The sequence below is a fragment of the Streptomyces thioluteus genome (assembly GCF_039535865.1).
Genome location: NZ_BAAAXZ010000040.1, coordinates 1 through 46,186, shown reverse-complemented (window position 1 = coordinate 46,186; position 46,186 = coordinate 1). Strand labels below are relative to the sequence as shown.

The 46,186-nt window shown below is 71.7% G+C and carries 30 protein-coding genes and 2 pseudogenes; 23 read left to right on the top strand and 9 right to left on the bottom strand.

What is annotated here, in order from left to right; translation table 11 throughout:
• The 14 genes from ABD794_RS05525 to ABD794_RS05460 form a co-directional block, all read left to right on the top strand.
• Positions 1-2,213 (top strand): helicase-related protein (locus ABD794_RS05525; RefSeq protein ID WP_344961165.1); only part of this gene is annotated, 2,213 nt, incomplete at its 5' end.
• Positions 2,137-5,163 (top strand): Zn-binding domain-containing protein, encoded by a 3,027-nt coding sequence (locus ABD794_RS05520; RefSeq protein ID WP_344961168.1) that lies wholly within the window; start codon positions 2,137-2,139, stop codon positions 5,161-5,163. The genes ABD794_RS05525 and ABD794_RS05520, both read left to right, overlap by 77 nt.
• Entirely contained in the window at positions 5,160-7,412 is a 2,253-nt protein-coding gene (locus tag ABD794_RS05515) for a UvrD-helicase domain-containing protein (protein WP_344961164.1), read from the top strand. Before ABD794_RS05520 ends, ABD794_RS05515 begins: the two co-directional genes overlap by 4 nt.
• Positions 7,413-7,520: 108 nt before the next feature.
• The gene (locus ABD794_RS05510) at positions 7,521-9,077 is read left to right on the top strand and encodes a TIGR02677 family protein (protein WP_344961163.1); all 1,557 of its coding nucleotides are present in this window, start codon (positions 7,521-7,523) and stop codon (positions 9,075-9,077) included.
• Complete coding sequence (locus tag ABD794_RS05505) at positions 9,074-10,318, top strand: TIGR02678 family protein (RefSeq protein ID WP_344961162.1); 1,245 nt, start codon at positions 9,074-9,076, stop codon at positions 10,316-10,318. The genes ABD794_RS05510 and ABD794_RS05505 overlap by 4 nt, the downstream gene beginning before the upstream one ends.
• 48 nt (positions 10,319-10,366) lie before the next feature.
• Entirely contained in the window at positions 10,367-14,383 is a 4,017-nt protein-coding gene (locus ABD794_RS05500; protein ID WP_344961167.1) for a TIGR02680 family protein, read from the top strand.
• Entirely contained in the window at positions 14,374-15,618 is a 1,245-nt protein-coding gene (locus tag ABD794_RS05495; protein WP_344961160.1) for a TIGR02679 family protein, read from the top strand. The genes ABD794_RS05500 and ABD794_RS05495 overlap by 10 nt, the downstream gene beginning before the upstream one ends.
• Before the next feature lie 709 nt (positions 15,619-16,327).
• Entirely contained in the window at positions 16,328-17,233 is a 906-nt protein-coding gene (locus ABD794_RS05490; protein ID WP_344961159.1) for an aromatic prenyltransferase, read from the top strand.
• Between the two features lie 156 nt (positions 17,234-17,389).
• Positions 17,390-18,397 (top strand): mevalonate kinase, encoded by a 1,008-nt coding sequence (mvk, locus tag ABD794_RS05485; protein ID WP_344961158.1) that lies wholly within the window; start codon positions 17,390-17,392, stop codon positions 18,395-18,397.
• Positions 18,387-19,406 (top strand): diphosphomevalonate decarboxylase, encoded by a 1,020-nt coding sequence (mvaD, locus tag ABD794_RS05480; RefSeq protein ID WP_344961157.1) that lies wholly within the window; start codon positions 18,387-18,389, stop codon positions 19,404-19,406. The genes mvk and mvaD overlap by 11 nt, the downstream gene beginning before the upstream one ends.
• Complete coding sequence (locus ABD794_RS05475; protein ID WP_344961156.1) at positions 19,403-20,521, top strand: phosphomevalonate kinase; 1,119 nt, start codon at positions 19,403-19,405, stop codon at positions 20,519-20,521. Before mvaD ends, ABD794_RS05475 begins: the two co-directional genes overlap by 4 nt.
• Positions 20,522-20,529: 8 nt before the next feature.
• On the top strand, positions 20,530-21,621 hold the full coding sequence (fni, locus tag ABD794_RS05470) for a type 2 isopentenyl-diphosphate Delta-isomerase (RefSeq protein ID WP_344961166.1): 1,092 nt from the start codon (positions 20,530-20,532) through the stop codon (positions 21,619-21,621).
• Positions 21,618-22,679 (top strand): hydroxymethylglutaryl-CoA reductase, encoded by a 1,062-nt coding sequence (locus tag ABD794_RS05465; RefSeq protein ID WP_344961155.1) that lies wholly within the window; start codon positions 21,618-21,620, stop codon positions 22,677-22,679. The genes fni and ABD794_RS05465 overlap by 4 nt, the downstream gene beginning before the upstream one ends.
• 2 nt (positions 22,680-22,681) lie before the next feature.
• A complete protein-coding gene (locus ABD794_RS05460; RefSeq protein WP_344961154.1) occupies positions 22,682-23,860 on the top strand; it encodes a hydroxymethylglutaryl-CoA synthase in 1,179 nt (392 codons plus the stop codon).
• Between the two features lie 77 nt (positions 23,861-23,937).
• Here the strand turns inward: ABD794_RS05460 and ABD794_RS05455 are convergent, their stop codons facing one another.
• From ABD794_RS05455 to ABD794_RS05425, 7 genes and pseudogenes are all read right to left on the bottom strand, one after another.
• The gene (locus ABD794_RS05455) at positions 23,938-24,120 is read right to left on the bottom strand and encodes a MerR family transcriptional regulator (RefSeq protein WP_344961153.1); all 183 of its coding nucleotides are present in this window, start codon (positions 24,118-24,120) and stop codon (positions 23,938-23,940) included.
• Positions 24,117-24,755 (bottom strand): hypothetical protein, encoded by a 639-nt coding sequence (locus ABD794_RS05450; protein WP_344961152.1) that lies wholly within the window; start codon positions 24,753-24,755, stop codon positions 24,117-24,119. Before ABD794_RS05450 ends, ABD794_RS05455 begins: the two co-directional genes overlap by 4 nt.
• Positions 24,752-25,606, bottom strand: coding sequence for a phage tail sheath subtilisin-like domain-containing protein (locus tag ABD794_RS05445; protein ID WP_344961151.1), 855 nt, complete (start codon positions 25,604-25,606; stop codon positions 24,752-24,754). Before ABD794_RS05445 ends, ABD794_RS05450 begins: the two co-directional genes overlap by 4 nt.
• A gap of 36 nt (positions 25,607-25,642) precedes the next feature.
• Positions 25,643-26,149 (bottom strand): PhzA/PhzB family protein, encoded by a 507-nt coding sequence (locus tag ABD794_RS05440; RefSeq protein WP_344961150.1) that lies wholly within the window; start codon positions 26,147-26,149, stop codon positions 25,643-25,645.
• A 194-nt stretch (positions 26,150-26,343) separates the two neighbouring features.
• Positions 26,344-26,472: a hypothetical protein gene (locus ABD794_RS05435; protein ID WP_344961149.1), complete on the bottom strand. Its 129-nt coding sequence runs from the start codon at positions 26,470-26,472 to the stop codon at positions 26,344-26,346.
• A 65-nt stretch (positions 26,473-26,537) separates the two neighbouring features.
• Positions 26,538-27,724: pseudogene (locus ABD794_RS05430) on the bottom strand (3-deoxy-7-phosphoheptulonate synthase).
• 34 nt (positions 27,725-27,758) lie between these two features.
• On the bottom strand, positions 27,759-27,962 hold the full coding sequence (locus ABD794_RS05425) for a hypothetical protein (RefSeq protein WP_344961148.1): 204 nt from the start codon (positions 27,960-27,962) through the stop codon (positions 27,759-27,761).
• Positions 27,963-28,322: 360 nt separating this feature from the next.
• Here ABD794_RS05425 and ABD794_RS05420 point away from each other — a divergent pair, with 360 nt between their 5' ends.
• From ABD794_RS05420 to ABD794_RS05395, 6 genes and pseudogenes are all read left to right on the top strand, one after another.
• Complete coding sequence (locus ABD794_RS05420) at positions 28,323-28,955, top strand: DUF4956 domain-containing protein (protein ID WP_344961147.1); 633 nt, start codon at positions 28,323-28,325, stop codon at positions 28,953-28,955.
• On the top strand, positions 28,952-29,560 hold the full coding sequence (locus ABD794_RS05415; protein WP_344961146.1) for a VTC domain-containing protein: 609 nt from the start codon (positions 28,952-28,954) through the stop codon (positions 29,558-29,560). The genes ABD794_RS05420 and ABD794_RS05415 overlap by 4 nt, the downstream gene beginning before the upstream one ends.
• Positions 29,550-29,810 (top strand): hypothetical protein, encoded by a 261-nt coding sequence (locus tag ABD794_RS05410; RefSeq protein WP_344961145.1) that lies wholly within the window; start codon positions 29,550-29,552, stop codon positions 29,808-29,810. The genes ABD794_RS05415 and ABD794_RS05410 overlap by 11 nt, the downstream gene beginning before the upstream one ends.
• Before the next feature lie 292 nt (positions 29,811-30,102).
• A pseudogene (locus tag ABD794_RS05405) lies at positions 30,103-30,870 on the top strand (cytochrome ubiquinol oxidase subunit I); the annotation flags it as partial.
• 76 nt (positions 30,871-30,946) lie between these two features.
• Positions 30,947-31,444, top strand: a complete 498-nt coding sequence (locus ABD794_RS05400) for a cytochrome ubiquinol oxidase subunit I (RefSeq protein WP_344961144.1) — start codon at positions 30,947-30,949, stop codon at positions 31,442-31,444.
• Positions 31,445-31,502: 58 nt separating this feature from the next.
• Positions 31,503-32,486, top strand: a complete 984-nt coding sequence (locus tag ABD794_RS05395; RefSeq protein ID WP_344961143.1) for a cytochrome d ubiquinol oxidase subunit II — start codon at positions 31,503-31,505, stop codon at positions 32,484-32,486.
• 30 nt (positions 32,487-32,516) lie between these two features.
• On the opposite strand, the gene ABD794_RS05390 is transcribed toward ABD794_RS05395, so the two are convergent.
• Positions 32,517-33,005 (bottom strand): hypothetical protein, encoded by a 489-nt coding sequence (locus ABD794_RS05390; protein WP_344961142.1) that lies wholly within the window; start codon positions 33,003-33,005, stop codon positions 32,517-32,519.
• A 276-nt stretch (positions 33,006-33,281) separates the two neighbouring features.
• Here ABD794_RS05390 and ABD794_RS05385 point away from each other — a divergent pair, with 276 nt between their 5' ends.
• The gene (locus ABD794_RS05385) at positions 33,282-35,369 is read left to right on the top strand and encodes a hypothetical protein (protein WP_344961141.1); all 2,088 of its coding nucleotides are present in this window, start codon (positions 33,282-33,284) and stop codon (positions 35,367-35,369) included.
• A 170-nt stretch (positions 35,370-35,539) separates the two neighbouring features.
• Positions 35,540-35,797: a response regulator transcription factor gene (locus ABD794_RS05380; protein ID WP_344961140.1), complete on the top strand. Its 258-nt coding sequence runs from the start codon at positions 35,540-35,542 to the stop codon at positions 35,795-35,797.
• An 80-nt stretch (positions 35,798-35,877) separates the two neighbouring features.
• Here ABD794_RS05380 and ABD794_RS05375 read toward each other — a convergent pair whose 3' ends face one another.
• Entirely contained in the window at positions 35,878-36,759 is an 882-nt protein-coding gene (locus tag ABD794_RS05375) for a response regulator transcription factor (RefSeq protein WP_344961139.1), read from the bottom strand.
• A 5,691-nt stretch (positions 36,760-42,450) separates the two neighbouring features.
• On the opposite strand from ABD794_RS05375, the gene ABD794_RS05370 reads away from it, so the two are divergent.
• On the top strand, positions 42,451-42,687 hold the full coding sequence (locus ABD794_RS05370; RefSeq protein ID WP_344961138.1) for a hypothetical protein: 237 nt from the start codon (positions 42,451-42,453) through the stop codon (positions 42,685-42,687).
• Positions 42,688-46,186 lie beyond the last annotated feature (3,499 nt).

Below are 46,186 nucleotides of genomic sequence, written 5' to 3'. Positions count from 1 at the left end.
CCGAGCTCGACCTCAACGCGTCGAAGATCCGCCGCGCTTCCATGGGCCGCGACAAGCGCCGCGTACGGAACATGATCGCGGCCACCGGACAACAGGCGTACGAGGCGGCCTTCGCCACGGAGCAGCCCCGTGGCGGCCCGGCCGTCATGGTCCTGGAGGGACTGACCGGACGGCTGCGCCCGCTCCGCCCGGAGTCCGACTTCACCGACCCGGCCGACGGGACGGGACCACGGACGGCGAAGCCGTTGCACGACGCGGCGTTCGTCGTCGTCGACCTGGCGAGCGACCAGGCCGCCCAGCGCGACCAGTGCCCGGCCTGCCGCACCGGCAACGCCATCCGCTACCTGGGGACGGGCCTCGCCGCGCTCGCCGCGGCCGCCATCACCCAGCTCTTCACCGGCGGCGAGCTCGACAAGAGCCTCAAGGAGAACAAGACCCTCCTCTTCAACGACTCGGTCCAGGACGCCGCCCACCGCGCCGGATACGTCGCCAGCCGCGCGTACACCTTCTCCTTCCGCTCCCTCCTCGCCAGCCGCATCGACGAGGAACAGCCGGTCGCCCTCAGCGACCTGGTGGCCGACATCATCGAGGACGTCGTCGACAGCAAGGCGGTACGGGCCGCCGTGATCCCGCCCGATCTGCATGTCCTCCGGGGTGTCGAAACGCTCCTCACCGGCCGCGGCCGGGGCTCCAGGGCCACCTGGGAACTCATCGCCCAGCGCCTGGCGTTCGCCGCGGTCATGGAGTTCGGGCTGAGATCCCGGCGGGGCCGCACCCTGGAGCTGACCCGTACGGTCGCCGCCGATGTCCCGCTGAAGGACCCGGACGCGGTCGCCGGCCTCGTCCGCGAGCTGCTGCACACCACCCCCGGTGACATCGCCCTGCCCGACGGCTCCGCGCCCGGCCCCGACCGGTTCATCGGCTACGTGCGCGGTCTTCTGGAGCGGCTGCGCACCCAGGGTGCGATCCGGCACGTCTGGCTCGACAGCTGGATCGACCAGGCCGGCGTGGGCCGTACGGCGATCTGGCGCGACCGCGCACCCGGCATGCCGGCCTTCCCCCGCGGACTCTCCGCCCCCGCGTTCCTCCTCGGCGGCCCCAAACGCGGCAGCGAGGACTTCGACGTGGCGACCGGGCGGCTCGGCAGATACCAGGACTGGACACGGCGCGCGCTCGGTCTGCGGTCCGCCGAGGCCGCCAACGCCTTCCTGACACGGCTGCTGCCGGCCCTCGCCGGGGCGGGGGTGCTGTCCGTCCGCACCGCCAGGGACGGATCCACCCGGGTGTACGGACTGCAACCCGGCCACATCGAGCTGCGCAAGCTCGCCGACGACACCGTGGCCGACGCGTCGGCATACTGCCCCGTCTGCTCCTGGGAACGGACCGTCCACCCCGACCTGGCCGACCAGTGGCACGGCCGCACCTGCCCCCGGTATCGCTGCGGCGGCGAACTCCGCACCGGCCGCGCCGTCGAACGCGGGCTGCGGCAGCGCGACTTCACCGACGACTTCTACCGGCGGATGTACCGCGAGGCGGGCGTCTACACCATCAACACCGCCGAACACACCGGCACACTCGACCGCGGACGACGGGAGGTGGTGGAGAAGGCGTTCCGGGACGGGACCGACGTCCACTACGCCAATCCGCAGGTCCTCTCCTGCACCCCCACGCTCGAACTCGGCATCGACATCGGCGACCTGTCCGCCGTCGTGCTCGGCTCGCTGCCCAAGGGGCCCGCCAACTACGCCCAACGGGTGGGCCGCGCGGGCCGCCGTACCGGCAACGCCTATCTGCTCACCATGGTCGACCGCGGCCCCCGCGACCGCTACTACCTCGACGACCCCCGGCTGATGATCGCCGGGGACGTCCGGCCGCCGGGCTGCTTCCTGTCGGCGGTGGAGATCCTGCGCCGCCAGTACCTCGCCCATCTCCTCGATCAGGCCGGGGCCGGGCGGCTGTTCCCGCCGGACGACCCGCACACGCCGGTCCCGCCACTGCCCCGCCTCGCCACCCGCCTTGTTCGTGTCGACGCCCTGGCTCGCCGACTTCACCGAGGCCGCGACCACCGGCGGCGCGCTCCTGGTGGAGCGGTTCCTCGGTCTCTTCCCGCCGTACGACGAGCGGCGCGGCACCGGCGTGAGCCCGCAGGCCGCCGACGAACTGCGCGCGTACGCCACCGACGGCCTCCAGGAGAAGCTGGACACGGCCCGTAGGAACTGGGAGGACAACCGGGACGAGCTGCGGCGGCGGGTCGAGGCCATCGACGAGGCGGACCGCGGGCTGCCGGCCGGCGAACCCGAGCAGGAGCGTCGGCGGCGTGAACTGCGCGCCGAACGGCGGGCCGTGAACCACCGCTCCGCCGAGCTCAGCAGGCAGACCGCCCACACCGCGCTCGTGGAACTCGGACTGCTGCCCAACTACAGCCTGATCGACTCCCTGACCTGGCTCGATGCCACGCTGACCTGGAAGGAGGAGACCGAGGACGGCATCGAGTACAAGAACAGGACGCTGACGTACGGTCGTTCCGCCCTCCTGGCGCTGACGGACCTCGCTCCCGGGAACCACTTCTACGTCCAGGGCTACAAGCACCGGATCACCGGTCTCGACATCGGCAGCCCCCGGCGCCCGTCCTGGCTGTGGTGGCGCGTCTGCCCCGACTGCGGCCACGTCCGCACCCACCGGGCCGAGAACGACCCCTCGGCCTGCCCGCGCTGCCGCTCCACCGCGATCGGCGATGCCGGCTGCCTGCATCGCGTGCTGGTGCCGCAGCGCGTCCACTCCCGGGACCGGCGGGACGACATCCGCGTGCGGGACGACACCGACGACCGGGAGCGCCGGCACTACACCGTCATACCGGCCGTGGACATCGCCCAGGGCGCCATCGAGAAGGGGGATGCCTGGCGGCACCGGAAGGCCACCTTCGGCTGGGAGTTCACCCGGCGGGCCGTCGTCCGGCACCTCAACGCGGGCGCCGCGCGGGTCGAGTCGGCCACCGACGACGCCTTCGCGGGACGCCGGGTGCGGCTCAATCCGTTCTGGGTGTGCCGGAGCTGCGGATTCGCCGACCCGGACGGCGGGCCGGCCGGAGACCACCACGGCGACGAGACGGTCAACCCGGCCAAGTACCACCGGCCCTGGTGCCCCGCACTGCGGGAGACGGACGCCGGAGACCGCCCCGCGGACGCCGGCGTGCGGCTGCTGCTCGCCCACGAACTGCGCACCGAGGCGCTGCGCATTCTCATCCCCGCCGTCACCGCCCACACCCAGGAGCGTCTGGTTTCCTTCAAGGCGCTGCTGCTCGCGGGCATCGCCCACAGCTACGGAGGCGACCCCGACCACCTCTCGGTGGTCACCGCGTCGATGCCCGATCCCGGCAACGGGGACCGCGACGTCCGCCGCAACTTCCTCGTGCTGTACGACACCCTGCCGGGCGGCACCGGGTATCTGCACCGCCTCGCGGGCCCCGAAGGTCTGCGCGAGGTCCTGGCCCGGGCTCGGCAGGTCATCGAGAGCTGCGCGTGCCTCGCCGAAGGACGGCCGGCCTGCCACCGCTGTCTGCTGCGGCATGTCGCCGACAGCGAGTACCCGCACGTCTCGCGGCAGCACGCCCTCGACATGCTCGGTGAGCTCTTCGGCCGGGACGGAAGCGGCTGGCACACCGAACCCGTGGACACCACCGAGGACATCACCCTCGTCCCCCAGGTGGAGAGCGAGCTGGAGGCCCTCTTCCGGCGGGGTCTGCTGGCCTGGGCCGAGCGGACCGACGAGGTCAGCGTACGGACGGCCCTCACACCGGACGGCGAGCACGACGTCACCCTGCGGTTCAGGGCCCCGGACGGCACCGTCACCGGCTGGCGGATGGAGACCCAGACCGATCTCGGCTTCACCCGGCCCGATGTGGTGTTCCGCAGTACCGAGGACGACCGGCGCGTCGCGGTCTACCTTGACGGCTATCGCTACCACGCGCACCGCGACTGCAACCGGATCGCGGGCGACGCCGACAAGCGGACCCGGCTCCGCTCCGGACACGGCTGGATGGTCTTCCAGCTGACCTGGGACGACGTCCAGACCTGGGCGGGAGAGCGGAGTTCCCCCGACGACCCGGTGTGGGTGCCGTACCGGAACGCCGCCCAGCGGGTGGCCCAGGACGTGCACCGCCGGCGTCACGGCGGTGACCCCCGCGACCTCCCCCGCTGGGTGTGGACCAATCCGGTCGAGACCCTCATCGGCTATCTCACCCACCCCGATCCCGAGCTGTGGCGCCTGCGCGCCCAGAGCGCGCTGGCGGGATTCGCCGCGGTGCAGGGGACCGGCAGGGCACTGGCCGACGGCCCGGAGATCGGACGGCGGATCGGCGAAGCGCTCCGGGGCGGGCATCTCTCCGGCGGCCAGGGTGCGGTGCAGGTCATGGCGGCCAAGGACGCCGCAGGCTGTCCCCTCACCCTCGTCCTCGATCTGCGCGGGGGACAGAGCGGAGCCGTCTGGTCCGCGCTCACCGTGCTCGATGATTCACCGGAGGCCCTCGCCGGCCCGGAGGAAGCGCACCGCAGACGGTGGCGGGCCTGGCTGTACTGGACCAACCTGCTCCAGTTCCTCAACGAGGGCGAAGGCGACGGCGTGCAACTGGCGGCGAGCCGGCTGCCCGGCTTCGACCCGCTGGAACTGAACGTGTCCGGCGGCGCCGGCTGGCTCACCTCGCGGCGGCAGCGGTACGTACCGGACGCCGGGGAAGAGACGGGGCCGGACGCCGGCACCGCCACGGCGGTGCGGGACCCGGGCTGGGACACCGACGTCCTCCCGTACCTGGTGGACGAGCCGGGCCTGCGTGAACTCGCCGGGAAACTGGCCTCGATGGGGGTGCCCGCTCCGGAAGCGGGCTACGAGCTGGGCGACGCCGCGTGGCCCGCCGAACTGGCCTGGCCCACGCACCGCACCGGCGTGGTCCTCGCCCACCGGCCAGGTGCCGACGGCACCCCGGACAGCGACGCGCAGGACCGCGACGCGGCGTTCGCCAAGGCCGGCTGGCGGGTCCGTACCGCAGCCGAGTGGGACGCCCGGGACCTCGCCGAAGGACTCGCCGGTCCGCCCCGCGACCGGCCGTCCGCCCCCGGTCCCGCCCGGCACGAACCTCAGGAGAACGACGACGAGGAGCACGACCGATGACCGCAACCGGGACGCCCACCGCGGGCGCGACGCTGCGTCTGCTGGACAAGGCCGACAAGGAGATCGTCAAGCTGGACCGGGCCGTTGTGGGGGCGGTCTACAAATTCCAGCACGACTTCCGGAGGAACCCCGAGTCGGGCGGCTTCCACCTCAAACAGCTCGAAGGCCATGACCGGTTGTGGTCCGCGCGGGTCAACCGGGAGTACCGGGCGCTGCTGCTCCGACTCGGCGGCGACGACTGGCTGCTCGTCGGCGTGAAGCACCGCAAGCACGTCTACGAGCACCTGGACCGGCTCGCCTATGGCATCAACCAGGTCACGGGCGCCATCGACTATGTGGACCTCCAGGTGGTCGAGGAGGACGTCCTCCGCCGAGGCGCCCCGGCGCCGGCCGCCCCGCAACCCCCTGCGGAGCAGCCGCTGTTCGGAGAGTACAGCGCGGAACAGCTCGCCGGCCTGGGCGTGGCCGAGCCGCTCATCCCGGTCGCCCTGAAGCTGACCACGGACGACGAGCTCCTCGGACTCGCCGAATACGCCCCCCGGCACACCGCGGAAGTGCTGCTGAGGCTGCGCGACGGTGTTCCCTACGAGCAGGTCCGGGAGGAGGTCACCGAGCCGGTCGCGGTGGGGCCGGAGGAGAGGATCGACGCCGACGACTGGCAGACGGCCGTCGACCGCTCGCAGGCCGTGGTCATCACCGACGACGAGTCACTGCAAAGCATCCTGGAAGAGCGTGACTTCGGCCGCTGGAAGGTCTTTCTCCACCCCACTCAGGAGAAACTGGTGCGTCGCGCCTACTCCGGACCCGCCCGGGTCGGCGGCGGCCCCGGCACCGGAAAGACGATCGTCGCGCTGCACCGCGTCCGGCACTTGGTGGACCAGCTGCCCCCGGGCCACACCAAGCCGGTCCTGTTCACCACGTTCAACAAGAACCTCGCCGCCGACCTGCGGGCCCGGCTGCTGTCGCTCGGTGGGCCCGAGACAGTGGCCCGGGTGGACATCGTGCACGTCGACCAGTTGGCGACGCGCGTGGTCACGGAGGCGGATCCGGGCAACACCAAGCGCCGGATCGACGACACACAAGCCTTGCGCGAGTGGCGGCAGATGCTGGTGGAGACGGGGGAGAGCCGCTGGGACGCGGAGTTTCTCGGCGACGAGTGGAACCAGGTGATCCTCGGCCAGGCCGTGGCGTCGCGCGCCGACTACTTCCGGGCCCGCAGGGCCGGCCGCGGGCGCAGCGTGTCCAGGGCCGAACGGGCCGAGATCTGGCAGCTCGCCGAGCGGTTCACCCAGCGTCTCGACGTGAAGGGGCTGGAGACCCACCGCCAGATCGCGGAACGGGCGGCCCAACTGGAGACGGCCCGGAAGGCCAAGATCGACGCGCGGGCCCGGCAGCGGGACGAGCGCGGCGGTCTGGCCAACATCCACGTCGAGTCCGGCTCCGGGGCGTGGCTGCGCTACCGCTACCGGCACATCGTCGTCGACGAGGCCCAGGACCTCAGCGCCGCCCACTGGAAGATGCTGCGGGCCATGGTCCCGGCGCGGCCGGACGACCTCTTCCTGGTCGGCGACACCCACCAGCGGATCTACGACAACCAGGTCACCCTCGGCAGCCTGGGGGTCAACATCCGGGGCCGCTCCGCCAAGCTGACCCTCAGCTACCGCACGACCCGGGAGATCCTGGGATCCGCGATCGGTCTGCTGGAAGGGACCGAGTACGACGACCTCGACGGCGGCACCGAGGGTCTCGCCGGATACCGTTCCGTGCTGCACGGCCTGCGTCCGTCCCTGCGGGGCGCCGCGAACTGGGATGAAGAGCTGGATTTCGTGGTCGAGCAGCTCCAGGCCTGGCACGACATTCCCCGGGAGGCCATGGCGGTCTGCGTCCCGACCAATGACATGGTGGCGCAGGTGGCCCAGCGGCTCGCCCGGCGCGGCATCCCGCACACGCAGATCACACCGGACGGCCCGCGGCACAACGAAGGGGTGCACATCGGGACGATGTACCGCTTCAAGGGCCTCGAATACCGCCGCCTGATCATCGCGGGCGTCGCCGAGGGCCTGGTCCCCCGGTCCTCCGTCGACGCCTGGGAGAAGACCGACCGCTCCCGCCACAAGCGCGAACTCCAGCGGGCCCGCTCGCTCCTGTTCGTCGCCGCGACCCGGGCCCGCGACGCCCTGGTGATCACCTGGAACGGGGAACCGAGCCGCTTCCTGCGTCCTCTGGGGACCGGCCGAGCCGCCGGGTGAACCGCTCGATGAGAGTTGCGGGATCCTGGCTTGTCCTGTCAAGGCCGGTCATGCCCTTTCCACCAGGGCCGGTCAAGGCAGGTGTGCGTCGGACAGAATGGCAGAGAGATGAACGCGACGCCTGAGACTCCGGCCCTCACCGGATACGCCCCCTTTGCGCACCTTACTGCGCCCAACACCGCCCTGTACCGGCGAACGATGCGGACGTTCCTGGCCGCCAAGGAACGCTTCGCGGTGCACCTGCGGCCCGAGGACGTGCAGGCCGCCCTGCCGGCCGGTGAGCGTCCGGCCGACCTCGGGACCGTGGCCAAGGCGCTCGACAGCCTTGTCGAGTGGGGAAATCTGCGCGCCGATCCGGACACCGCACGGGTCACCGCCGTCGAGGACTTCTACCGCAAGCGGTTCGTCTATCAGCTCACCCAGGCGGGGGAGGCGGCGGAGCAGGCGCTGTCGGCGTACGACGAGGCGCTCGGCCGGCGCGGGGCACTGCAGGCGGTCGCCCTGCACGACATCGTCACCCAGCTGCGTGCCCTGCTCGTCCTGGGCGCGGAGGAGGACCTTGACCCGGCCAAGACCCATCTCGCGCTCTCCGCGTTGACCAGCCGGTTCGCCGCCCTGGCGGAGAACGCCCGGGCCTTCATGGGCTCCCTGCAGCGCACCATCGATCTGCACGACGTCGAAGAGGCGGTCTTCCTCGCCTACAAGGACCGGCTCATCCAGTATCTGGAGCGGTTCATCCAGGACTTGATCACTCTCGGCGGACGCATCGCCCAGCTGATCCTGGAACTGGAGGACGGCGGCATGATCGTGCCGCTGCTGCGGACCGCCGCCGTCCGCGAGGCCACCGACGCCGCTCCGGAGGACGCGGAGCACGCCGTGCAGGAGGCGTCCGCGCGGTGGACGGAGCGCTGGGAAGGGCTGGCCGCCTGGTTCATCACCAGGGACGGATGCGAGTCGCAGGCGCGGCTGCTGCGCGGGCGGGCACTCGGGGCCATTCCCCAGCTCCTCGCCGTCGTACGTTCGTTGAACGAACGGAGAGCCGGACGCTCCGACCGCTCGGCCGACTTCCGTGCGCTCGCCCGGTGGTTCGCCGAGGCACCCGACGACGACGCCCGGCACCGCCTCTGGCGCACTGCCTTCGGCCTCTCCCCGGCCCGCCATCTCACCGTCGACGCCGAAACCCTCGCCGCCCGCGCGGCCCGGCCGGTGCCGGCCGCGACCCCGTGGGCCGAGGCCGAATCGCTGCGCATCAGCCCGCAGTTGCGGCGCACCGGCAGCTATGAGCGACGCGGCAAGCCCCGCAAGGTCGAGGACCGTTCCGCCGCGCGCCGCCATCTCGCCGAGATCGCGGCCAAGCAGGCGGCCGAGACCGCCGCCGCACGGACGCGGCTCGCCACCGGCGGCACCACCCGCCTCGCCGCGCTCGGCGAACTCGACCCGCTGGCGTTCGGCCTCTTCCTCCAGCTTCTCGGTGACGCCCTCGCCACCTGGCGGCCCGGACTGACCCATACCTCCGCCACCAGCAACGACGGCTCCATGGAAATCCGCCTCACGGCGCTCGGCGACGGTGCGACGGCCGAGATCACCACGCCCGGCGGCAGATTCCGCGGACCCGACCACGCTATCGAGATCGTCGACCTGACGGAGGGGGACGACACACGATGAGCACCCCACTCGCCGAGGTGCTGGACGGCCAGCGCTCCGCCGACCTGCGCAAGGCCGCGCGTGCCCTGCTCAAACAGCCCCTGCTGCTCGCCCATGGGCCGCACATTGATGACTACCGGCTCGTCCGCCGCCACGCCTCGGAGTTGCGGGAGTGGTTCGACCGCAACACCGGATGGTCCCTGCGGGTGGACGCCGAGGCGGCCCGGCTGCGAAAGATCCCCGGCAGCCTCAACGGTCCGGCGCATCCCGCTCGTGAGGCCGGCCGGGCAGGAGTTCCCTTCACCCGGCGTCGCTATGTCCTGCTCTGTCTCGCCCTCGCCGCCCTCGAACGGGGCGAGTCGCAGATCGCGCTCGGCCGCCTCGCCGATCAGGTCGTCCTGGACGCGGCCGATCCGCAACTCGTCGCGGCCGGCATCCACTTCACCTTGGACCGCCGCGACGAACGCCTCGACCTCGCCGCCGTCGTACGGCTGCTGCTGAAGCTCGGTGTGCTGCGGCGGGTCGCGGGGGACGAGGACGCATACGTCAGTGGGGCGGGCGATGTCCTCTACGACGTCGAGCGACGTGTACTGGCCGGGCTGCTCGCCACCCGCCGGGGCCCCTCGACGGTCCACTCCGGCACCTTCGAGGAGCGCCTGTCCGAACTGGTCGCCGAAACCGCCCTGGAAAGTGATGACTTGCGATTCCGCGCGATGCGCCGGTCGCTGACCCGCCGGCTGATCGACGATCCGGTGCTGTACTACGACGAGCTGACCGACGCGGAGCTCGCCTACCTCACCCGGCAGCGCGGCTTCCTCACCGCCCGCATCACCGAACTGACCGGACTTGTCGCCGAAGTGCGGGCCGAGGGCATCGCCATGGTGGATCCCGACGACGACCTCACCGACGTCCGCATGCCCGAACAGGGCACGCACGGCCACATCACCCTGCTGCTCGCCGAACACCTCGCGGCCGCCTCCGGACCCGTCACCATGGACGCCCTTCAGCGGAAGGTCCGCGACCTCGCCGCCGAACACGGCGGATTCTGGGCCAAGTCCGCCAGGGAACCGGGCGCGGAGGGCGAACTGGTCGAGCAGGCGCTCGCCAAGCTCGCGGCCCTCGGGCTCATCGTCCGTCAGGGCGATACGGCCGCACCACGCCCGGCCCTCGCCCGCTACGCCGTCGGTGAGACGGTCGTACGTGAACCCGGTACCCTGCGCACCACGCGCATGCCGAAGCAGCGAAAGGCACAGCAGAGTTGACCGCCTTCCCCGGCCTCCCCGCCCCCCACCCGCTCCCGCTGGCAGCCGCTGCGCATCGGACTCGTCGATCTCTTCCACTACGACGTGGAGGAGTTCCACTTCCATGACGGGCGCCTCCTGCTGCGCGGCAACAACGGCACGGGAAAGTCCAAGGTCCTGGCCCTGACCCTGCCCTTCCTGCTGGACGGAGACCTCACACCGCGCCGTGTCGAGCCGGACGGCGACCCGGGCAAGCGCATGGAGTGGAATCTGCTCCTCGGCGGCGAACACCCGCACCCGGAACGCCTCGGCTACACCTGGATCGAATTCGGCCGACGGGACGGCACGAGCGGCGAGGAACACTTCCGTACCCTCGCCTGCGGTCTCAAGGCCGTCACCGGACGCGGTATCGCCCGTCACTGGTACGCCGTCACCGACCAGCGCGTCGGCCGGGACCTCAGCCTGCTCGACCCGACCGGCACCGCCCTGTCCCGCGACCGGCTCGCCGAGGCGATCAGCGGGCACGGCATGGTGTACGACCAGGCGAGAACCTACCGACGGGCCGTCGACGAAGCGCTGTTCGGACTCGGCGAGCAGCGGTACGCCGCCCTCGTCGACCTGCTCATCCAACTGCGCCAGCCCCAGTTGTCGAAGCGCCCCAACGAGGCGGCCCTGTCCCGGGCCCTGACCGAGGCGCTGCCGCCCATGGACCAAGCGGTCATCGCCGCCGCGGCGGAGGCGTTCCGTTCCCTGGACGAGGAGAAGGAGGAGGTGCGGGCCGCAGCCGAGGCCGAGCACGCCGCCTCGGCGTTCCTCGACCACTACCGGCGCTACGCCCGGATCGCCACCCGCCGCCGGGCACGGCTGCCGCGGACCGAGCACTCCCGCTACGAGCGCCTCCAGCGGGACCACGCAGAGGAGCAGGCGCACCAGGCCCGCGCGGAGGAGGACAGGGCGGCGGCCGGGGAACGGATCGCCGCCCTGGAGGAGACCGAGACCCGCCTGCGGGCCCAGGACGCCGCCCTGCGCGAAGGCCCGGAGATGCGCAGCGCCCACGAGTTGGAGCAGGCGGCCGGGGAGGCGGCCCGCGGCGTACGGATACAGGAACGCGCGGAAGCCGACCACGAGCAGACCGTGCGGCTCCACACGCGGGCCCTGGAGCGGCTCGGCGCGGCGGAGCAGCGGCTCGCCGCCGCGGAGCACCGGGCCGGTACCGTCCTCGAACGTGTCCGGGAGACCGCCGGGGACGCGCGGGTCCCCCTCTCCGGGGAACCCGCGCGGGAAGAGGCCGAGGCCGCGACGGACCGCAGGCGGCGCACCCTCGTCCATGTGGAACGCCTGGCGAACGAGGCCGACTGGGCGGAGGACGGGCGCCGCGCGGCCGCCGGACGGCTGGACGAGGCGGAGTCCGACTTGGCGCTCGCGACCGAGGCCCGTGACCGGGCAGAGGAAACCACGGCGTCCGTCGGGCGGACGCTTGTCGATGCTGTACGTGAACACATCCACATCTGCCGGGAGTTGGTGTACCCCGACCCGGTCGGTGTCCTTGAGGAGGTCCAGGAGTGGGCGCCTCACCTCGACGGGCCCTGCCCGGTACGCACTCACGCCGCCCGTGCCCACAGTTCCGCCTCGGCGGAGCTGGCCGACCGGGCGGCAGACCTGGCACACCACGCGAAGGAGCTCAAGGCCCGTCGCCGGGACCGGGAACGGGAACTGGGCGCGCTCGAGGCCGGCGGCCGGCGCGGCCCCGAGGCCCCGTACACACGCACCCAGGAGCTGCGCGAGCGCACGCCCGGCGCCCCCCTGTGGCGGCTGGCCGACTTCCGTGACGGGCTCGAAGCGGTCGAACGCGCCGGCCTGGAGGCCGCGTTGGAGGCGGCCGGACTGCTGGACGCCTGGGTGTGCCCGGACGGCACCGTCCTCGGCGCCGGGCATGATGTCCTGCTCGCGCCGCAGGCCGGCCCCGTGCCCGGGCCGTCGCTGGCCGACGTCCTGCTCCCGGCCGTGGACCACGGTGACGACCGTGCCGCGGCGGTGGGAGAGGAGACGGTGGCACGGTTGCTCGCGGCGATCGGACTGGGCGAGGGCGGGGACACCTGGGCGGCCCTCGACGGGACGTTCCGGATCGGCGCGCTCACCGGCCGGTGGGCCAAGCCCGCGGCCGAATACCTCGGCGAGGGCGCCCGGGAAGAAGCCCGACGGTCCCGTATCGCCGCCCTGCGCGGAGAGCTCACCGCGCTCCAGGAGGAGCTGGCCACCGCCACCGCCCGGGCGGAGGACATCGCGGCCCGCCGCCGTGGACTCGACGCCGAACTGGCCGCCGCGCCCGACGACGCCCCGCTCCGGCAGTCATACGCCCACGCGGCCGCGGCCGCGGATGCCATGCGCAGGGACCGCGACCGGCGGGACGAACGAGCCGCGGACCTCGCCGAGGCCGTCCGGGCCGCCGAGCGGGCCGCCGCCGAACTGGACGCCACCGCCGCCGACGTGGGCCTGCCCGTCGACCGCGGCGCGCTCGCCGCTGTACGCCAGGCTCTTACCGACCTCACCCTGGTCCTCGCCGACCTGTGGCCCGCTCTGCGCGAGCGGACGGAGGCGGCCCGCCAGGTGGGGGAGGAGCGCGGCGAGGCCGAACAGGCCGGGCAGCGAGCCGCGGAGCACGCGCTGCGTGCCGAGGAAGCGGCCCGCGAGGCCGCCGTCGCGGACGAACGCCATCGCACCCTGCGCTCCACGGTCGGCGCGGCAGTCGCCGAACTGGAACGCCGGCTGGCCGAGACCGCCGGCGCCCTCCGCGAGTGCGGCGCCGGGCAGCGCCGTGCCCGCGAGGAACACCTGGACGCCGACCGGCGGGTCAGCCGGGCCGAGGGCCGTATCGAGCAGCTGGAACGCGGGCTGGCCGAGGCAACCGCCACCCGGTCGGAGGCCATCGCAGCGCTTCAGCGGTTCGCGGCCACCGGCCTGATGGCCGTCGCTCTGCCCCAACTCGCCGTTCCGCCACTGCGGGACGGGCCATGGGCAGCCACCCCCGCCATCACCCTGGCTCGCTCCATCGAGACCGAACTGTCCAGGACGGACGACTCCGACGGCGCCTGGGAACGCGTACAGCGCCGTCTCAGCGAGGAGTTCAAGACCTTGCAGGACGCCCTGTCCCGGCACGGGCACACGGCGTCCGCCCGCATGGTCGAGGACGGCATGGTCGTCGACATCGTCTACCAGGGCCGCGAACGCGCCGTACCCGAACTCGCCGAGGCGTTGGCCGCGGAGGTCGGCGAGCTCACCCGTATCCTCTCCGCCCACGAGCGGGAGATCCTCGAAACCCACCTCATCACCGAGGTGGCGGGCACGCTGCAGGAGCTGATCGGTGCCGCCGAACGACAGGTCCGGGCCATGAACGCCGAGTTGGAGGAACGCCCCACCTCGACCGGGATGAAGCTGCGCCTGGTGTGGCGGGCCTCACGCAAGGCCCCGGCGGGCCTCGACCGGGCCCGGGACCGTCTGCGCCAGTCCGCGGAGGCCTGGACACCCGAGGACCGGACGGCGGTCGGCCAGTTCCTGCAGGCACAGATCGCCCGGCAGCAGACGGATGACGCCGCCGGCAGCTGGCTCGAACACCTCACTGTCGCTCTCGACTACCGCATGTGGCACGAGTTCGGCGTCGAACGCCACCAGCAGGGCCGCTGGGTGCCTGCCACCGGGCCGGCGTCGGGTGGCGAGCGGGTCCTCGCCGTGTCCGTGCCTCTGTTCGCCGCCGCGTCCTCGCACTACGCGAGCGCGGGCAACCCGTACGCGCCGCGTCTGGTCACTCTCGACGAGGCGTTCGCGGGAGTCGACGACGACTCGCGCGCGAAGTGCCTGGGCCTGCTGCACGCCTTCGACCTGGACGTGGTGATGACCAGTGAGCGGGAGTGGGCGTGCTACCCGCAGGTGCCGGGCATCGCCATCGCGCAGCTCTCCCGGGTCGACGAGGTGGCGGCTGTCCTGGTCACCCGCTGGGAGTGGGACGGCACCGCACGCCGTCGCTGTGAGGACCCGTCGTCCGAGCAGAGCCCGGCCGGGGCGGACGACCAGGAGGTGCTGTGGACGTGAACACCGGGCCGCCGGGCGCAGTCGATGCCGAACGTCTGCGCCGGCTGCTCGGCACCCCCGACCTCGCCTGGCTGATCGAGCGCATACGCCGGCGGCTGGCCCGCGAACAGCCCCTCACCGGGTCCGTCTCGCTGGCACACCCCACAGACGCCCAACGCGCCGCGGCCGAACGCCTGCTGGGTCGGGCCCCGCGCGCCGGCCGCTCACTGTCCGTCCGGCTGGACATCGTCGATGCCGTGGTGCGGCGTTCCGGCATCAGCCCCGACGGCCTCGCCACGGCGGTCACCGCCCTCACCGGGCCTGTCACCGTGCTCAGTGAGGCCCGTCATGAGGAAGCCCACGCCTGGGAAGCCGCCTACGAGCCGCTCCACCTGCTCGACGGCGACGTGCCCCGGCTCGCCGGCTGGACGTCCCGGCTCCGTGCCGAGGGCCTGGTACGGCGTCTCGCCCGGACTCCCCGCGCCGCCCGCCCGCTCCTCGCCGACACCGTGAAGGCGCTGCGGGCACTCCCGGCCGATCCCGCCGTGTCCCTGCCCGCCTTCGCCGCCCGAGTGCTCGGCAGTGCCCATGCCCTGGACGACGGAACGCCCCTGGCCACCCTCACCCTGTCGGGCATCCGCGCCCTCACCGGCTTCCCCGACGGCAGCGGCGCCGCATGGCGGCGCGACGCATGGGCGTCGGCGGGGCTGCTGCGCGACGACCTGTCGTCAACTGTCCTCACCCTCAACCTGCGTGGTGATCCGGCCCTCGACTGGCTGGCGGACGTGGGGGAGCCATGCGTCCTGACCCTGCGACAGCTCGTTCACCGGGCGCCCGCGACGGCACCTCCGACGGTACGGATCTGTGAGAATCCCGCCGTCCTCGCAGCCGCCGCCGACACCCACGGTGCCGACTGCACGCCCCTGGTCTGCCTCCAGGGCCAGCCGTCCGCCGCCGCCCTCGCCCTGTTGCGCCGGCTCCATGGAAGCGGCACGAGGCTGCTCTACCACGGCGACTTCGACTGGGGCGGGTTGCGGATCGCGGGCGTGCTGCTGCGCAGCGTGCCATGGCGCCCCTGGCGGTACACGGCCACCGACTACCGTGCGCTGGCCACCGCCCGCCCGTCGCTGCCGCCCCTGACGGGCACCCCGGTCGAGGCCCCCTGGGACTCGGCCCTGGCCCCGGCCCTGGCCGAACTCGGCGTACGCGCCGAGGAGGAGGTCACGTTGGACCTGCTCCTCGCGGACCTCGCCTGATCGAAGGCGCGCGTGGGCCGCAGCATATGTCCCGATGTGCCGGCGTGTTCCGGCCTCCGAGGTGAACTGATGTACCGGCTGCAGGCGTCGGCGACATGGCTCCAGGGCAGGAACACGCTTCGGCATCAGTGAAGTTCAGGCCGCACCCCGGCTCTCCCGGATTCAGGCCCGTGGCGTTGTGGCCGGGGAGAGTCCCTGAGAAGCGGGGCCCGGGCATGCTCGGTGCCGGCATCCGGCGCCCCCGATTCCGCCCGGAGTGTCCCACGTCACTGCGGACGGACCTTGGTCTGTGAGCACTGCACGTGTCACTCTTTCTGCACGCCGATCCTGCCCGAAACCGGCGGCCAGGCGGTCGCTTGAGTGGCGCGTCCGCCGGGCCGGGCCAGTGTCCGATGTGGCATCGGTTTTCCTGAGGTCCGCGTGGGCTCCTGCGACGGTGAGTGTCCGGGCGAGGGCGGCCCTGGCGAGCGGTGTGGTCCGGTAGGGGCGAGCCGTATTGCGCTCCGACGCCGCGTCCCCGAATCGGCCGCAACTACCCTGACATGGGCGGTGGTTCCGGCATCTGCCCGGCCGTCCGGCCGGAGCGTCGATCCGCCGCCCGCTCGTTCGGGCTTCTGGCACGGGCCGTTCTCCCCGCCCCGGGAGGACGGCCCGTGGCATGTCCTCGTGTCCTCGTCCAACTGACGTCAACTTGATAAGTGGAGGAAGAATGTCGGAAACCACCGGCATCGCGGAGTTCTACTCGGTCACCGAGAAGACCGCTCAGCTGATGGGCGTTCCCTGTGAGCGCGACACGGTCTGGCCCGTGCTGGAGGCGTACCAGGACGTGATGGCGCTGCCGACCGTCATCTCCTTCCGGACGCAGACCGGTCCGCGCGGGGCGGGGGACGTCGACTGCCGCTGGACGATGCTGCCCAAGGAGGTCGACCCGTACGCCATCGCGCTGGAGAAGGGGCTGGCGGAGGAGACGGACCATCCGGTGGGCAAGCTGCTGGAGGAGATCCATCAGGCGTTCCCCATCGGGGGGTACGGCTTCGACTACGGCGTTGTCGGCGGGTTCAAGAAGACCTGGACGTTCTTCCCCGCGCCCGCGCCGCAGCCGGCGGCCAAGCTCGTCGAGCTGCCGTCGATGCCGCGCAGCGTCGCCGACAACATGGCGTTCTTCGAGAAGTACGGGCTCGAGGAGATCGTCAACACGATCGGCATCGACTACGCGAAGCGTACGGTGAACCTCTACTTCAACCCGTCGGAGCGGGAGTTCTTCGAGGCGGAGGGGATCCGGTCGGTCCTGCGCGACGCCGGGATGCCGGAGCCGAGCGAGGGGCTGCTGAAGTTCTGTGAGCAGGCGTTCGGGATCTACCTCACGCTGAGCTGGGACTCGTCGAAGATCGAGCGGGTGACGTTCGCCGTCAAGACGACCGATCCGCTGGGGCTTCCCGTGCAGGTCGACCCGGTGATCGAGAAGATCGTGAAGGACGCCCCGTACACCGCGGGCGAGCAGTACGTCTACGGCATCGCGGCGACGCCCAAGGGCGAGAACCACAAGATCCAGTCGTACTACCAGTGGCACACCCGGGTGGAGAGCCTGCTCACGCCCGTCGTCGACGCCGGATGACCGGCCGGGCAAGTCACCCGGAGGACGGGGGACTTGCCCCGCCCGTCGAGCCGGACACCCGGTCAGGAATCCTGGACCCGATGTTCTGCTTCATTCCTGCCAAGAACTCTGGACGATGCGATCTCCATGCACAAAGAACAAGGGGAGTTGAGTGAGTTGACTCTGCAGACCTCAGCAGAGGGGGTGTCGGAGGGGCGGCGGGCCCGCACGGTCGGTGTCGGCCGTGCCCACGCCAAGGCCATCGTGCTGGGGGAGCACGCGGTCGTCTACGGGGCTCCGGCGCTCGCTCTCCCGGTCCCGCAACTGTCGGTCACGGCAAGCGTCGGGTGGTCCTCCCACTCCCCGGACGACACCGGCGACGTGTCCCTCACGATGACCGGTTCCGCGTCGAGGCCGGAGGCGACGCAGGCCTCCGACGGACTGCGCAGCCTGACCGCCGAGTTCAGGGCGCTCATGGGGCTGACGGACAGTCTTCATCTCGACGTGGTCCTCGACTGCGTGATCCCGGCCGGCCGGGGGCTCGGTTCCAGCGCCGCGTGTGCGCGCGCGGTCGTCTTCGCCCTCGCTGACCTCTTCGACCGCGAAGTGACGCCGGAAATGGCGTTCCACCTGGTGCAGACGGCCGAGAACGTGGTGCACGGCCGGGCCAGCGGAGTCGACGCCCTGACCGTCGGCGCGTCCGCGCCGCTGCTGTTCCGGGCGGGCGAGGCCCAGGAACTGCCGATCGGCTGCGACGGTTCGTTCATCATCGCGGACAGCGGTGACGTGGGCCGGACCAAGGACGCGGTCGAGCTGCTGCGTGAGGGCTTCCGGCGGCAGCCGGGAGCGCAGGAGGAGTTCGTGCGGCGGGCGACGGAGCTCACCGAGGACGCCCGGCAGGCCCTGGCCGACGGCAGGCCGGAGGAGCTCGGCGGGCGGCTCACCGAGTACCACGAGCTGCTCCGCGCGGCCGGTCTCAGCACCGAACGGATCGACGCGATGGTCGGGGCCGCGCTCGCGGCGGGCGGCCTCGGAGCCAAGATCACCGGTGGTGGCATGGGCGGTTGCATGATCGCGCTGGCCCGGTCGGAGCAGGCGGACGCCGTCACCCGGAGCCTGCACGAGGCCGGCGCCGTACAGACGTGGGTCGTGCCGCTGAAGGGGCTGGTCGGCGATGGGCGTTGAGCACCGGACCGGCGGCAGCGCCACCGCCGTCGCGCACCCGAACATCGCGCTGATCAAGTACTGGGGCAAGCGCGACGAGCAGCTGCTCCTTCCCCGGACCGACAGCCTGTCGATGACCCTGGACATCTTCCCGACGACCACCCGCGTCCGGCTCGTCCCCGAGGCGGAGCACGACGAGGTGTCGCTCGGCGGCGCGCCTCTGGAGGGGGAGGCGCGGCGACGTGTCGTCGCGTTCCTGGATCTGGTGCGGGAGCGGGCCGGGAGCGACCGTCGGGCCGTCGTGGAGACCGAGAACACCGTGCCCACCGGGGCGGGGCTGGCGTCCTCCGCGAGCGGTTTCGCCGCCCTCGCCATGGCCGCCGCGGCCGCGTACGGGCTCGATCAGGACGCCACCGCGCTGTCGCGCCTCGCCCGGCGCGGGTCCGGGTCGGCGTCGCGGTCGATCTTCGGTGACTTCGCGATCTGGCACGCGGGCACGGACGAGGACGGAGACCTCGGCTCGTACGCCGAGCCGGTGCCGGTGGACGTGGGGGAGCTCGACCCCGCGCTGGTCATCGCCGTGGTCAACGCGGGCCCCAAGGCCGTGTCCAGCCGTGAGGCCATGCGGCGGACCGTCGACACCTCGCCGCTGTACGAGCCCTGGGCCGTCTCCAGCAAGGACGACCTCGCCGACATGCGGGAGGCCCTCCGCCGGGCCGACCTGGAGGCGGTGGGGGAGATCGCGGAACGGAACGCCCTCGGCATGCACGCGACGATGCTGGCCGCGCGCCCCGCGGTCCGCTACCTGTCCGCGCCGACGCTGACCGTGCTCGACAGCGTGCTCCAACTGCGGCGGGACGGAGTTCCGGCCTACGCGACCATGGACGCCGGGCCGAACGTCAAGGTGCTCTGCCGTCGCGCGGACGCGGAGCGGGTGGCCGGGGTCGTGCGCGGCGCGGTCCCGGGGGGCGCGGTGCACATCGCCGGGCCGGGGCCGGGCGCCCGCCTGCTGGACGAGGGCGGACGATGACCCGTCGGCCGGCGGTCGTACGGCGCGCGCCGGGCAAGCTCTTCATCGCGGGCGAGTACGCGGTCGTGGAGCCCGGCAACCAGGCGGTCCTGGTGGCGGTCGACCGGTACATCACCGTCACCGTGTCCGAGACCGGTGAGGACGGCGTCGCCGTCACCTCCGATCTCGTCCCGCAACCGGCGCGCTGGCACTGGCGCGACGACGGTCGGCTGTCTGCGGACGGCGGAGGCGACGAGCAGCACGCCCGCGAGGGCCTCGCGCACGTGCTGTCGGCGACCGAGGCCGTGGGGCGGCTGCTGGCCGAACGCGGCCTGCCCACGCCCGCGATGGGCATCTCGGTCAGCAGCGGACTGCACGACGACGGCACGAAGTTCGGGCTGGGTTCGAGCGGCGCGGTGACCGTGGCGACCGTCGCGGCCGTGGCGGCCTTCTGCGGACTGGAGCTGTCGCCCGACGCCCGGTTCCGCCTGGCCATGCTCGCGACGGCGGAGATCGACCCCAAGGGCTCCGGCGGTGATCTCGCCGCCAGCACCTGGGGCGGCTGGATCGCGTACCGCGCGCCCGACCGGGCCGCCGTGCTCGAACTGGCCCGCCGACACGGCGTCGAGGAGGCGCTGCGCGCGCCCTGGCCGGGCTTCGAGGTGCGCCGGCTGCCACCGCCCGCCGGGCTCTCCCTGGAGGTCGGCTGGACCGGAACGCCGGCCTCCACCACGGCCCTCGTCGCCGGTCTGAACCGGCGGACCTGGCGGGGCACCGCGTCCCACCGGAGGTTCATGGAGACCAGCGCGGACTTCGTGCGCGCCACGGTCTCCGCCCTCGAACGGGGGGACGGCGCCGACCTGCTGCACCAGATCCGGCGTGCGCGGCGGGAGTTGGCCCGGCTGGACGACGAGGTCGGCCTGGGCGTCTTCACGGCCGGGCTGACGGCGCTCTGCGAGGCCGCCGAAGCCGTCGGCGGCGCGGCCAAGCCCTCGGGGGCGGGGGGCGGCGACTGCGGCATCGCCCTGCTGGACGCCGAAGCACTGCTGGACATCACACACGTACGGGAACGGTGGGCCATGGCGGGGGTGCGGCCCCTGCCGATCCGTCCCGCCCCGGAAGGGAACCAAGAATGACCGATGAACTGATCGCTCAACGCAAGGACGACCACGTCAGGCTCGCGGTCGAGCAGCAGCACGACCACAGCGGACGCAACCAGTTCGACGAGGTGACGTTCGTCCACCACGCCCTGGCCGGCATCGACCGCCCGGACGTGTCGCTGGCCACGACGTTCGCCGGGATCTCCTGGCAGGTGCCGCTGTACATCAACGCGATGACCGGCGGCAGCGTCAACACCGGTGTCATCAACCGGAACCTGGCCATCGCCGCCCGCGAGACCGGTGTGCCCATCGCGTCGGGCTCCATGAGCGCGTACTTCAAGGACCCCTCCTGCGCCGGCACGTTCAGCGTGCTGCGCGAGGAGAACCCGGACGGGTTCGTCCTGGCGAACATCAACGCGACGGCCTCGGTCGAGAAGGCGCTGCGGGCCGTCGACCTGCTCCAGGCCAACGCCCTGCAGATCCACATCAACACGGTGCAGGAAACCGTGATGCCGGAGGGTGACCGGTCCTTCGCGTCCTGGGTCCCGCAGATCGAGAAGATCGCGGCGGCCGTCGACGTCCCCGTGATCGTCAAGGAGGTCGGTTTCGGGCTGAGCCGTGAGACCGTCCTGCTGCTGAAGGACCTCGGCGTGCGGGTGGCGGACCTCGGCGGCCGGGGCGGCACCGACTTCGCCCGCATCGAGAACGGCCGGCGCAGGCTCGGCGACTACGCGTACCTGGAGGGCTGGGGGCTGTCCACCGCCGCCTGCCTGCTGGACGCGCAGGACGTCGGCCTCCCCGTGCTCGCCTCCGGCGGCGTCCGCAACCCGCTCGACGTCGCCCGGGCCCTGGCGCTCGGCGCGTCCGGCGTCGGCGCGTCCGGGAGCTTCCTCCGCACGGTGCAGGACGAGGGCGTGGAGGCGCTGGTCGCCCAGCTCACCACGTGGCTCGACCAGCTCGCGGCGATGATGACGATGCTCGGTGCGCGCACCCCCGCCGACCTGACGCGCTGCGACCTGCTGATCAGCGGCGGCCTCCGCTCCTTCTGCGCCGACCGGGGCATCGAGACGCGGCACTTCGCCCAGCGCTCCGCCCGCGCCGCCGCCACCGACGAACTGACGGGAACCACACGATGACCGAGGAACACGCGATAGCAGGCGTCCCGATGAAGTGGGTGGGCCCGCTTCGTATTTCCGGGAACGTCGCCACCACCGAGACCCATGTCCCCCTCGCCACCTACGAGTCGCCGCTGTGGCCCTCCGTGGGCCGCGGGGCGAAGGTCTCCATGCTGGCCGAGAAGGGCATCGTCGCCACGCTCGTCGACGAGCGGATGACCCGTTCGGTGCTCGTCGAGGCGGTGGACGCGCAGACCGCGTACACGGCCGCGCGGACGATCGAGGCGCGGATCGACGAGCTCCGGGACGTGGTGCGCACCTGCAGCAGGTTCGCCGAACTGATCGGCATCCGGCACGAGATCAACGCCAACCTGCTCTTCATCCGGTTCGAGTTCCGCACCGGCGACGCCTCCGGGCACAACATGGCGACGCTCGCGTCCGACGTGCTCCTGAAGCACCTGCTGGAGACCGTTCCGGGGATCTCCTACGGATCGATCTCCGGGAACTACTGCACGGACAAGAAGGCCACCGCGATCAACGGCATCCTCGGCCGTGGCAAGAACGTGGTCACCGAGCTGCTCGTGCCGCGCGAGATCGTCGAGCGCGTCCTGCACACGACGGCTGCCAAGATCGTCCAGCTGAACATCCGCAAGAACATGCTCGGCACGCTGCTCGCCGGCGGCATCCGCTCGGCGAACGCCCACTTCGCGAACATGCTGCTCGGCTTCTACCTGGCGACGGGCCAGGACGCGGCCAACATCGTCGAGGGCTCGCAGGGCGTCGTCATGGCCGAGGACCGGGACGGCGACCTCTACTTCGCCTGCACGCTGCCGAACCTGATCGTGGGCACGGTGGGGAACGGCAAGGGGCTCGGGTTCGTGGAGACCAACCTGGCCCGGCTCGGCTGCCGGGAGGACCGTCCCGCCGGGGAGAACGCGCGCCGGCTCGCCGTCATCGCGGCGGCGACGGTGCTGTGCGGCGAGCTCTCGCTGCTCGCGGCCCAGACGAACCCGGGTGAACTCATGCGGGCCCACGTCCAGTTGGAGCGGGCCGCCAAGACGGAAAAGGTCGGTGTATAGGCATGGCCAGCGATACCGCCATCGGCATTCATGATCTGTCGTTCGCGACCACCGAGTTCGTCCTGCCGCACACGGCACTCGCGGACCACAACGGCACCGAGATCGGCAAGTACCACATAGGCATCGGCCAGCAGTCGATGAGCGTGCCCGCCGCCGACGAGGACATCGTCACCATGGGTGCGGCCGCCGCCGCGCCCATCATCGCCCGGCACGGCGCCGAGGGGATCCGGACGGTCGTCTTCGCGACGGAGTCCTCGATCGACCAGGCCAAGGCGGCGGGCGTGTACGTCCATTCGCTGCTCGGGCTGCCGTCGGCCACCCGGGTCGTCGAGCTGAAGCAGGCCTGCTACGGGGCGACGGCGGCCCTGCAGTTCGCCATCGGCCTCGTGCACCGGAACCCCGAGCACCGCGTCCTCGTGATCGCGAGCGACGTCTCCAAGTACGAGCTGGACAGCCCGGGCGAGGCGACGCAGGGCGCGGCGGCGGTGGCCATGCTCGTCGGCGCGGACCCCGCGCTGGTGCGCATCGAGGAGCCGTCGGGCCTGTTCACCGCCGACGTCATGGACTTCTGGCGGCCGAACTACCGGGACGCCGCGCTGGTCGACGGTCAGGAGTCCATCACCGCGTACCTGCAGGCGGCGCAGGGCACCTGGAAGGACTACGCGGAGCAGGGCGGGCGCGCGCTCGACGAGTTCAGCGCCTTCTGCTACCACCAGCCGTTCACGAAGATGGCGTACAAGGCGCACCGCCACCTGCTGAACTACTGCGGGCACGAGGTCGACGAGGCGAGGGTCGCGCGTGACCTCGGGCGGACCACCGCCTACAACGCCGTCGTCGGCAACAGCTACACCGCGTCGGTGTACCTCGCCCTCGCCGCGCTGCTCGACCAGGCGGACGACATGACCGGGCAGGCCATCGGCTTCCTCAGCTACGGCTCCGGCAGCGTCGCCGAGTTCTTCGCGGGGACCGTGGTGCCGGGGTACCGGGAGCACCTGCGGACCGAGGCGAACCGCGAGGCGATCGACCGGCGGAAGCCGGTCGACTACGCCGGGTACCGCGAGCTGCACCAGCGGTCCTTCCCGGCCGACGGCGGCGAGTACGCCACCCCGTCGCAGACCGGCGGGCCCTTCCGGCTGGCCGGGCTCAACGGTCACAAGCGCCTGTACGAGCGCCGCCGTTAGCGACGCCTCCCGGCACATGGCTGCGTGGGCATCCCGTGCGGGATGCCCACGCAGGGGCCGGCCGTGGCCGTGCCGGGTCAGGGCCGGCGCTGCAGGGCGATCTCGGTGAGTTCCTCGATGTCGAACTCCGAGCGGCCCGGCGTGCCGTAGCGGGTTATCTTCCCCCGGCTCACCCACTTCCGGATGGTCGCCTCGGACACGCCCGCGGCGAGCGCGGCCACATTCGTCGGCACGAGCCTGTGGCGCGGCGGTTTGTTCACGCGGCGTCCGTGCGCTGCCGGACCATGAGGTGCCGTAGGGTGAGCCATTCTCGTATCTCCCATGAATGTCCTGACGAACAGCTGATGCTGCTCTTTCCTGCGTTCCCGCTCCCGCTCCCGGTCTTCTGCGGCGAGGCGTTGATGGTGCCCGTGCAGTCGTCCACGACGCATTCGACGGCGGGCGCACGGCGGTCACCGTGATCGGGGTCGACGGCGCGCAGTAACCGGCCGTGGATTCCCTCGATTTCGCGGGCGAACTCGCCGGCCGGGGGCTGGGCCACGAGCCACTCGAGGTGGCGCAGGAGAAAGCTCGTCAGATGCGGAACGGAGCGGGCCGGGGCAGCGGTTCCGAGTCCGTCCGCGACACATGCGGACCAGGACTCCAGGACGGCGACGACGTCGTTCCGGGTGTCCAGCGCGGCCATGTTCAGGTGGTCCCGCCTGCGGCTGCCGGATACTTTCGTCGGGTTCCGTTGTCGGGGTATCGCCAGGACGTCGTGCAGGCTTTCCCGGTGGAGCCCGGGAAGCGCGCACAGGTGACGGTCCAGTTGCCTGATGCACGCGGCGCAGAGAACGGACCCGGCGGCGGCGCGGACGTCCTCCGTGTGGTTTCCGGGGCACGGGTCAAAGGTCATCGGATCTCCTCGGGGAGCGGTGCGAGGGCGCGGCCCACCGGGCGGCGCACGCCGAGGTGTTGCCCGTCGGGATCGGTGGAGAGCGTGCGCGCGCCGGTCACCCGGATGCCCTGCCCGGGGAACGACCGCAGACAGTTCACCCCCAGACCGCCGAGCGACGCGTGCTCGTCGTCGGACAGGTCCCTCTCGTGTTTCACCACGCCCAACAGCGGGCCCACGGGCGCCCGGTGCACGCCCTGTTCGGCGTCGAGGCGGCTGTACAGCCCGGACACGTGCCCCGAAGCCGGCACCAGACGTTCGGTCCCGTCGGCCTCGGTCACGGTGATCCACGGATAGTGGACGGCGACGAACCGGGCGGCGGGTTCCTTCAGTGCAAACGGTCTGCTCTTCATGTCGGCGGGGGCGAGGCCCCGCCGGGTGTGCAGCAGGGCGAACCGGTCGCCCATGCGGCCGCAGTGCTCGGCGATCGATTCCGCGATCTCGTCCGCCTCGTCCTCCGCCCGCCACAGATCCGGTGCTACCACGAGGGTGATCCCCGGAACGCGCTCCAACTCGGCGAGAGCGGACCGGTAGGCGGCCACGCGATCCCCGCCACGGCCCGCCGTCCCGAGGATCCAGACCCCGCCGCCGCCGTTGCGGAAGTGGCCGAGCACGGCGTCACGGACGAAGGACGGCGTCTTCCCACCCGCCTTCTCACCTGCCTTCTCACCCGTCCCGCCCGCCGGAAAGGCCTCGGCGAATTCCCGCGGGCCGCGGACGAAGGCCGGCTCGTCCGGCAGGGCCGGGGCGTCGCCGATGAAGGCCGTCGCCGACGTGACGGTGCGCGGTTCGTTCAGCTGCGGTTGGGGCATGCGGACTCCTCGGTCACGACGGTCGGGTGGCGCGGGTCAGGAAGGGATCCAGTCCCGCTGGATGTGCGGGGTCTCGATGCTGAGGGCGCGCATGTGCTCGATCGGATTGGTGTATTCGCGGCTGGAGACGATGCGTCCGTCGCTCAGGGTGAAGCCGTGGATGAAGTGGTTGCGGTAGACGCCCTCGGGGTAGCCGGGGAACCGGATCGTTCCCTCGCCGTCGCACTCGACCCAGATGACGGACGGGTCCTGCGTCTCGTAGACGTGCACGTCGAACCACTGCCAGTCGGGCAGCACTTCGAGGGACAGCTCCCCGTGCCGCTGGAGCTTCTCCCGGCCCTGGACGACGATGGGCCGGCCGATGTCGGTGTAGAAGAGGGACGCGGTGCCGTCCTCGGTGTAGAGCGTGTACCGGCGCAGCCGGGCCTCCGCGCCGGTCTCCATGTACTGCTCGACGGCCCGGCGGTTGCGGGCCCGCAGGTCGTGGTGGTCGTTGAACACCGGTGTTGCGGCGGCGGGTTGGGGCATCAACGACGACGTCATGGTGTCTCCTGGGGGTTGGTGAGGCATGGGGGGCCGGGCTGCCGGGGTGCGTGCGGGCGCGCACGCGACCGGACCGTCCCGTTCGCCGGGAACCCGGCGTCGACGCAGCCGAGTGGGAGGGACGGGCCGGTCCGGCGCGGGACGGACGCGTCGGACCGGCCGTCCTGGTGGGCGGATCCGGTGGTCCGGACGGATCAGGCCAGGGCGAGGGTGCGGGCCGGCGCGAGCGGGCCGTGGCCCTCGAACCCGTATCGTCGCCGACGCTCCGTCAGATGAGCCTCGGCGAGGGGCGGATACGGGTGCATGGTGGATGTGCCGTTCATGGTTCCAGTTCCTGGCTTGATGCGCCTGTGCTTCGTGCGCAGTGGAACAGAGAGCAGTCGTCGCGTCACGAGGATCGGGCGGTCCAGGACGAGACCACGGCCAGCGCCTGCGACGGGTTGAGACGGGGGTCGCAGTGCGACGTGTAGCGCTCCCCGACGGAGCCGAGCCGATCCTCGGTGGAGGCGCACTCGGTGACGTCGTCCGGCGTGGTTTCCAGGTGCAGGCCGCCGGCGACACCGCCCGCGGTGCGCACGGCCTCGACGAAGCGCGAGACTTCGAGCGAGACGGTCTCCACGATCCGCGTCTTGTGGCCGCCGGGCGCCGTGACGGTGTTGCCATGCACGGGGTCGCTCAGCCAGATCACGGGGTGGCCCGCGCCGCGCACGGCCTCGACGAGCCGCGGCAGCCGGTCGGTGACGGCGTCGGCTCCCATCCGTGCGATGAGGGTGAGCCGGCCGGGGTCGCGCCACGGGTCGAGCCGCTCGCACAGGGCGAGCAGGTCGCCGGGCTCCATGGTGGGGCCGACCTTGCACGCCACCGGGTTGCTCACCTCGGCGAGCAGGGCGACGTGGGCGCCCTCCAACTGGCGGGTGCGTTCGCCGATCCACGGCCAGTGGGTCGAGCCCAGGAACAGCCGCCCCTTCTCGTCGACGCGCAGCATGGGCATCTCGTAGTCGAGCAGGAGTGCCTCGTGGCTGGTCCACACCGGGGGGCTCCACGACGTCGCGTCCCGCGGCGCGGTCGCGCCAGCCCAGGTGTTCGACGATGTCGCAGGCGGCCATGTAGCCGGTGAGGATGCGCAGGGGGTCGGGCCGGCGGCTCTCGCCGTCGGGCTCCGGGCCGTTGACCATGTGGCCCCGGAAGACGGGGAGTTCGGCGCCGTCGACGACCTCGGTGGGCCGGGAGCGGGGCTTGGCGAACTGCCCCGCGATGCGGCCTGCCCGCAGGACGGGCTTGCCGGTGGCCAGGCCGAGCGCCCCGGCGAGCAGGTCGAGCAGTGCGGCCTTGCGCGCGACGTGGTGACGCGTGCACTCCTGCGGGTCCTCGGCGCAGTCCCCGGACTGCAGCACCAGGGCCTCACCGAGCGCTACCTTGCCCAGGAGGGTACGTAACGTGGCCAGGTCGTCGGCCCGGACGAGGGTGGGGCGTGCGGCGAGTGCCTCGCCCACCCGGCTTACCTGAAGGGGGGTCGTTCCATTCGGGTTGCTGCAATGCCCCGCGGATACGAATCTCCCGTTTTACGTCTTTCAAGACGTACTCCGATCCAGCGGTGATGTCGCGATGGTCAGGCGGGTATTTTCTCGTGCTCGATTTCCGGGACCGAAATCCGGACCGGAATATCGAGCACACGCGACCGCTGGAGCGAATTCATGAACAGAAAGTGGCTTTTGTGGCAGCCCACGGCCGTGTGCTGCTCGACGCCGGCGTGGTGGACATGACGAAGTTCTGCCCTGTCGGCGAACCCCTGAGGATTGACGGACTCAGACACAGTTATCTCCCCCGTGTGTCTTTCGAGCAACTGAATGTGTGGCGCAAGCACTCCTGCTGAATACTGCCCCAGGGCGCGGGCTTCCGCAAGGGACGCCGATGAAGTGCCGGTGAAGGCACAACGGCCCGATGTCGTCTCGATTTGCCCTGATCCTGGGCGTCGGATCAGCGGGCCAATTTAGCTGGTCGATGCAACAAACTGGTCGAATGATGTGCTCATGACGTAGTGGGCCGCGTGGTGATGCGGGCCGGTGAACGGTTTCTCCACAGGGCCGACACGTTCGGCCGGAATCTGGTTACTCTCTGTGTTCACTTCGACGCCCCGACCCACGGGGGCCGACTCACAGGGGGAGTCCACGTCATGGATGCGCTGCGGCACATCGCCGCCCACGGGGCACTCGACCTCGCCGCCGTCTGCCTGCTGACCTTCGCCGTCTACCATCCGCGCCACCGCCGCCGCGACCTCGTGCCGGCCTACCTGGCCCTGAACGCCGGGCTGTTCACCGTCGTCGCCGCCCTCGCCGAGGTCCGGGGCGGCGGCGGTGCGGCGCTCGGGTTCGGTCTCTTCGGGGTGCTGTCCCTCGTCCGGCTCCGGTCCGACGCGGTGCAGCACGAGGAGGTCGCCTACTACTTCACCACGCTGGTCCTCGGCCTCGTCTGCGGGTTGCCGCGGCTGGCGCTCCCCGACGCGGCCGGCCTGAGCGCCGTCCTGCTGCTCGTCGTCTGGGCCGCCGACCACCCCCGGCTCCTGGCACGTGTCCGGCGCACCGTCGTCACCCTCGACACCGTCCACGGCTGCCCCGGCGCGCTCCGCGCCGACCTGGCCGTGCGGCTCGGCGAGCCGCTCGACTGGACGGTCAGGGAGATGGACTTCGTGCGCGACCTGATGGTCGTGGACGTGCGCTACCGCGAGCCCCGGCCCGGCGCGGGTCCCCGTCCGGCCGTCGACCCCGGGCCGGTCCGCCGCGCCGCACCGGTCGCGGAGCCGGTGTGAGCGCGCCGGCCGTGGAGGCCGTCACCGAGGCCGCGGGTGCCGCCGCGCCCGTCTCCCTCGCCGAGGTCGACGAACGCGCCGGGCTGCTCGTCCGCTTCGACCGCAGCTATCTCGTGCCCGTGGACGCCTTCCTGCGGATCGCGGAGTGCCTCACCGGGCCCCGGCGGCCCGACGGCCCCTTCCGGGCACTGGCCATCGGCGGGCGGCGGGCCTTCCGCTACCACTCCGTCTACTACGACACCCCCGGCCTGCGCTCCTTCCACGACCACCGGCAGGGCCGCAGGCTCCGCTTCAAGGTCCGTGAGCGGGTGTACGAGGATTCCGGTGAGCGGCAGTTCGAGATCAAGCTGAAGGGGGGGCCGCGGCAGCACCGTCAAGCACCGCCGCCCGATGGCCGGTGCGGACAGCCCGCTGGACGCCGGGCACCGGGCATACCTCGCCGGGACCCTGCGGCATGCCTACGGCATCGAGGTGCCCGAAGGGCTGGGCCCCTCCCTCAGCACCGACTACCTGCGCGCGACGCTGGTCGGCGACGGCGAACGTGTCACGTGCGACGCGGGGCTGTCCTGTGCCGACCTGGGCACCGGCCGCACCGTGCGCTGTGACCCCGGTCTCGTGCTGGTCGAGACGAAGACGGCCCGTCACCTCGGCGCGGCCGACCGGATCCTGCACGCGTGGGGGCTGCGGCCCGCCGTCTTCACCAAGTACTGCGGAGCCTTCACGGCCCTCCGCCCCGCCCTTCCGGGGAACCGCTGGCATCGGGCGGCGAGCCGGGTGTTCGGCCCTTTCGGTCCTTTCGGCCCCGCGCCGCGAATATCCGGGCCATCCACCGTGATCCGCCGTGATCCACCGTGATCCGCCGCGCGACGTAGTTCCGAAGTCGTAGTTCCATAACCGTTCTTGGGGATTGAACGGGCGAAGAGGGCGAAGGGAACGCCGTTCGGACAAGGGCCGGCCGGACTTGACAAGGAATTCCCACCGCTCTTGCCGACGAACTCCGGGGGCGGGGCGATCTTCCGGCGATCGCTCGCTACGATGAGGGCATGGAGTTAAGCCAGTTGCAGAACTCGGCGGCTGTGGCTGAAGTGGCCGGATCCCCGCCGATGGCCTCCGAACTGCCCGTGCCCCGCCCCCTGGAGAGCGCCACGTGAACGTCGTCGACCTAGCCCGGCTGCAGTTCGCCGTCACCGCAACACTGCACTTCCTGTTCGTCGCCGTCACCCTCGGGCTGGTCACGGTCGTCGCCCTCATGCAGACCCGGGCCGCGCGCACCGCCGATCCCGGCCTGCACGCGGAACGCATGCGCCGGGTGCGTTTCTGGGGCGGTCTCTACGTCATCAACTACGCACTCGGCATCGTCAGCGGCCTCACCCAGGAGTTCCAGTTCGGGCTCAACTGGTCCGGCCTCTCCCATGTCCTGGGCAACGTCGTCGGCGCTCCGCTCGCCATCGAGACCATCGTCGCCTTCTTCCTGGAGTCGACGTTCCTGGGACTGTGGGCGTTCGGCTTCAAGCGGGTGCGGCCCCGGGTCCATCTCGCACTGATCTGGGGAGTCACGCTCACCGCGTACGCCTCCACCTTCTGGATCATGGTGGTCAACGGCTTCATGCAGAAGCCGGTCGGCTACGCGAAGCGCGACGGCGTCGCCTACGTCACCGACTGGGGGGCCATCCTCACCAACGGGGCCACCTGGTACGCCGTGTTCCACATCATCGGCGCCGTGGCCCTCCTGGCCGGCCTGATCCTGGCCGCGGTCAGCGCCCATCACCTGCGCCGCGGCCGCGACACCGCCTTCTTCCGGCCGACCCTGCGCCAGGGCTCGCTGCTCGCGGGCGTCGGAGCGGTCGTCGCCGTGTCCGCCGGCTTCATCCACCTCGACGCGCTCAAGAGCACCGAGCCCGAGAAGTGGGTCACCCTCATGGGAGAGACCGGCGAGGAGGTCGACAAGGCCCGGGGCCGCCGCGCGGGCCGCCTACGGCCCGGGCGACTGGATGCCGCCCGCCTGGGTCAGCCACGCCTCCCTCGCGATGCTCCTCATCGGCATGCTGCTGATCGTCCTCGCCTGGATCCCGGCCTTCGCCGTCCGCCGCGCGGACACCGGGGCGCCGACGGGCCGGCGACGCTTCCTGCTGCGGCTGCCCGTCATCCTGCTGCCCCTCGGGTTCGTGGCCCTGATCTGCGGCTGGCTGAGCCGTGAGATCGGCCGTCAGCCCTGGATGGTCACCGGCGAACTCACCGTCCGCGACGCCATCGGCGACGTGTCCACCGGCGGGATGGCCGTCTCCTTCGTGGCGTTCACGCTCGTGCTCGGCACCCTCGCCCTGGTCGACTGGATGCTGATGGTCCGATACGCCCGCCTCGGGCCCGACGCCGGGCTCCTCGGCGACACGGACCTCTTCCCCGACGGCCCCGACGGCCGCGGCGACGACCGGCCGGCGGACGGCGGCTCCAAGAAGCCCTCCGCGGCCGACGTGCCCGTCTCGTACTGACCTTCCCCTCCCGAACCGTCCCTTCGACCATGTCCGCACGCTGACAGGGGAATGACCCGTGGATGTCTTCTGGTATGCCCTCGTCGGGCTGCTCCTCGCCGGTTATCTGGTGCTGGAGAGCATCGACTTCGGGGTGGGGATGCTGATCCCGCTCGCCGATACGGAGGCCGGGCGCGTGCGACTGCGCCGCACGGTCGTCCCCCTCTTCCTCGTGAACGAGGTGTGGCTGGTGGCCTTCGCCGGGCTCATGTTCGGGGCCCTGCCCCTCCTGGAGGGCGAACTGCTGCACGCGCAGCGGATCCCCCTGGTCCTCCTGCTGTGCGCCTGGTTCCTGCGCGACGCCGCCCTGTGGTTCCGCCACGCCTCGCCGGGCCGCGTCTGGCGGCGCGCCTGGGACGCCGTGCTTCCCGCGACCAGCCTCGTCCTGGCGGCCGGCTGGGGCGCCGTCCTGGCGACGCTGGTACGGGGCCTGTCCACCGGTGGCGACGGCCGCGCCGACGCCACCGCGGGCGACCTGTTCCACCCCTTCAGCCTGCTCTGCGCGGCCCTGGTCGTGGTGGCCGGGCTGCGTCAGGGCGCCCTCTTCGCCGGGCGCGGGCTGCCCGAGGGGGACGCGCTGGGCGCCCGGCTCGGCCGGGCCGCGAAGGTTCTCACCCCGGTCCTGGCCGGGCTGCTCCTGGTGACCGCCGCCGTCGGCGCCGCGGTCACCGACTCCCCGGTGGTCGTCGGCGTCGTCACCGCCGTCGCGGCCGTCTGCGTCTACGCCTCCCACCTCGCCCGGGGCGCCGGCCGCGCGGTGCCGGCGCTGCTCCTGGGCGGCGCTCCGCTGCTCGCCCTGCCGGTCATGGTGGCGCTGGCCCACGGGACCACCGTCCTGGCCACCCGCTCCGGCAAGGGCGACCTGGCGCTGTCCCGGGCGATCGCGGACTCCTCCTCGCTCACCCTGCTGTCGGTGACGGTGATCCCGACGCTGATCGCCGTCGCCCTCGGACAGGTCTGGATCTGGCGGGAGTTCGGCCGGCCGGCGGTCCGCCCGGCGTGACGGCGGGCCGGCGGCGCGGCCGGTCCGGGTTCAGGCCCGACGGGCCTCGGTCCGCACCGCCGTCTCGCCGGTCATCGTTCCCTGACGGTCGAAGGTGAGGGCCGTACCGCTTCCGGTGAAGGCCCGCCCGTTCGCCGACAGCACGGCCTTCTGCTCGATCTCGATCCGCATGACCGGCAGGCCGTGCTCGTCGACGACGTGCTCGGTCAGCCGGAAGGCGAAGGAGTCGCGGTCGGCTGCCGTCCAGGTCCCCGTACCGCCCACGTTGTTGGAGACCGTGCCGTCGGCGTGCAGGGTCATGACCGTGTCGATGACGTTGCCGTCGTCGCCGGTGGCCCTGACCGACCAGGTGCCGACGGCGGCCCGCGAGGGCCGGAGGGCGGTCACGGATCCGCCGTCCGTGCCCGCGGCCGCCGTCGCCGTGCCCGCCAGGGGCACGGCCAACAGGGCGGCGGCCGCGAGGGCCACGAAGCGGCGGCGGGCCGGTACGGCCCCGGTTCTCGGCACGGCGAATTTCACGATGTCCCCCAGTGGGTCGATGGATGCGGGCGATCGTACGGCAGGCATCGGCGGGAGTTCGTCAGGTTCCGCGCGCGGAATCCCAGGGGAGGGACAGAGGGAGGTCCGCCGTATGTCAGCTCTGTGACAAGCGGGCTGACCAGGCATCCCGCGAGCATCCGCATAACGATCGTTACTGGCAGGGAGAATTCCTTGCTATTGGACGCGTCAATACCCCTGTGCTGGCATGGATTTCCGGTCCTGACCCTGCGAATGCCTGCGAAGTGGGAGCGGAACATGGTGGCAGAAGCCGTGGCCGACGGAATTCCGGCCGCCCGGGACGCCGAACTCGCCGATATCGACCGGTCGTTGCGTGCCGGGACGGGCGTGCTGCTGGTCGGTGAGCCGGGATCCGGCAGGAGCACCCTGCTGCGGGCCGCGTCGGAGCGGGCGCGGCGCGCGGGCTTCCGGGTCGTCCGGCTGGAGGACGCTCCGGACGTTCCGGACACCGGCCGTTCCGTGCGCGGACCCGGGGACCGGGCCGTGGTGACGGCCGACGACATCCACCTGGCCGACCCCGCCGCCCTCGCCGCGCTCCACCGGCCCGTGCGCGACGGGCGGTTGGTCGTCCTGGCGACGGCCCCCACCGGGGTGCCCCTTCCGCGGGAGGTCCGCCGCCTCGTCCTGGACAAGGAACTGGGACGGCTGGAGATCCGCCCGTTCGACAGGACGGCGGTGGCACGGATCCTCGCCGCCCGGTTCGGCGGCCCGGTCCCGGTCGGCACCGCGGAGCGGTTCTGGGAACTGAGCCGGGGCAACGCCCTGATCCTCCGGGAACTCATGGACTGCGCACCGGACGACGGTGGTCCGCCGTACGAGGGCGGGATGCCGGACGGACGGCTGACGGAGCTGTCCGAACTGCTGCTGGGCGACCTCACCGAGGACGAGCGCGACCTGGTCCGGATGCTCGCGCTGGCCGGCCCGCTCGGTGCGGGGCTGCCCGTCGTGACCGAACTCGGGGGAGCGGCGGAGGCGTTGGACCGGCGCGGCGTCGTCACGATGGAGCGGTCCGGCCTGCGCCTGTCGCTGCGGCTGACGCGTCCGTTGTGCGAGGCCGTGGTCCGCGGGTCGCTGCCGGAGCTGACGGCCCGCCGCCTGCGGATCCGCGTCGCCGACGCGATCGAGGCCACCGGGGCCCGCCGCCGCGGCGACGTGGCCCGCCTGGTCGCCCTGCGGATGGACACGGGCCGCCAGCCCGGGCCCGCGGAGGTGCGGACCGCGGCCCTGGACGCCCTGCGGAACCACGACTTCGCGTTCGCCGAGCGGCTGTGCGCGACGGTGCTCTCGTTCGAGATGTCGCCCGCGCCCGACATCGCCCTGCTGCTGGGCAGGGCCCTGGCCGGACAGCGGCGGCACCAGGTGGCGGAGGCCCTGTTCGCGGGGGTGCGGCGGGGCGAGGCCGACCCGGTGTGCCATGCGGACGTGGTCCGGGCGCGCTTTCTCAACCTCGCCCTCGGGCTGCACCGGGTGCCGGAGGCGGAGGCCGTCGTGGCGGAGGCGGAATACTACGGTCCGCCCGGCGGGTACCCGTGGTGCGGCGAACTCCGCCTGCTGACCGGGTTGTTCACCGACCGTTTCGACGCCTCGGCGGAACCCGGCGACCGCCGGGGCGTCGCCCCGGCGGCGCTGGCGCGGCACGAGTCGGGCGACGCCGCGGGCGCGCTCGCCCTGCTCCGGGAGCATCCGCCCGGCCGGTTCTCCTGGGACAAGGACAGCCGGCTCGACCACGCCGTGGTCACCGCGCGGGTCGCCCTGCACACCGAGGGGCCCGCGGCGGTCGCGGCCCTGCTGGAGCGTCTGCGGGAGGAGGACGGCGGTCCACGGCACCGGCTGCACACCGCGCTGCTCGGCGCCGACGTCCACCGGTGGGCGGGGCGCACGGCCCGAGGCGGCCCTCCTCCTGCGGGAGGCCGCCGCACGCCGCGGCCCGGCCGACTGGCTCACCACGGAGTCCTGGCGGCTGGCCCGACTGGCCGCCGTACTGGCCGAGTCGGGGGAGACGGAGGAGGCTCTCGCCGTGCTGGCCGAGGCGAGGTCCGCGGAGGACGCCGCGCTGCCGTTCCCCCTGGTCTCGGACGCCGTGGAGCTGGAGTGCGCCGCCGTCACGGCCCGGGCCGGCGACCGGCCGGCGGCGGAGCGCCGGGCGCTGGCCGTCGCGGAGCGGGCCGGGGCCGCGGGGCGGGTCCGGCAGCGCGCGGCGGCACTGCACCTGGCCGCCCGGGTGGGCGCGGCCGACCGCGCGGCGGCCCTCGCCGGGCCGGGCCGGGGGCCGTCCGGTCTGGCGGCCGTGCAGCTGCGGCACGTCCGGGCGCTCGCGAGCGGTGACGGGGACGATCTCGACGCGGTGGCCGCGGACTTCGCCTCCCTCGGGGCGCTGCCCTGGGCGGCGGAGGCGGCCGCGCGGGCCGCCGGGGCCCACCGGGCGGCCGGGCGGGCGGGCCGGTGCCGGGACGCCCGGGACACGGCCCGGGACCTGCTGTCCCGGGGGCGGCGCGGTGCTGCCGGACTGGGCGGACCGGGAGCGCGACGAGGACCCCGACGTCCGGGCCGGACTCACCTCCCGGGAACGGGAGGTGGTGTCCCTGGCCGTCGCGCGGCTCTCCAACCAGGAGATCGCCGGCCGTCTGGTGCTCTCCGTGCGCACTGTGGAGAACCATCTCTACCGCGCCTACGGGAAGCTGGGCGTCACCACGCGGACCGAGCTCGCCGGCCGGCTGGGAGCGCAGTCCGCGGGGGGTGCGGCCGGAGGCTGAGCCCCCGGCCACGGCGTGGTCCCGGAGGCCCGACGGCCGTCCGGGACCACGCCGTCGGCGTGTGTCAGGCGTGTCCGATGTCAGGCGTGTCCGAGCTGGAAGCCGACGCCGCGGACGGTCAGGATCCAGTCGCTGGCGCCGAGTTTGTTGCGGAGGCTGCTGACGTGGGTGTCGATGGTGCGGCGGGACCAGATGTCGCCCCAGACCTGCTGCATGATGCGCTTGCGGGGGATGACGGTGTCGGGGTGGGAGGCGAGGAGGTAGAGGAGGTCGAACTCCTTGCGGGTGACGTCGACGCGGTGGCCGTGGAGGCTGACCTGGCGGGCGCCGGCGTCGATGCGCAGGGGGCCGTGGGAGATCACGGGCGGTGCGGGGGCGGCGGGTTGGGCGCGGCGCATGACGGCGTCCATGCGGGCGAGTAATTCGCGCAGGCCGTAGGGCTTGACGAGGTAGTCGTCGGCGCCGGCCTGGAGGCCGAGGACGCGGTCGAGTTCGGTACCGCGGGAGGTGACCGCGATGACCGGGGTGGGGCCCGCGACGCGGACGCGACGGCAGACCTCCAGGCCGTCTAGATCGGGGAGTTCGAGGTCGATCAGCAGCAGATCGGCCTGCTCCAGGGTGCGCAGCGTGTCGTGCCCGGTGGTGACGTGGTCGACCTCGTGCCCCTGGCGCTGAAGGGCCCGGACGAGGGTGTCGGCCTGCGCGGGATCGGTTTCGGCCACCAGGACCCGCCAGGCGGTGGCGGGTTGAGGGGCGACGGGCGGGGCGGGCGGTGCCGCGGGGTGCGGGCGGGGCGGGGGCCGGAGAAGCTCTCTGGTGGCGAGGGCGGGTCCGGCGGCGAAGGACGACGGTATGTCGGGACCGGCCGTCAGATCTGATCTGGTCACAGGTTCCCCCAACTGGACGATCGGTTCGATGAGCCCGGTACGGACCGCGGTCGTGCACATGTCCCGGTCGCTCATCAGGCGGACGTGCGAGGTATGCGCCGTCAAGAGATGAGAAGCAGTAAAAAGAGGCCCTCGCCCGTACCATGATCCGGCAACCTAACAAATCTTGCGGCCGGTTTAGAAGGGTCGGAGATCACCGGACGCCCCCGGGGCGACGGAATCCGTCGTTCACTCCGGGGGCGTCCGAGGGGGGTGCCCGGTGCCGAATACTCGTGACTAAACCGCCCCGGGCGAGAGAGGGGCGAGATGTGCGCGGGGCGCCTCGTTCCGTGCCCACTGCGTACGGTGCACACGGACGAGCGTGGCATGCGCGGAGTGGCGGCGGTCGCCCCTCGAAAGCAGCGGTTGCTGGATGCGCGATCAGTCCGCCCCCCCCCGGTCCTTCGCCGCGGACTCTGGACAAGAGACCGCCCCATCGCCCGCGCCGGTCGCCGGAAACGACTCGGCACGCCGATCCCGGCCGTGCGCAATGGCCCTACCGCCGTCTCGGCAAAGGACCCGAGAAGTCCTGTGGTCACAGGCCACGGGCCGGCGTCGTCGCGACTACGCTGGTACCAATAGAGCTGGACTGGTCCTCCCAGGGCCGCACAGGGCGACGGGTGCGCAATCGACGACGACGGATCAGCCCCGTTCCGCACCACCCGCACATCGAGGGCACTGATGCCGCGCTAGGCTACATGTACGACCACCCTGGCTGGACCGCAGTGGGGTGCCCTACGGCAAGAGACAGCGCCAGGGTCGAGGAGCAAGGCATCGCCGAACGCCAGGGGAGTTGGCCCGGGGCCATCGCCGGAGCCGCACCCGTGATGTCAGGGTGGGTCATGGCCAGGGTGGTGCGTCGCATGACGAACAGCAGAGCGGTGTGACAGATCGGCATTGACGGCCGGATTCCTGCGGCCGAAGCAGGCATCCGGCACAGCACGGCTCGCAGGGAGTGCTTGTTGGAGACGGATCCCTGAGGGAGCTCCCCACCGGCACGCCTACGGCTCCGAGCGAGGACATACCAGTCGCTCACATGTTGCACCCCGCTGGACAAAGGATGCCGCGGGCGTGCGGGCACGCATGACACGCTGGCCGTGTTGGACATGGGGCGGTTGCGCCATCAGGGCTCTCTGTACAACGGGTCACCGACACCCCGCGGCGCTGTTCGGTATCCGATGCGATATCCTCGATCCGCATCCCCCTGTGCCTCGGCCGCAGCCGACGAGGCAGCGCACCTCCCGTGGGGGACGACGGCGCCACGCCGCGCCAGCTTGCGGGCCGCCCGGATCGACTGGCTGGGTCCCAGGGGTGGGCCCGACAGAGCGCTGCCTGCAACGGGGAGGATCCGGCGCGGGACCGGTGCGATGACTGGACATGGCAGCCCTGGCACGGAGGGCACACGCCGGGGCCAAGGCGACCCCGATACGAAGCTCTGACGTGCAAGCGCCTGCCGGGACATCCGTCCACGCCCACCCCTGGAACGCGACCTTCCTGGCAGCGTTCCGCAGTGTCTGTTTAATACGACGCCGTCGCGCCGTTCCCTCTCTCCGCGACCCCCAATCTAATGCGTCCGCGCCTCTGGCCGGTCGCGCTGCCCGCTCCTCTCTCCGGCCTCCGGCCCTATCGCGGACCGGGTACGCTCGCGCCGCGCTCTCTGGCCGGGGCCGGCTGGGCACGAGACGGGCCGTCGGGAAAGAGCCTCCGTGGAGCGGGCGCGAACGCTTTGGGGAATGGACACCCCGACCTGCTCGCCGGACTCCGACCCGGCCGTACGTGGTCTGCGCCCGCGCTCGGTCCCGTCCGAGGTCGACCGGCCCCGCCGCTCTCGCCGTGCTCCTCGACTGCGCTGCGGGACCCCCAGCCACGACGGGGACGAGAATGGTCATCCTCCGAGAACGCCATGCGTGGGGTCGACGGGTGGTTGCCGGTTTCGCTGACCGTACTGCGTCACGCCAGGCTCGATTGGCCGGTGTCGTCACACGAGGAGGTGAGCATCACACCCCGGGTGACCACCGCCATTGGTAGGCCACCGCCGGGCGACGCCGCGATCTCGTGGCGACCACGAAAGCGGGCCACCGATTCCTGTTTCAGAGCCTTCCACGGTGGCGACGACCACAAGGCCCACTCGCTCGCACTAGTCTCGGCCCAACGCACGCGGCTATTAGCGGGGGCCGTTCGTGGACACCGACGAGAACGACGGGCGCCTCGGGCGGAAAATGGTTGTGAGGTTTCCGCGCGGGCAAAGGCGCGGGCTGCGGAGACGGGCGAGGGCAATCGGCCGGTTGCTGCCGACCTACCGTGACGCCGCCGCTGGGTCAGGCATCACCGTCTTCCCCGTGGATCGACGTCTGCGGGTCACCCCCCCCCTGGACCTCGCCCCGGACGGAAGCAGCGCTTCCAAGGCCGGCCCGTCGCGCAGAGTTGTCTAGCCGTCCGTGATCCTGCCGACGAGGGTGAGTGGATGGGCCGGCCGCATGCGGCGGTGGGGGCCGGGTCGTCAGGACTTGATGGTGTGGCGGCCGTCACCCTGGCCGGGCCTTGTTCACGATCGCGCGCCGGTACGGCACGGCCCGGGGACTTCCTCGCTCGATCTGCTCCTCGTGTTTCGCGGCGACGGCAGCCCCAGGTCCGGCGCGTCAGCGAGGACCTCGCGCAGGATGTCGGGCCTGCGTGCCGCAGGTGGTGCGCAGACGGACGTCGCTCTGAGTACACGTGGACGATGGACCGGGGCGGGAAAATCGGTCCGTTCCGTGTCGGACCAGGGCTCCTGGCGGCCCCCACCGGCACGTGGCCGGGGGCGTCGAGGTGGTAGCTCCTTGTCGTTCGCGTCCGAGTGTTGCCAGGAGTGCGCGGGTAGAAGCCGGTGATCTGATCGCGGGTATCGTCCGCTGGCCCGTCCCACCGATCGCTGCACCCGTCGAGGAGGTGACACTATTGCGCACCCGGCACAGGCCGGTTCCGGGGATGGGGCGCCGAAGGAACTCGCCGAAGTAACCTGCGCCTCGACGGTCGCTGACGTGTTGGACCAGCCGAGGAGCGTTTGTCCCGTGTCGCGTTCAAGAGGGCTGCGGGGTGACCCGTACTCGGACAGGCACCGTTGACGCACGTTTCGCAGAGCTAATGCGCCCCTCCCGCGCGTCCCCGCCGCAGTCTCCCGACGGCAGGGGTGTGTCTATTACGCGAATCATCGGTATCATGTCGACATGGATGACCTCCCATGTGGCGCGGTGTGTGGTATTCCTTGTCCACAACCAATCAACCCGTAGCGTGAGACCGCCGCGTTCCACAGATCGTTAGTGCCGGGACCGGGAAAGCCGGACGAATGAGATGCTATAGATCCCGGTCGTGGTTCGGCCGCCCGGCCATGCCAGTGGCCTGCGCAGAGTGCCAGGCGCGGATCCGGCCCGGGGCGCGGCACCGCCTTGGCACCACGCGCCAGGGCCATTGCCCGCCGCACTGCTCCGACGCCTGCGGCCGTGCGCGCGATCCGTGAGCGGATGTCGTGACGCGTACCGGGTGGGGTGATCGGCGAACGCGGAGGCTATTCCTCGGCGCTACCCAGGCGATCAGCCGCTCGAACACCCCGCTGGTCGCCCCGGTCTTCAGGTCGATCAGCGTGAGGCGGCCCCGACGAAGAGGAGCAGTTGCTGCGGGCCCGGCCCTGTGGCCGAAGCGGAGGGGGTCGCGGCGCTTATTTTGCTGTCCGTGATGGGGTTGCGGGCCAAGGCCCTGTGCCGTCGAGATCCAGAGAGCCAGGAGCGACCTCGGTGGTCGTTGGTAGGTGGATGGTGGCCAGGCCTTCGTGCGGCCAGGCGGCCGGGGTGGAGTGTTAGTCATGGTGTGTCCGAGGGAACCGGCAACGCCGTCGATCGCGCGACGTCGGGCGGCATCGGCTCACGTGCCTGCGGCAAGCTGGGCCGTCCGGTCAGGTGTGCACCAGTACACCTCGGACCGGCGCCGGATCGGCGACACCCCAGGCATTCGCCGCGACAGGCCGTGCGCCCCACCTGCTCACACACTCCGCGCTCACGAGGTGGGCCTCTCGCAGACGCCCGGACTCGTAGCCAGCAGCTCGTCGACTTGTCGGGCGTCCGTAGCAAGTGCAGCAGCGCCTCGAGCTCGCGCCGGCCACCCCCGCGGTGTGTTGTTCTTGGCCGGCGGAGCATCGGCGGGGCCCGCGCCGGCGACGATCGCGGCCCACAGTCGCTGCCGTACCCAGGTGCCGCACCAGATTCGAAACACACGTCCACCGGGGCAGGACGGACACGGCGCGTCGAGGCAGGGCTTCGCCCCGGCGGCAACCGCACCCGGAAGCGGCCGACCGCTCGGGTCCGATCAGTGCAGCAAGGGCTGCCGTATTCAAGATTGTCTGTCACAGTCGGCTTGCCTATCCCCCCGGATAGCCCAGAGAAACGGCCCACCCGTATTTTCCAGGCCGCCCTACCCCCTTCCCGGAACGGGCGCTCAAAGCTCCCTAGCCATGAAATGGCGGTGTTTTACGGTCAGCCGCCTGTACCGCATGCGCGACCGGCGTGAAGGCGGCTCTAATGGGGGCCCTCCCATCCATGTCGGGGTAGCGTCTGCCCCGGCCGTACTTTCGAGGATTGACGAGCCCAGGACGGCCCGGCTCAAGGTCGTCCTGGGGTTCGCCGTCCGGCGGTGGGGGGTAGCCGTGGCAGGCGAACAGGAAACACGAACGCGCTGTCCACTGCCTCCGGTTTCGAAGATCTCAGCAGTTCGTTACAGATACGCGGCACTTTGGCCGGCCTCGTCACGCTCGTACACGCCGGTCAGCCGCTACCGGGGCCCTGGTCGCCGCGGTCGTGTCGACCACTTCCAACACCCGACCCGGACCACGTCCCCCGCGCCGCGGTAGGCGGGCGGTGCGAACCCGGTGACGGCGAGCGGACTTCGCGACCCTGCGCCAAGGTGCGGCACCGCCGTCCCGGAACCGGTCGGCGCCTCCGCGGAGCCGGATCGTTCGTTACGTGACCATGTCGAAACGGGGTTCTCAGTCGATCTGCTCGAACTGGATGGCAGCCGTAGGTTGAGTCGCCCCGTGGAAATTAAGCGCTGCGGACCGTGCTGGCCCGCGGCCTCGCGGAGGGCAACGCGTTTGATGCGCGAGCCCGAGCTCGCGCATCGCTTCGGACGCCGTCGGGCGGCGCTTCAGGTGCTCGACCGCTCCTCCGGGCTGTCCCCCGACAGGAAACCCTTCGGTTCATCAACGCTCTAGCTCGACCCCTGCGACGGAAAACGACGGCGGCCCCCGACTGCCGGAGCCGTTCCGCGCGCTCGGCGCAGTCGCGGAAAAAGAAGAGCGTGAGGATCGGCTCGGCGGTCCAGTTCCAGCGCGGTAAGGGCGAGAACCAGACCTCAAGGCCGAGCTCGGCGGCGGCGCCGGCGGCCAGCTCAGGCGGTACGTGGTCGCGCCGATTGATCTGGAACCGCGTTGCAGGCAGGTCGTCGCGGATGACGGCGAGGTTCGCGCCGGGACCACGGCGGGGTCGAAGTGGCTCGCGGGGGACGGCTCGGCCGTGCACGACGAATCCGGTGTCGAGGTCATTCCCCTCTTAGCATCGCATGGTGGCCGCGGTCCTCTCCGTCGGTGTCTGGCGGGTCGAGAGTGACAGGGAAAGTGCGTGCCACGCAAGTTGGCGCTTCCGCATATTTACGTGTGCGCAAGTTTTGCGGGCACGCAGTCACGCGGGACAGCTGGACACCGTGACGACAGCCACCACCGCGGGCGGCTGCGGGAACGCGGAAGAAGCGGGCCGCACGTCTGCGAGGCGCTGCGCGAAGGCGGCGCTGCGGCCTGGCCGTGGCGCGCGGACCGGACACAGGTGCGGCGTCGAGGACATCGCCGAGGCGGGCCGGCGGTTTCTCGCCGCGCCCTACAACAAACTACTTCGCCAGCCGCGGAGCAGGCCATCGTCTCACGCGGTGACCGCGGACCGGTAGGCCGCGCATCGCCGCGGCGGTCGCGGCCCCGGCCCGCAGGAGTGCGCACGATCTGGGCCGACGCCGTCACCGAAGCAGTGGTCGAGGCAGTACACGAACACCGGGCGAGCGTGAACACCGGGCCGCTGCTGCTGCACTCACCACCACGGACCGCCCCCCCCCCCCCGTGCGCGACGCGTTCCTCGACACCACGGCCGGGCATCGAGCTCCCTATCACCGCCGGTGATCGCCGAAACGCACTGGGAAAACGCCGTGAAGCCCAACCCGGCCCGCGTTCCTCGCGCGGCAAGCGTGACCGCGGCGGTGCGCATCTCGCCCCTGGAAGGCTGGCGCAGGCCTCGCGGCGAGGCGGAGACCGCCCCCGGAGTCTCGCCGCGGAGGACGGCTCGGTGCCCTACCGGTTCATGAGCGTCGCGCGGACCCAACTCCGCGCGGCGTTGGCCCCGCTCGACGCACCGCGTTTGGACGCCGCCGGTAGCAACAACGCCGCTGAGGCAGCACGTGCACCGACGCAGCTGGGGCATCTCGCCGTCCCCCTGAACATCACCACGACCCGCGCGACTCCCCCCTCGCTATGGACGGGATCCGTGCGCACCACTCGCCCCCGGTGCGCCCGCTATCACAGACGGGCCTTTGCAACTTCCGGCCAGCAGGGAGCGCTTCCTCCGCATGACCCAGCCAGAACGCAGGCGACAGGGCGCAGCGGTCCGCAGAGCACTCGCGCTCACGATGGAGTCGCCGGTTTCAAGCCCCCTCATCGTCAAGCCAAAGCGGTGTCTCAGGGACGGACCCCGATGCACGGTTCCTGCTCCCCCGGTTCTCCGGGCCGCGTGCGAGCCGCCGCGTCGGTGACGCGGACGGGCTGGACGGAGATCCGTCCCGGGGTGCGAGGGGAAAGCACCAGCGCGGACGACCGCGAGGATCCAGGAGCGAAGCATGATTCCGCACAGGACCTTCTCTCGTCGAGCGACCGGAAGTATTAGTTGGACGTGCAGGCGACCACGTGGATCACGACCAACAGCCCGACGTCTTCGAGGCCTGCACCGGGTGTCAGTGTAAGACGACGGAGGCGTCGTCGTGCCGTCGCTGTGGGCGCGGCGCGCGTCGCGCCAGGTCGAGGCTGTGGTCGGCGGCACCCACAGGTTCGAGGCGGGGCCGAGTCAGGAAGACTGGCATGGCCAGGGCAGCAGCGACCCGGCGACGGCGCCGTCCCGGCGATGCGTCACGCGACACTGGACGGCATAGCTCGCCGCGCTGTTCTCTCGACGCCACCTCCTGCCCGGGCCCACGCGGTCCATGCCAGGTCGTCCGTCTCGAGCCGGCCTTTTTGTGGATCATAACACGCTTTTGGGTTCACGGCCTTTCGTCACAGGCCACCGCCGACAGAAGACCGCGCCCCGGCTCGTTCCCCATAGGATTTCCTTGGCGGCCTCAGTCCGCGCCCGCAGCGGGACGGAACGGACCCCACTCGGCGAAGGGGATGACATCCTGGGCCGCACCACGATTGTCGGGGTAAATTGTTCGGCTGGCCTCGAGGGGCAGGCGCGCCTCACCGAAGCCCGCGGAGCGGCAAAGAACCCTCCGGTGTACGGTCGGCGGGGCGGGCCCGATGGACATCTGCCGTGTGCATCCTCTGTGTATCTCCGACACGAAGCTACGCTTCGCCGACAGCTTCACGGGTGACCCTGTCGTCACGTTCTGTTCGGTGTGAAGGCAATCCCGTTGAGAAGCTCGCCTCTTGCCACTGCTTCCGCCAGTTCTCCTCGGCCCCGGGAATGTCGTCGCCGCCGCACCCGCCGCATCGGCCGGTCGATACCGGCCGGGCGCGCCACCGCCGTCGGCGGGCGCCCGGCTGTGCTCACTCCGGAGGACAAAGGAGGCTGGCAGCAAGGCGGCTAATCGGAAACGTATCAACCGGGTGCGTCAACGAGGACTGCTCCGGGGGGGGGGGGGCCCCCCCCGGCCTACGGACGACCTCCCACTGCACCGCGTTCGGCGCCGTCCTCGTGATGTGGGGAAGATCGTGGTCTGGAGACCCGGCACTCCCGGGTCTGTGAATGCGTGTCCTCGACCGTCACGCGACGGTCCGCTGGGTAGACGATGACATCGAGTTTACGACGTAGACCCCTCGGCCGGCACGGACGGCCCATCACGTCCGGGATCACCGGCACGTACGGACGAGAATCATTACCCCTCCTTGTGTATCACAGACGATCTCCATGTGGTGCCAGACACCCCCGGGCCCCACAGCACGCGCAGAACGCGCCGTAGACAAACCACTCTGTCGAGTACGCTCCGTCCGCTCCGTCAGCCCCGCTGAGAGGGTGGCGGTCGTCTCCAGGCACCTGAGTATACGGGCAGCTGGTCCAGCAGCATCCGGTTGCGGACCTCGACCAGGTAGTCCAGGGCAGATACCGATGCATCAGGCTGCCCGGGCGCCCGCGCCAAGGCGTGCCGAGTCGGACGAAGAGCTCCGTGGCGTCGCCCCAGGGCAACCAGCTTCATGGCGACTGCGCTGCGCACACGCGCCGAACGGATCGCCTGCGCCTCCAGTTACCAGGCCGGATCCGTTTCGGCGTTGACCAGATGCGGACGGCCAGGTGTCGGTCGAGGACCAGCGGGGGGCGGCACGCGGCCCCGACCCGGAAGCCGCATCTACCGGCGCTCCCACCTGGGGCCAGTGCGGGTCCGCGCGAGCCTCAGGACCCGCTGAGGTGTCCGGTCACTCCATTCCCCGTAGCGGTGTCCGTCGGAGTGAGCAGGCTCAACAGACCTCGGACGGGGTACTCAGGATCCAACGCCCACGGGTATCCGGGTGCCACAACACTGCAAACACAACGCACTCCTCTACGGGATCGGCGGATGGCGAAGGGGAGAACGGCTGTGACCGGGGCGGGGCACGACGAAGATCCGCAGTTCCTGACACGGCGACCCACACCGTCGACACTAGCCCGGTGCTTCGGCGGGCCCCAGGAAAAAGCGAAGACGGCATGGGTCCGTCCGGCGAGGCGCCTCCCCGACTAAGGGCGGACCGCTCGCACCCTGGCGAGCCTCCACGGTCGGGGCCGATGGCACGACGCCCGGCAGGTACGGCCCGTGCCAGGACCGGACCGTTCCGGCCCATCGGCCCGGCACGGGCCCTGCGTCAGTTTCTTGTGCCGCGACCGGTAGACGGCGACACGTCGGCCGATGGATATCTTCGGGCCTGCACCGCCGTCCGAGCGCCAGGATCAGCCGTGGCGACGACCCCCGGGTCACTCCCACCCCACAACATGGTCCACGTCCCGTGTGAAGACAGGCCACCGGGCGCCACTACGACTCCTAGCGGGCATCTCCTGAGCGAGGTCCCCTGGTACCCCGTGCTGGACGAACCCTGGCCCAGTTTGTACGACTGACCGACACTATTGTTTCACCACGCATGCCACGTCGTTCGTCCCGGTCATTTGCTCGTGCGCTCGCAGGGGCCGCATAGGCAGCTGGCAGTGCGGCGGCACCACGC

Bases quoted from the DNA above. Each gene is read 5' to 3' on its own strand.
- ABD794_RS05515 (WP_344961164.1), top strand. From the start codon at position 5,160: ATGACCGCAACCGGGACGCCCACCGCGGGCGCGACGCTGCGTCTGCTG.
- ABD794_RS05510 (WP_344961163.1), top strand. From the start codon at position 7,521: ATGAACGCGACGCCTGAGACTCCGGCCCTCACCGGATACGCCCCCTTT.
- ABD794_RS05505 (WP_344961162.1), top strand. From the start codon at position 9,074: ATGAGCACCCCACTCGCCGAGGTGCTGGACGGCCAGCGCTCCGCCGAC.
- ABD794_RS05490 (WP_344961159.1), top strand. From the start codon at position 16,328: ATGTCGGAAACCACCGGCATCGCGGAGTTCTACTCGGTCACCGAGAAG.
- mvaD (WP_344961157.1), top strand. From the start codon at position 18,387: ATGGGCGTTGAGCACCGGACCGGCGGCAGCGCCACCGCCGTCGCGCAC.
- ABD794_RS05475 (WP_344961156.1), top strand. From the start codon at position 19,403: ATGACCCGTCGGCCGGCGGTCGTACGGCGCGCGCCGGGCAAGCTCTTC.
- ABD794_RS05465 (WP_344961155.1), top strand. From the start codon at position 21,618: ATGACCGAGGAACACGCGATAGCAGGCGTCCCGATGAAGTGGGTGGGC.
- ABD794_RS05460 (WP_344961154.1), top strand. From the start codon at position 22,682: ATGGCCAGCGATACCGCCATCGGCATTCATGATCTGTCGTTCGCGACC.
- ABD794_RS05450 (WP_344961152.1), bottom strand. From the start codon at position 24,755: ATGACCTTTGACCCGTGCCCCGGAAACCACACGGAGGACGTCCGCGCC.
- ABD794_RS05445 (WP_344961151.1), bottom strand. From the start codon at position 25,606: ATGCCCCAACCGCAGCTGAACGAACCGCGCACCGTCACGTCGGCGACG.
- ABD794_RS05440 (WP_344961150.1), bottom strand. From the start codon at position 26,149: ATGACGTCGTCGTTGATGCCCCAACCCGCCGCCGCAACACCGGTGTTC.
- ABD794_RS05435 (WP_344961149.1), bottom strand. From the start codon at position 26,472: ATGAACGGCACATCCACCATGCACCCGTATCCGCCCCTCGCCGAGGCT.
- ABD794_RS05420 (WP_344961147.1), top strand. From the start codon at position 28,323: ATGGATGCGCTGCGGCACATCGCCGCCCACGGGGCACTCGACCTCGCC.
- ABD794_RS05400 (WP_344961144.1), top strand. From the start codon at position 30,947: ATGCCGCCCGCCTGGGTCAGCCACGCCTCCCTCGCGATGCTCCTCATC.
- ABD794_RS05385 (WP_344961141.1), top strand. From the start codon at position 33,282: ATGGTGGCAGAAGCCGTGGCCGACGGAATTCCGGCCGCCCGGGACGCC.
- ABD794_RS05375 (WP_344961139.1), bottom strand. From the start codon at position 36,759: ATGAGCGACCGGGACATGTGCACGACCGCGGTCCGTACCGGGCTCATC.